We start from the raw sequence: 57,671 nt of genomic DNA, 5'->3' as shown, positions 1-57,671 counted from the left end.
TAAGTAATTCGATTCACATTCGCTGCTTTTGCAAGGTCAATCCGCAGACGGTCTACTAAATCAATAGGAATGTAAGCATTACCATTAACTAAAATTCCTTGCTCTGAATAATTTTGCCCGTTAATGTTAATATTAATTGCCGAGTAAGTTGGTTCTGTTGGAGTTCCTGTAGGGTCAATTACACGACTCCAAGATGCCAATCCATCAGCAATTCCCAAAGCAAAATCCCGCCGACGACTTTGTAGCAAAGCCCGATCCTCTGGACTGCTGAGAAACCCGACTTGCATTAACAAAGCCGGAAACGTTGTCCGACGACAGAATGCCAAACTACCCAATCCACTGTCTGTATCTGGCTTGACTCCGCGATTCGGTAATTGAGGTACGCGGCGCAACAGTGCTACTAGCAACTGTTCAGCATTGCTTTTGCGCTCAGTATTGTTAGCAATGTAGAAAACACTAGCCCCACGTACAGAAGGACTGCTAGCGGCATCAGATTGAATTTCTAGCGCCACATCACCCCGGCCTCCACGAGAATTGATCCAGGTAATAGTTTCGGCGGCACTCAAGTCATCGGGAACTGCTAAAATTTCAAAATTCCGCGCCCGCAGTTCCGTAACAATCAAATCCCGCAGCAGAATCATTTCTTTAGCTTCAGTTGTACCACCTGCGATCGCACCCGGATCGATTCCTCCCGCTTCTTTGCCACCGTGAGCCGCCGAGATAAAAATACGTCCCATCTTCAGTATTTCCTCTGATAAAATTAAACGTAAGTAATTTTAGACATAATTGGTGGCTTAGCAACAACAATATAATAGCTATCAGAAGTCTAAAGTCATTTGTCCTTTGTTATTTCTCCAAAGTTGAGCGAGGGACTGGGGACTAGGGACTGGGTAATAGGTAATGGGTATTTCAATCCTCAATCCCAATCTTCAGTCCCCAATCCCCATTACTCCTTATCCCCAGGGGGGACCCCACCTTCCCCAATCCCCATTACCCCTTATCCCCAGGGGGGACCCCACCTTCCCCAATCCCTAACACCATGCAAATCCCCCGCTTGCACCCAGACACAATTGAAGAAGTTAAACTACGAGCCGATATTGTTGATGTCGTTTCGGAGTACGTAGTTTTACGCAAAAGAGGAAAAGATTTTGTCGGGTTGTGCCCCTTCCATGATGAAAAATCTCCTAGCTTCACCGTCAGCCAGACAAAGCAAATGTATTATTGCTTCGGCTGTCAGGCTGGGGGAAATGCCATCAAGTTTGTCATGGAGTTGGGAAAGCGTTCCTTTGCTGAGGTAGTGCTAGATTTAGCACGGCGTTATCAAGTACCCGTACAAACCCTGGAACCCGAACAACGTCAAGAATTACAGCGTCAGCTGTCTTTGCGCGAGCAATTATATGAAGTTCTGGCTTCCTGTGCCCAGTTTTATCAACACGCCCTTAGACAATCCCAAGGGCAAAAGGCAATTGAATATTTGCAATCTCACCGCAAACTTCAAGAACAAACAATACAGCAGTTTGGTTTAGGTTACGCCCCCGCAGGTTGGGAAACTCTCTATCGCTATTTGGTGGAAGACAAACATTACCCAGTGCAACTGGTAGAAAAAGCGGGATTAATTAAACCACGCAAAGAAGGCGGCAGTTATTATGATGTGTTTCGCGATCGGCTGATGATTCCCATCCGCGATGTTCAAGGACGCACAATCGCTTTTGGCGGTAGAACTCTGACTGAGGAGCAACCTAAATATCTAAATTCACCAGAAACCGAACTTTTTAGCAAAGGTAAAACATTATTTGCCCTCGATTTAGCCAAAACCGGGATTTCCCAACTCGATCAAGCCGTGGTGGTAGAGGGATATTTTGATGCGATCGCCCTCCACGCTGCTGGGATTAATAACGCTGTCGCCTCACTGGGTACAGCTTTGAGCTTAGAACAAGTGCGGCTAATATTACGCTATACCGAATCGAAACAACTAGTACTCAACTTTGATGCCGATAAAGCCGGAACCAATGCAGCCGAAAGGGCGATCGGTGAAATTGCCGAACTAGCATATAAAGGAGAAGTTCAGCTAAAAATTCTCAATCTACCCAATGGCAAAGATGCTGATGAATACTTGCGCCAGGGAACTCCAGAAAACTATGCAGAACTATTAGCAAATGCACCCCTTTGGTTAGATTGGCAAATTCAACAAATTATTCATGACCGTGACTTAAAACAGGCTACCGATTTTCAACAAGTAACTCAGCAAATAGTTAAATTACTCAAAAATATAGCTAATAACGATACACGAAATTATTATGTTTCTTATTGTGCAGAAATACTCAGTTTAGGTGATACCAGACTTATACCCCTACGAGTCGAAAATTTGTTAACTCAAATTGCTCCCCCTGCACCTACATATTCCAAACCTGTCTCAGCCAGAAAAGCATGGGGAGATAATAAACTTTCTCAGCTGCGTACAGAACGCAGCCTTTTAGAACAAGCAGAAGCATTATTACTAGGAATTTACTTGCATTGTCCCGAACAGCGTCAAGCAATTACTGACGAATTAGAACAACGAGATTTGCAATTTAGCCTTTCCCACCACCGATTTTTATGGCGACAGATTTTAGAAACAGCGGTTGAACAAGTAGATTTAATTTCAACTTTACAAAATAGATATTTAGAATTATCAGAAGATTTGGGAGTGGTATCACATCTATTTCATTTGAACGAAAAAACTAAGAAAGAAATACTTCGGACTCCACAGGTAGTGCAAGCGGCGATCGCTTGCATGGATTTGGTAATGCTAGAAAAACGCTATCGTCACTTTTTAGAACTATGGCAGCAAACCGATCCTCAAGCCGAACCAGAGAAGTATCAATCCTATTATCAGGCTTTCTATACTGAAAAACTCAAGCTTCAGAAAATAGACAAGAAACGCCTATTTTCCATTACAGAATTGTTGTAGCAATGTTGATGAATAACATGAAAGCAATTAAAGTTATCACAGAAGGGAGGAAGTAAAACTATTACTATTCCTAGCTTTCACCCTTATTATTATGTCATAAAGGGTGTGACTACGGCTATAGTAGAAATTGATGAATATTGGTCTTTTTAGTAATTAGTAAAAAGCTAATTGCTAAAAGATGAACAGTTGTGTTTTTCTTCCCCATTACCCATCACCCATTACCGACCCTCACAGATATCATAAGTATTCAACCAGACATGATATAAGATGGTGCGTCACCTTAGGCGATAACGCACCTGATAAAACTATGTGGTTTGTTTTACTCAGCACTCATGACTCAGAACTGTTTGGTGATTTTATTGGCGCAGGTAACTAAAATTGGCATCGGGCCTGCCAACAAAGCAAGAACGGGTAAAGTTATATTTTTTGATAATCGCTAATGATGTTGTTGCTTCAGATTGATTATTGTCAAAATCAAACATCCAGTGGCTACCGTCTACAATTTTCCAACGATTATTTATGCGATTAACGGTTGTTGTCGCAGGATTAAAAGAAACGCAATCTTCACCTTGTAGGAAACCAGAAGGAGCGCTATTATTCACTAAGAGATATTCAAAAGATGGTTGGGGTCGTCCGACAAAACAGGACTTGTTAATGCCATAGTGTTTGAGAACTTGGAAAGCACGTGTCGCTTCATCTTTTTTATTACCAAAGTCAAACATCCAGTGATTGCCATTCTCAACTATTTTCCAGCGATCGCTTACTTGGTTAACACTAATATTATCGGGATTGAAAGCAATACAGTCTTCTTTAACTGCTTGTGTTTCTCGTGTTAATGAAACTAGGTTAGAACGATATTCTTTGTTGCCTCTTCTATCATTTAAAATGATATATACAGATTGTGGAGGTGCTTCACCTTGCTCAACTGCAAACCAAAGAGAGTTTAAGTTTTCGGGAGAGGAAAATGCACAAAATCCGTAAATTCGTTGGTTGGTTTGACCATTATAAATATCTACCCAAGTCCGAGAAGAATTATTGTTTTGTCCACAAGGAGGTAAATTTGGAGCTTTTGTAAATAAGTTCTCAGGAAATGCATTCCAGTTTGTTACTGCTAATTTATATCTTTGAAAATTTTTTCCTGTAGCTGTATATGGTTCTGTTCCCTGAAAAACTAGTTTTGGTTGGGGTATAGGATTGGATGCAATATTGAGAATATTGGGATTTATATTATTGTTACTCTTACTATTTGCTATTTGAAAGTTCTCAGCAGCATAAGCAGCAGCAAAATTAGATAAGATCCACCCGACGCTTAGAAAAGTTGCAAATTTGTTGTAATGTTGTAATTTCATTTTGATTATACCTGGAGAAAAGTTATCCTATTTAAAATGCGAACATAGGAGAAATCTCACGCAGAGGCGCTGCGGAAAGTCTGAGCGTCGGCTTCCGGCGTAGACGCCCGGAGGGCAACTTGCCGGAGGCATCAGAACTTTCCAAGACAGAGGCACAGAGGCGAGAGATAGGAGAAATTTAGGTGTTCACAAATAATTTAGGCTTGTTGTATTACTACAACTGCTTAGTTTGTCTTTCCATATTTTTTTTCTGGAAAAGTAAAAATTTTTATGTTTAATTTTGACCAAAATTGGGTAAACTAATTTCGGTATATACGTAGAGAGATGAGTTCCTTAGTCAGCTTGACGCAAAATAATGTATATCTGATTTGACGGATATTGATAAGCACCATTGGAAGCGGCTATGGACATTGGCAGCACAACTCGCTCGTCAGGCTACATCTTGGCATTGGACTTGGGTACTACCGGCAACCGCGCTTTTGTGTTTAACGCAGCAGGTAAAATTGTCGGACAGGCGTACAAAGAACTAACTCAACATTATCCGCACCCGGGATGGTTAGAACATGACCCGGAAGAAATCTGGCAAGATACATGTTGGGTGATGGAAACGGCAATTCTCAATGCCAAGATTACTCCATCGGACATCGCGGCGTTGGGATTGACTGTGCAGCGTGAAACTTGCTTGATTTGGGACAAAACTACAGCCAAACCACTCCATAGAGCGATTGTTTGGCAAGACCGCCGCACTGCTCCTCTTTGTCACCAGTTACAACAGCAAGGCTATGCTCCAGAAATTTCCGACCGCACCGGATTAATCGTTGATGCCTACTTTTCTGCTACCAAGCTCAGATGGCTATTGGACTTTACAAATGCTGATTCAAACAACGTTTTAGCTGGCACCATTGATACTTGGGTGCTGTGGAAGCTCACTGGTGGAAAAGTCCATGCTACCGACCATAGTAGCGCCAGCCGCACAATGTTAATGAATCTCAAAACTTGTGAGTGGGATGAGATTCTCCTAGAAATGTTCCAGATTCCGGCTGAAATCTTACCGCAGATTCAGCCTAGTTTAGGATTCTTTGGAGTTACTGATGCTAGTTTATTGGGTGCAGAAATTCCCATCGCTGCAATTTTGGGAGATCAGCAAGCTGCTTTATTTGGTCATGGCTGCGATCGCCCTGGTTTAATCAAATGCACATACGGTACTGGTAGCTTTTTGGTAGCTCACACTGGCTCTGAAATTTTGCGATCGCCCGGACAACTGATTTCAACTGTGGCGTGGACACAAAGGAATCGAAGCGGGGGTTTGGATGTCGGCTATGCCCTAGAAGGCAGTATGTTTACTAGTGGCGCTTGTATTCAGTGGTTGCGCGATAGCTTGAAGCTGATTAAAACTGCGGCGGAAACTGAAGCGATGGCAAATCGAGTCCCAGATAATGGTGGTGTATATTTTGTACCTGCATTTAGTGGACTGGGCGCACCTTACTGGGATATGAGCGCTAGGGGAGCCTTTTTCGGAATTACCGCCAGCGTACAACCAGAGCATTTAGTACGCGCTGTATTGGAGGCGATCGCTTACCAAGTTGTCGAGGTGGTGCAGGCGATAAATGCGTCTAGCAGTACCCCGATTGGGCGATTAACGGTAGATGGTGGTGCTAGCGAGAACAATTTTTTGATGCAGTTTCAAGCTGATGTCTTAGGTATTCCCGTTGAACGTCCGAGTGTACGTGATACTACTGTTCAGGGTGCAGCATTTGCAGCAGGTTTAGCTGTGGGATTTTGGGACAACTATCAAGCATTGGTGCAGCAACGACAGATTGAATGCGTATTTGAGCCAAAGAATGATTTGTCGAATTTTGCTACTTGGCAAAAAGCAGTGAAACGTACTTTGGCTTGGATAGAGTAGCATTGTGCCAAAAAAGAATTCAGCGAAAATTTTTAGCATAAAATTATTCTGTTTTATCAACTAGATAATCAGCCTATTAGAACAACTAGAAGTAGATAACCTTTAATTCGCTTGCTATAAAAGCATATAAAATATAACTTATATTGAACGGATAAGAATTCATCAAAGATTCTTAAAAAGTATATTCTTGATAGTCGCCTTCGCTTTCTGATTCGGTAATTTAATTTCTAGAATTACCTAACTCTCTGGCATCACTTTTTCTCCAAAATATAGCAATCCTAAATGAGAAAGCAAAAAATATTAATGGTAACTATTGATTGTTAGCAGCAGTAATATTTTACAAATGATTTAGAACTGCTATATATTTATAACTTCTCTATTACAAGGCTTTTATAAAAAATATTTATTTCAGTTATTCAGTTACAAATAAACTCTCAAACTTCTACTAAATCTAATATTTGTCAATTGAATATGATTTTTATTTTATCAGAGTAATGTAATAGCGCTAATTGGATCTGTTTAGAAAATTATAATAAGTATAACTAATAAAAATTAATAGTTAATTTTCAGAATGAATAGAGATGATTATTTGAAAAATTTCTATAAGACTTAACTTTTATATTTTACAAGAAGATGTTTATTATAAAATATAATAATAAATACTGATGAGACTTAGGGTATAAATCTTATGATAGAGAGACGAAAAAAAGATGAAAATGTATTCTGTTAACAATGTGATAATTTAGGAAAATACTTGTGAGAAAGAGTAATTTTCTCTAAAAATTGAATTCAAGAAAATTACTCAATATTATTACCAACCCAAAAGAAATATTACCAACCAAAAGAGAGTTATTACCAACTAAAAGAGAACGGAGTAAACACATGAGGTTTGTCTTAAGACGCCGCAGGTTGGGTCAATTGATGATTTTCAGTTCAGTAGCGGCTACAATCGCTAATTTTGGAGAGAAAGGTAGAGCACAAAATCAAATCAAAAAAACTACTCCAACGCCAAAAACTTCGACAGATCAAACTATGAAAGTGACGCTGCAAGTGAACGGAACAGCACATAGTTTGCACATTGAACCTGGTGTTACCTTACTTGATGCACTTCGAGAATACATCGGGCTAATTGGTACTAAAAAAGGTTGCGACCACGGGCAGTGTGGTGCTTGCACGGTACTGGTTGATGGACGGCGTGTTAACTCGTGCTTGACGTTTGCCATTATGCATACCGACGCAAAAATCACAACTATTGAAGGACTGGAGCAAGGAAATAATCTGCACCCGATGCAAGCCGCGTTTGTTGCCCACGATGCGTTTCAGTGCGGCTACTGCACGCCGGGACAGATTTGTTCGGCAGTGGGTTTGGTGAATGAAGGACACGCTAAGTCGGATGCCGAGATTCGCGAACTGATGAGCGGTAATATCTGCCGTTGTGGCGCTTATCCAAATATCGTGGCTGCTGTCCGCGATGTCTTAGAGGGGAAAAAAGATGCAGCCGTTTAACTATAAGAAAGCAGGACAAGCAGAGAATGCTGTGGCATTGGTGACTCCAGATGCCCAAGCCTCGTACCTAGCTGGCGGTACGAGCCTGATCGATTTGATGAAGCTAAATGTCCAGACACCAACAGAGTTGGTTGATATTAATCCATTACCGCTCACCAAGATAGAAATGCAGGGTAACGGCGTGCGGATTGGTGCAATGGCACGCAATAGCGATGTTGCTTACGATGCGATGATTCAAAAGCGTTATCCTGTGCTGTCAGAAGCGTTGCTATCTGGGGCATCACCGCAACTGCGAAACATGGCAAGTGTAGGCGGGAATTTGCTGCAACGTACCCGTTGTTACTACTTCCGCGATACTGCTTTCCCCTGCAATAAGCGCGTTCCAGGTTCGGGTTGTCCGGCAATTGAAGGCTACAATCGGATTCATGCGATTCTCGGCGGCAGCGATCGCTGTATTGCCACCCATCCTTCTGATATGGCTGTGGCAATGGTAGCACTCGATGCGGTTGTACAGACACGCGGCCCCAATGGAGAGCGCAGTATTCCCCTGGTAGATTTTCATCTCGTACCAGGCAATACGCCAGAAAAAGAAACAGTTCTACAACATGGAGAGTTAATCGTAGCCGTTGATTTGCCTGCTTCACCATTTGCAGCGCGATCGCACTATTTAAAAGTCCGCGATCGCGCTTCCTATGCCTTTGCGATGACATCGGTGGCTGCGGCACTCGATATTCAAAACGGCGTCATTCGCACCGCCCGCATTGCCCTGGGTGGTGTAGGTACAAAGCCTTGGCGTGCTTACGAAGCAGAAAAATTGCTCCTTAACAAGCCAGTAAACCAAGCAACGTTTGAAGCAGCAGCAAAGGCGGCGCTCGCTACAGCTAAACCTCAAAAATACAACGGGTTTAAAGTCGAATTAGCTAAACGCACAATTGTTAAGGCGCTCTTCACGGTGGGAGGTATGGCGTGAATACAGGGGATAAAAATACAGTTATCGGCAAACCGCTTAACCGAGTCGATGGACACCTGAAGGTAACGGGTGGCGCACGCTATGCCGCAGAGTTTCCGGTTGCCAAAATGACTTATGGCGTGACAATTCAAAGCACGATCGCCAAAGGTAAGATTGCCCAAATCGATACCAAGGCGGCGGAACAAGTACCGGGTGTATTAGCAGTAATTACCCACCTGAATGCGCCCAAGGCTTTTGGAGATAAAGGCGGCGGTCACAAGCTGCAAGTGCTGCAAGATAACATTGTGCTTTATAGCGGTCAGCATATCGGTGTTGTCGTTGCCGAAACCTTTGAACGAGCTATGTACGCTGCTTCCCTGGTGCAAGTTCGTTATGACGAAGAAAAGCCGACCATCAATATGGGGGAGAACCTCGCTAAAGCATATTTGCCCAAAGGTAAAATCCCCAAAGAAGAGTCCCCTGATTCAGCGCATGGCAACGTCAACCAAGCACTAAGGGCTGCTGCTGTCCGTGTCGAGCAAACCTATACTACACCGATTGAAAATCATAATCCGATGGAGCCTCATGCCACAACAGCAGTTTGGCAAGGCGAGCAACTACTGCTGTATGATGCAACCCAGGGAATTTTTCAGGCTCAACAAAAAGTTGCGGGGGTATTGGGGATTGAGCCAGAGAAAGTCCGGGTGATGTCTTACTTTGTCGGCGGTGGCTTCGGTTGCAAAGGGTCGGCTTGGTCGCATGTGCCTCTAGCGGCAATGGCAGCACGGCAGGTTAATCGTCCAGTCAAACTGGTGCTAGGTCGGATACAGATGTACGGGCCTGTGGGTTTTCGACCAGAGACGATTCAACAGGTTGCTTTAGGTGCAACCCGCGAGGGCAAATTGACTGCACTCCGCCATACTGGCATTTCTCAGACTTCAACTTTCGATGAATTTATCGAACCAGTTGGTAAAAGCGCCCGGATGATTTATGCTTGCCCAAATATCGAAACCAGCCACCGTCTGGTGCAGCTCGATGAGGGTACACCAACTTTCATGCGGGCCCCTGGTGAAGCTTCTGGGTCGTTTGCCCTAGAATCGGCAATGGACGAACTCGCTTATGGACTGAATCTCGATCCGGTGGAGTTGCGTCTGCGTAACCATGCTGATGTCGATCCTAGTAAAGGACTGCCCTGGTCGAGCAAGTCACTCATCCAGTGCTACAAGCTAGGAGCAGAAAAGTTTGGCTGGCAAAAGCGCAATCCCAAGCCCCGTTCGATGCGAGACGGCAATTATTTGATTGGCTGGGGAATGGCGACAGCAACTTATCCTACCAACCGTTCTCCAGCATCGGCGATCGCTCGAATTATGGCAGACGGTACAGCCGTTGTGCAAAGCGGTTCCCAAGATATTGGTACGGGGACTTATACTGTAATGACTCAAGTCGCAGCTGAGGCACTCGGTTTACCAGTTGACAAAGTTCGCTTTGAACTAGGCGATACCAAAATGCCAGAAACTCCTGTTTCCGGTGGTTCGCAAACTGCCGCCAGTGTCAGCTCCTCAGTGCATTTAGCGGGAAATCAAGCCCGCAATCAACTTTTGCAACTAGCACTTGCTGATCGCAAATCGCCGCTTTATAGTTCAAATGCTGAGGATGTGATTGCCGAAAATGGCAGCTTTTTCTTGAAAAATAAATCCTCTGCAACCGAAACATATCAGGCAATCTTGGCACGGCATGGAATGAAAATGATTGAAGCGCGTGGTGATGCCAAGCTGGGAGAGGAACAAAAGAAGTTCTCAATGCATTCATTTGGAGCGCAATTTGCGGAAGTCCGCGTTGAGCCTGATTTGGGCGAAGTGCGAATATCGCGCTGGGTGGGAACTTTTGGCGTAGGACGCATACTCAATGCTAAAACAGCCAACAGTCAACTCATTGGTGGGATTATCTACGGTATCGGTATGGCACTGATGGAACACACTATAACAGACCCGAACCGAGGACGCGTTGTCAACCACGATTTAGCCGAGTACCACGTCCCAGTGAATGCAGACGTTCCCGATATCCAGGTGTTGTTTGTTGATGAAAAAGATCCACATATCAACCCGCTTGGTGTTAAAGGAATTGGCGAGATTGGGATTACCGGTACGGCGGCGGCGATCGCTAACGCTGTCTATCATGCCACAGGTAAGCGCGTCCGCGATTTGCCAATTACATTAGACAAGCTGCTGTAGAGATTGCGATCGCCGAAACGATGAAAGCTCAATCATCTGATTGGCGGTCGCTACATTACCACTATCAGCTAATAAGTTTATAGGCGGCAATGATATCCTGTAGTTTCTTTTACCAATCAGTAGAAGTCTCAGGGCTGATGACGACTAAAGTAGAATTTGGTACTGTTAGCTCGGAATCACTGTAGTTACCTCCGTGACCGAGATGAGTAGTCGAACAGCCCGCTCTTACGCTTTCGTGTCAATTGCAGCAGCAATCGTCACTATTGTCCTAAAGTTTGGTGCTTACCTGCTAACCGGGTCAGTAGGACTACTTTCAGATGCTATTGAGTCAATTGTCAATCTCGTGGCAGCATTGGTAGCTCTATGGGCATTGACCTACGCTGATAAACCCCCAGATACCGAACACGCCTTTGGGCATTCTAAAGCCGAATACTTCTCCAGTGGTGCAGAAGGTGCGTTGATTGTAGTCGCAGCCATCAGCATTGCTGTTGAAGCTTGGGGACGCTTGTTGCATCCAGAACCGTTAACACAGCTGGGATTGGGGTTGGCACTCTCCCTATTTGCAACCGCAATCAACGGCGTTGTTGCTTTTATCTTGCTACGGGCAGGGCGACGGTTACGTTCCATTACACTGAGGGCTGATGCTCACCACCTGTTTACCGATGTAGTGACTTCGGGTGGTGTGGTAGTTGGAATCTTCCTTGTCAAAGTAACAGGCGTTCTCGCGCTCGATCCAATTGTCGCACTGATAGTAGCAGCAAATATTACTTGGACAGGATTTCGTTTGCTGCGGGAAACCAGTAGCGCACTACTGGATGCAGCTTTGCCTAAAAAAGAAATTGACGTAATCAAGAGCATCCTTAACGAGTACAGACATCAAGACATCCAGTTCCATGCCTTGCGAACCCGTACTGCTGGAACTCGCCGCTTTGTTTCCTTTCATGTTCTTGTGCCTGGATCTTGGACAGTGCAACAAGGGCATGATTTATGCGAGGCAATTGAGCTGGCGATTCTGCGGGTGCTGCCTTCAACCCACGTTACAACTCATCTCGAACCTGTAGAAGATCCAGTTTCTTGGGAAGATTTGGAGTTGGAGCGTCCGAACAATCAGCAAATGCAAGATATCAGATAAGAGATTAATTGCTGCCGTTGAGCTTTAAAGAATCGCGCGATCGCCGAAACGATGAAAGCTCATTCATCAGATTGGCGATCGCACTCATTTTTTAGTCTACTGAAGGTGACTTAAGAGGGCGATCAACTACTTTAAAGTTTTTGTGAAGCCAGTAAAGAAGATAATAAAAAGCTTAGTGAATCTACTATGATACTAGTGATTTTTAAGGATGCTGTGGTGAGAGCAAATTAGTACGAAAACCATAGATATCTAGTTATCTCTACAAAATCAATCTGGTTTTCTTAAGCGATCGCTCAGTTTTCCAGTTGTTTTAAGTAGGAAATTTTGTGCTAACGACCGCCAATTAAATCTCTCCCTTCCATCCTGTGCATCTTCAAGTTCAATTGGCTAGCTTTGATGATTGTAGTTCTAATTAGGAGTCCATTCAAAATCGTGAAAACAGAAAAGTTCGCACTCTCGACTCTTATAGCATTAGCTACCTTAGCTAGCACTGCAACGGCTGCACAAGCAGTCTCGCTCGTCAATCAAACCTTAGACGTTCTCTCAGCGCCTCCCTTCGGTGAACCAGTCTTCAGTTTCACCCAGCTAGGAAGTACGTCCCTGCCATATGTTAGTCCTACTCTAACGACGGGATCGGGACCTGCACTAAAGATTAACAATAACCTCAACGACTTGGATGTCTCTGTCGGTGATATTGTCTATCGTCTATTAAGCCCTGATGCTCAATTTGGCACTGTTACTTCAAACCTTTACAAAGTGACGCTATCTGAAAACAACTCCGTTGCAACATTCACAGGCGCGCGCGTCAACCCTGGTCAAGTGTTCCGCATTCAGCGCACGGTCAGCGATGGGTCGCCTGTCAATTTTACCTTGGCATTATCTACCGCAAATGAAACGAACACGGCTACTATTCCTGAACCGACCACAATTGCAGGTTTAGCGCTTGTAGGTGTCGCTTCTGCTTACATGCGTCGGCGCAAACAGCAAGCCGCAGGGTAAATAGTGAATGCATCGCCTTGCACTATTAATGCATTGCCTTGCACTATTAATGCATCGACTTGCATTGTGAATGCATCGACTCGCACTGTTAATGCATCGACTTGCATTGTGAATGCATCGACTCGCACTGTTAATGCATCGACTTGCATTCATAGTTATAGCTGTAGCTACACCCTTTAGGATATTTTGAAAACATGAATGCTAGGAGTAATAATAGTTCTACCTTCTGCCTCCTGCCTCCTGCTATAAATCAGTTTTAAACCACTAGGAGCATTAAAATTTCTAACACTCCAAAGCTGAAGTGTCACTAGTGGGAATACAATCACAAAATTATACAGTTTTGTTTGTAGAGACTGCACTGGAAAATAGCGGAGGTTAAAGCAATGGATGGGCGCGATCGCTATTTACGAATCGCTTTGGTTCTCTTTGGAATAGCTTTTCTACTTATCTATCCGCTAACTMAGGTGTGGGCATCAGGCTGGTTATGGCAACCAGGTCAGCACGAATAMGAACAAATGATTATTGGTGTCTATGCAACGCTTGGTATATTTTTGCTGTTAGCTTCAAGGCAACCAGAAGCACACCTCAGTTTAATCTGGTTTACCGTCTGGTCAAGTTTAGTCCACGGACTGATCATGGCGGTACATGCAGTAATTGACCCTGTTGAACATGGACACCTGTTTGGTGATGTTCCAGCATTATTCTTGGTAGCAATTGTCCTTGGCTTTTTAGCGCCCCGCAAAGTAGTGTCAAGTACATTAACAGGCATGGAATGACTGTACATCTGCTGAAATTGAAGAAATAAACAATTCCTCGATCAATTTAAATAACAGTTACAGTGTTGCTGAAGCGCGAGTCGGAAGCGGCATCGATTTGCTCTAATTATTGCTGTAAGATAACTTGGTAGAGAAATATGAAGGGCAATTACAAAAGTAAATTATTATACTGATAAATATGTAACAAAAACAACGAAGTCTATCATAGTTTTTGACGAATGGTAAAGACGATCAAATTAAAATTTGGAAGAGGCTCAGGATTACCTTCAGAGGAAGTAGTCACAACGCCCATAACCGTATTTGTAGGTCCAAACAACTCTGGGAAAAGCAAGGTTCTCTCTGAAATTTTCTATTACTGCACAACTGGTCAACAGAACGTAACAGATGTAATCCTAGAAAAGATTGAATTTGATACATTCTCAATTGAAGCGGCTGAAGAAAAGATTCAAAAGTCAACTCTTCAACCACATATAAGTGAAACCCTCTTACCCGATCATATAATTGTTGGAAAAAGGGGAGCGAGGTATCAAGTTCATAGACAGAATCTTTTGCACGCGTTACAGAATCCTAATAGTCAGGGAAGTTTGTTTTGCCAGTGCTATCTCGCATTTAACACTCTCCTACTAGACGGTAAAAGTCGTATTAGTTTGATTGGGCAACAAAGCGCTGGTGATCTCCAGCAACCCTCTCAAACAAGCTTTCAGGTGTTGTTTCGTGATGATGCCAAAAGGTATGAAGTTAGACGGATTATTTATGACGCTTTTGGGACGTACTTCGTTATAGATCCTACTTTTCTCGGTCAACTTAGACTACGCTTGTCATCTCGTCCTCCAGAGGCAAATATAGAAGAGCGCGGTATTCACGATGAAGCTGTACAATTTCACTCAAAAGCACTTCCTGTTGAGCAAGCCAGCGACGGTGTAAAAGCATTTACTGGAATTATTACAKAGATCATAGCTGGCGATCCTGCCATTCTTCTAATTGATGAACCTGAAGCTTTTTTGTATCCACCCTTAGCTTTCAAACTAGGAAAAGAAATTGCTATCTCTAGCTTAGGATCTGAAAAAAGATTGTTTGTTTCAACGCATAGTTCAAATTTTGTAATGGGTTGTATACAATCTGGCGCACCAGTTAATATTGTGAGACTGACTTATCGCAGTGAGGTAGCTACTGCAAGAGTCTTGTCTAACACAGACATCCTTCGATTAATGCGAAATCCTTTGTTGCGCTCAACTGGTGTGCTTGAGGGGCTATTCTACGAATTTGTCATTGTCACAGAATCCGATGCAGATCGCGCTTTTTATCAAGAGATTAATGAGCGACTGCTACGTTATAAGCCAGAATTGGGAATTCCTAACTGTCTGTTTCTCAATGCTCAAAATAAGCAAACAGTTCAGATAATTATCAAACCTTTAAGAGAATTAGGTATACCAGCAGTTGGCATTGTTGACGTTGATATCCTTAAAGATGGCGGTCAGAATTGGACGAAATTTCTCAAAAGCGGCTTTATTCCTGAACTTGAGTATCAGTCACTTGCTGATTTTCGAGATGCTGTCAAGAAAAAATTTGATGCTGTAAAAAAGGATATGAAACGGGATGGTGGTGTAGATATTCTCTCTGGCAGTGACAAAGAAGCAGCAAATAACTTATTTGACAAACTTGCCGAGTATGGTCTGTTTGTCGTGCGAAGAGGAGAGTTGGAGTCTTGGCTTCTTCAACTTGATGCAACTGGACACGGACCCGATTGGTTGATTAACATCTTTGAGAAAATGGGAGAAGATCCAGAATCGCAAGATTATCTCAAACCCTCAGATGATGATGTATGGAGTTTTTGTGGTGAAATAAAAAAATGGTTTACTAATCCAAATAGGAAAGGTATACCTTCATAGAGTCTTTCAATGGGCTAACCAACTTACGACTTAAATTTTGCTCAATAACCAGCTTAAAACAACACTACTGAATGCGCGATCGCATCTTTGATAAACTGTAACGCCGAATTGAGATAGAGCAAGCTTAAACAAAAGGTAAGCATTATGAATGCATTGGCTTACGTTGTGAATGCATCTTGGGGAATATGTTTCAAAACAGACCTTAGTTAGAATCTTTGTACTAAATTACCGTGGTATCATTACGGTTCATTTCTGTTGTTGCTTGGAGGAGACAATTATGGAAATCAGTAGACGCAGCTTGTTAAAAACTGCTTCTGCTTCGGGATTAGTAGCAGCAGGACTTGCAGCTTCGGAAGGATTTTTGCAACCAATCCTCGCTCAAGCAGAACCCATCGATGAAAATACTCAATTGCTAGCCCAAACACCAACTGCAACTCGACGCGGCGAAATGTTGTATCGCACCCTTGGACGCACGAATGAACAGGTATCTGTGATTGGCTTGGGGGGATATCACATTGGAAAAATTGAAGATGAGCAAGAAAGTATCAAGCTGATCCGCAGTGCCATTGATCGCGGCATCAATTTTATGGATAACTCTTGGGACTATCATAATGGACGCAGCCATCGGTGGATGGGAAATGCTCTGAAAAATGGTTATCGCCAAAAAGTATTTTTAATGACCAAAATTGACGGTCGCACCAAAGCCGCTGCCAAAATGCAAATTGATGATTCGCTCAAAGATTTGCAGGTCGATCGCATTGATTTAGTGCAGCATCATGAAATACTGCGCTTTGAAGACCCGGATCGCGTCTTTGCTCCTGGTGGCGCGATGGAGGCAGTCGTTGAGGCACAGAAAGCGGGCAAAATTCGCTATATCGGTTTCACAGGACATAAGAATCCTTTGATTCACCYTCAAATGTTGGAAACAGCCAGACAAAATAATTTCCGCTTCGATACTGTGCAGATGCCATTGAATGTGATGGATGCCCATTTTAGAAGTTTTGAGCAACAGGTTCTACCTGTATTAGTGAAAAACAACATTGGTGTCTTGGCAATGAAAACAATCGGGGAGTCTTACATTCTCAGAAGCAACACAGTCAGTGCGATCGAGTGCCTGCACTACGCCATGAATTTGCCCACCTCAGTGGTAATTACGGGCATCGACAGTATGAAAATTTTAGACCAAGCATTTGAGGCAGTCCGTACATTTAAGCCAATGGATCGGGCACAAGTGACAGCACTGTTAGCACGTACCCGTGAGGCAGCAGCTAAAGGACAGTACGAACGATATAAGACCACAACTCAAAATGATAGTACAGCAACGAATCCAGCTTGGTTAGGGTAAATTTTATTACTATAGCAGGGGGCAGGAGGCAGAAGGTAGAACTATTACTCCTAGCATTCATGCTTTTAAAATATCCTAACTTATGTGACTATGGCTATATATGTAATCGTTTGATTTAAATAGACAATTGTGTTGATATTTGTTAAATCTATTTGCACAATTTGTACCGATGGTATCTGGTTTACGTTAGTTGTCTTGTGTAGCTCGTGATTTCAGTATTAGCGATGCATACGCACTTGTTTTTTGGCATTGCTGCAAGACTACAACCCAAAATCACAGTACAGCTATGAGGCTTTTGGTTACCAGCTTACTTCCATGACTTTATCGAAGTAGGCTTGCAAAATATATGATTAAAAACGTCGATTTTGATTAATTAAGACTTTTGTAATAAATTTAAAGCACTCTGTAAAACTGGAAGTTACAGAAAACAAATATTCAGTACTAACTCTAATAACAAATAAATTACTCAAATTGACAACTATCTTGCGGGGCATGATTTTAGCCGTGTTTTTGTTTATCTTGGATAGCAGAACACCGCGAGCGCAGTCAATTTAATCCATATACTATAATCATTAATATCAAGTTCGGCTAATTACTTACAATATGGTTAGTCTTTTTGATAATTCGTAGTTGGTAGTTGGTAATTGGTAGTTGGTAATTTAGGAAGAGGTGAACAGTTTGTTTTTCTTCCCATTACTCATTCATGCTGAGCGTAACCGAAGCATTATCAACCTTCACAGATATCATAAGTATTCAACCGGACATGATATAACAGATGGAAAATCAACTTGTATTTGATACTCGCAGCAATTGTTTTGATAGGACTGCTTGCTCAAGCTTATAAACTGCTATAAAGAGAAAAATCAGCCATCAAATGAACGAAGTACAAGCAATTTTAGAAGGCTTTGAGTCAAGTCAAAAAAGTGGTGAAATTACTTTCCTTGCCACTGTAGTCAAAACTCAAGGTTCAACCTATCGCCGACCGGGTGCTAAAATGTTGATGACAAATACAGGTCGGACGATCGGAACAATTAGCGCTGGTTGCTTAGAGAACGATGTATTTGAGCATACTCAACAACGAATGTCGGACGGCAAACCAATTGTTGTTACTTACGATAACACCGCCTCTGAAGATATTCTTTGGGGCTTTGGTTTAGGCTGCAATGGGACAGTGCAAGTTCTCATCGAACGTCTTGAGAGAGAAAGTACACCGAATGCGATCGCTTTTATAGAGGAGTGTTTTGATAAAAAACATTTAGGTATCATTGCTACAGTCTTTTCTTTGGAAGGTGCAGTCAAGGTCAAACTTGGGTCGCGTTTACTGCTGTATCCAAATGGTAAAGTTATTACTGATATCAAAGACAAAAATTTAATTCAATCTCTGATTGCAGATACTCAAGCAGCCTTTGGCGATCAAAAGTCAAGGGTAAATAAATATCAGTTATCTTTAAGCAGTGTAGAAGTTTTCATTGAAGTCATCCAACCACCCACACCTTTAGTAATATTTGGTGCAGGTTATGACGCTGTACCCGTAGCACAGTTTGCTCAAGCATTAGGTTGGGACGTTACTGTAGTCGATTGTCGAGCTGATGAGGCAACTAAAGAGCGATTTCCAACAGCTTGTAATGTGATTCTTAGTCGGCGAGAAATTGTACAAAAACAGGTATTTATAGATAGCTACACGGTTGCTGTAGTGATGACACATAATTACCTTGACGATGTGGAAATTTTGAAAATGTTGTTGCCATCTCCTGCACACTACATAGGAGTTTTAGGTCCAAAGGTACGTACTCAAAGATTGCTAGAAGATTTAAGCTTGCAAGGAATAGTTTATACTCCCGAACAATTAACAAGATTGCATGGGCCTGTTGGGATTGACATCGGAGCAGATACACCTGAAGAAATAGCGATCGCCATTATTGCTGAAATTCAAGCAGTGCTAACAAACCGCAGTGGTAATTTTCTTAGAAATCGCAATCAACCAATTCACCAATCTAATGAAAGTAACTCTAAGTTGCTAGTTACTAGATAGTTTTTCTTGATTATGGAATTTAACACCGAGCAAATAAACAATGATAAATCAACCATCGCTATTATGATTCTTGCTGCTGGTGCATCCACTCGTATGGGTACACCCAAACAACTATTGCTTTATCAAAGACGTAGTTTTTTGCAATACATTATAGAAATGGCGATCGCTTCGGTTTGTCAACCTGTGGTAGTAGTACTTGGAGCCAATGCAGAACAGATTCATCCCCAAATTAAACAACTTCCTATTAAAGTCGTAAAAAACTTGGATTGGGCTTGTGGAATGAGTTCTTCAATCAAAAGTGGTATTGAATTGTTAAATAATCTTCCTCAAAAGATTGAAGCAGTAGTTATTACAGTTTGCGACCAGCCATTTGTTTCCCACCAAATTATTAATCGACTTGTTGATGCTTATTATTCGACAAAAAAACCGATTATCGCTTGTGAATATGCCGGAACATTAGGTGTACCCGCTCTATTTAATCATAATTTTTTTTCCGAACTTGCTGCCTTAAAAGATTCTGGAGCAAAAAAACTTATTCATAATAACCTCAATCAAGTATTTTCTATTCCGTTTCCTCTAGGAAATATCGATATTGATACCCCCAAGGATTACGAACAATTGCTATCAACTATCAAAGCAGCAGGAAACTTAGAAGATTTTGAGCACTTACTGAGCCATGAATCTACTCAAACCACAAAACAAGCAATTGAGTAGGAATAGATAGATAAACAGCTTTTTTTGCTTTTGCCTATTGCCTTCCTACGCAAATAAGTTATCCAAATCAAAGCCGATTCCTATATATTGAATCAAAATACCACTCACACTTGAGGATGCTGGGCGCATGATTGCTAGACCGAAAGTTTTTATTGATGGGGAATCGGGAACCACAGGTTTACAGATTTATTCACGCCTCAACCAACGCGATGACATAGAGTTAGTTAGCATTGAGATATCTAAACGAAAAGATGCAACTGAGCGAGCTAAACTGATTAATGCCGTAGATGTTGTGATTCTCTGCCTACCTGATGACGCCGCCCGCGAAGCTGTTAGCTTAGTTAGTAATTCTAGCGTTAAAATTCTTGATGCTAGTACTGCTCATCGCACAGCCCAAGGCTGGGTATATGGCTTCCCCGAACTCAATCCAGGACAGCGAGAAAAAATTGCTAGCGCCCAGTTTGTGAGTAATCCCGGCTGTTATCCCACGGGATTCTTGGCTTGTATCCGGCCGTTGATTGCCAAAGCACTTTTAAAAACTGACTTTCCCATCACCGTGAATGCAGTGTCAGGTTATTCTGGTGGTGGCAAAAATCTGATTCAAAAATATGATACTTTCCACAAACAGCAAGCCGGGGGAGAGTCGCTTTATCCCTATGGCATTTACGGCTTGCAGTTTGGGCATAAACACGTTAAGGAAATGCATTATTATTCGGGGTTAGCATCGCCGCCGCTATTTGTACCGTCAGTGGGGGATTTTGAGCAAGGAATGTTAGTACAAGTGCCTTTGCCCTTGGGGATTTTGGATAATCCACCATCAGGTAAGGTAATCTATGAAGCGATCGCTGACTACTACCAAAGTGAAAAGTTTGTCCAAGTTGCTCCATTGGCAGAACCTACGCTTCTCAGAGACGGAACGTTTCTAGATGCTAAGGCAATGAACGACACCAACTTTGTTCAAGTTTTTGTTTTCGCGAATGATGCTACCAAAGAAGTCTTGCTAGTTGCTCGTCTTGATAACTTGGGTAAAGGCGCATCCGGAGCCGCAGTTCAAAATCTCAATATCATGTTGGGCTTTCCAGAAGAGTTGGGATTGTGACGAGGGTTGGGGGGTGGGAAGTAGAGAGATGTGGTTCGGCTTCGCGGTAGTTGAGTTTCGACTTCGCTTAACTACCGCATAGTCGAAACTCACCAACTGGGAGATGAGAAGACTAACAGGTAAAGAAAATAATTCCTAACTCATCAGTCATCAATCAACAGTCAATACTCCCCATTCGGATTATTTTGCTTTTTCTTTTAGTTTTTTAAATAATTTAATTACATGATGTTCAAATCCTTTATGGCGTTGTTCAACTGATTCAATCAACGGTTTATCAAAAAGATTCAGGACATTGTTACCTAATTGAATACCTAAAGGTTTTAAATGCCCGCCTGTCAAACTTTCCCGAAAATCTGGCTGTGGTTTTTGAAAAATTTTAAAAAACCAATCACAGGTTGATTTAGCAATATTATCTGATTGGAAACACACTAAACCCATAATATTGAATAACTCGCTATCCTTGATTAAGTTATGGGTTTCTTCAATGGTTGGTTTGACGCCCAAACCTAGATTATCGATGATATCTGCTAGAAATTGAGGGCGAATTGCGCTAGCTGTGCTAGTAATAGCAGGTGCTAATAAAATAGAAATCTGTCCTTTAATAAAGATGCTGTTAATTTTGACTTCTCGGCCTACATAACTACGAATTAATTTCTGAACTTCTTTAATTTTTTGTTTGAGTTCCTCAACAAGAATATTAATGTCTGCAATTATACTTTCGATTTGTGACTCATCTGAAGTATCAGATAGGAGATTACGAATAAACTGTTCTCTAGCTTGAGTTTCCGGAGGTAAAGCAGTAAATCCTTCTAATAAGGAAATATATTTACAGCCAAGGCTATGTCCAATCCAAGAAAAGTTTTTATCGTTTAGATACGCTTCATAATCGTATCCTTCAACAGTTGCCATTCTCACAAGTTCTGGTAGGATTTCATATTGCTCTCTCATGAGAAAACCAGCTTCTACATAATGATTAAAACTGAAATTAAATGGTAGAATAATAATTGTATATCCCTGCTCATATAAAGATTGCAGCAGATAACGATAGAAAAACATGGGGAAAAACGTACCAAAGAAAGCCCCTGCAATAAATTGAATTACTCCTTTCGGCTGTGGATGAAGGGCAACCCAACTATGAGAAACTGATTTAAATCTCAGTTTTAGATTCATATCTACCTTGACTAATTTGTAAGTATATGCTTAATCTCCACACTGAAGTTGCTGCTTTTCGGAATTTTTTGCAGATATTTTTGCACAACTAAGATATTTCGCTATTCACAGCGGTAATCTTTTAGTGGTTCTCAGTCAAGGTATGAGACTGGCAAACATCGTATCGCGATCGCAACGAATCGCTCTCAACGTTTGATACCAATTTTAACGCCATTGTTGATTGCGATCGCAGCTGCATTACTCGTTGGTGCAATCCTCGTAGTGCAGACATGCCGATGACTGTAGTTTACGCGATTAAGGCATTGACTGTATTGTTTATAATTAATTAAAAATCTAAAAATTTGACAACAAATATCTAAAAATTTGACAAATTTATCAAAATATTATCTATCTCTATATCATCATTTTAGCAACTTTTGACTCTATTATATAAGATTTTAGTCAATTTTTTTCAGTTATTGGATAAAAAAATCTATAGGTTTGATAAATCTATCAAAACATTTTTCATTGCTCTTATCAGTTAAATCACATAAATTGTAAATGTGAGTAGCATGGGTTAACAATTGGTTATCTTGACTTTATAAGATAAACAAATAACCAGAGCTACTAACTATTTTACTAACAAAAAATCGCCGAATAGACTTAGTTTTGTCTTTTGATGTAGCTGTAGAAATTTGATTAAATTTGGGAAAAGCTAATCTGATTGAAAGCTTACTGAATACAGTTTTGATTTCAGTCGTACCTAGCAACATTCAAATTAGATTTCTATAGGATAGTAAGATTTTTATGTTAAAAATTAGGAGGATTAGCACAGATGGCAGATTCAATTAATGGTAGTGGCGGTAACTCCTCTACTGGTGGGGACAATCCTATAAAAAATTCACCCTTCGGTCGCCTGAGTGAAGTTCTCACTGACGAACAACTCTCCAAGTTATTTAGTGGTGTTGGTAATGGAGAAGGTGGCGGTAATCCATTCGGTGGCAGTGGCAGTAAGCCGGATTTACCATATGATGGTAATCCTTTCGCTGGTGACAACTTTTGGAATATCTTTGCAGGCGGTGTAAATCCATCAGCTGGAGGTAGCGGCCGCGACCCTTTGACTGGTGCTGGTGCTGGCAGCCAAAGCACTACTATCAGCACAACTGAAATACCCGACGGGTTCGGTTTAAGAGTTACTATTGACAGCCTGATTAACTCAAGATTAAGCAAAGAACTAGGTGATGGCAAAATCCCATCATTCGATCCTAGTAAAATACCGTCGTCTGGTGGTGGATTCGATCCTAGTAAAATTCCATCATTTGGTAGTGGTGGATTCGATCCTAGCCAAATTCCATCATCTGGTGATGGTGGATTCGATCCTAGTAAAATTCCATCATTTGGTAGTGGTGGATTTGATCCTAGTAAAATTCCATCATTTGGTAGTGGTGGATTCGATCCTAGTAAAATTCCATCATTTGGTAGTGGTGGATTCGATCCTAGCCAAATTCCATCATTTGGTGGTGGACAAATTCCATTCGCTTAATAAAGACAGTAATTATAATCCTTGAGTAAATCAGTAGAGTGACACAAGGAAATAAACAATAATGATTTTTTCAGTACATACTATGCTAATTAGCTATGTTATGCACTGAAACTTTTTACTATAAAAGACTTTAGCAAAATTTTCTCTCAGGTTCACAATCAAGAAAATTAAAGCCTTGATTTAAATAAATTTTAGGTTAAAAACAAATAGGAGAATTAATGTCAATGGAAGCATTTGCTATCAATTCTATAAATAATGAAGTTAACACCTTGAATGCAAATGGTAGTAACAACCTGTATAACGCTAATTCCTTTGCTGCCAATGGCAGTTTATATACTGAAGGCAGTCAATTGACAGGTGGTAACAATCTGTTTATAGGTAACGGTGGCGGAACTATTCCAGGTAGCGGTATCAACCCCTTTGCTGGCGAAGCTGGTGGTAAGCTTCAGCAATTAATTTTTGACCGCTTAAAGCTAATTCTAGGTGACAATTTTTTTAAAGACATTGACAAGACATTGGCTGGAGGTAGCAACCCGTTTTTAACCGGTGGCAATCCCATTTTAGATAGTGGAAATGTGCATGACCAATCGCCTTTCGATCCGTTAAGAGAAGTCCTTGGTAATAATATACCCTTTAGTAACAGTGGAAATACATCTAATATTGGTAGTCCACCGTTTAATCAAGATAACGCACCTATTGGTAATGCTAACAGGAACTTCGGTAATAATAACGCGATCATTGGTAATTTTAACTCTGATTATGGCAATGACAGCGCAACCATTGGTAATGGCAACTGGAACTTTAATAACGACAACGCAACCATTGGTAATGGTAACTGGTTATTTGCAAAAGATAACACAACCCTTGGTAATGGCAACTGGTATTGGGACAACGGAAGTAACAACGCAACACTAGGAAATGGCAATTGGCACTTTGGGACTGACAACTCAACCATTGGAAACGGCAATTGGCACTTTGGTGATGACAATACAAGCTTAGGAAATGGTAACTGGGATTTTGGTAGTAATAATACAATTATTGGCAATGGTAACTGGGTTTTTACCAGTGGAAATACAATCATTGGCAATGGTAATTGGCTAGAAAATAGTGACAACACAACTATTGGAAACGTCAACAGCCCAGAGTTATTTTCGCAAGGAGTCAGAACTGATGTTAACAACCTGATTGACTCCCTTATAGGTAGAATCGGTCAAGATTTTACTGTGTTAACAGGAGATTTTGATGTATCAAGTACCCAGACGTATAATCGGCTTATCTCTTCTAGAAGTAATAATATTAGTGACAGCGACATATCTAACAATATTCAGCGAGTTTTGGCATCACTCAGTATGATTCCTGGAAATCAGCCTGTGCAAAACCCTCAATCTGTCCCAGAATCCACTTCTTCAGTGCCGCTATTAGTAATGGCGGTTGTGTGTTTGCTGTTGTCAATTTTTAAGAAACAACAACACTGTTAAAGTCAATTATCCCAAGCTGCTAAAAATTTACCTACTTATTTATTTATAGTTATTTCACTTGCAAATAATAACTACTTGGTTGTCATTTTTTTCAAGATGGCAAATTAATTCACGTCTTTTCACTAGAATTTGATAGTAATTTGTTCGCGGACGACATCTTTACCTGAGAGTTGCTGTTCTGCAAGTTCCCGATTTGATATTAGAATTAATTCTATCGCTTCCCGTAGGCTTTCTCTAGCTTCTTCCAGAGTTCTTTCTTGTACATTTACACCAGGTAACTCTTGAACGTAGCCAATATACCAGTCTTCTAGCTTTTAAAATACAAGAGAATCCTGTTATCTTTATAACATCGGATTTTCTAAACTGTCACACCCTCTAACTCCTCATCTGTCAACTCATACAATTGGCGCAATTTATCTAACTTATCATCATCAGCTTGCCAAAAACCACGCCCATGCGCCTCCAACATTCTGCCTACAATATTGCGGAAAGCTTCTGGATTTGCTTTGCGTAATTTTTCTGCCATTTCTGCATCTAAAGCATAAGTATCAGCCGCTTGGTTATATACCCAATCATCAGTAAAATCGGCAGTACCGCCCCAACCAATTAAAGCTGTCATGCGTTGGGAAATTTCAAAAGCACCACCCGAACCTTGATTTGACATTGCTTCGGCCCATTTGGGATTTACTAATTTACTGCGATATTCGATTCTGAGTAAATCATCTAAATTGCGGGGTGTAGTATCTTTTGAGAAACTTTCCACAAAACTGGTTGTAACTTTATTACCGCGTTGTTTTTCTGCTGCCTTTTTCAAACCGCCAGTATTAGCGTAATATTCTTGAATATCGGTTAAGCCATATTCTACAGAATCGATTTCTTGGATAATGCGATCGCTTGTTTTTAATAATGTATTCAAAACTTCTGGTCTAGCTTTACCTTTATCTTCTCTACCATAACTAAATACATTCCGACTTTGCCAAGTATTGCCTAACTCCTCGCCAGATTCCCAGTTACCATCAACTACTCTATCATTCACCAAAGAACCAAAATCACCTGCCGGATTAGAAAACAATCTCGCCGATGCATTTTCTACACCTTGGGCTTGCAAAACTAAAGCGTGTTTTCTAATAAAATTTCTATCTTCCGGTTCATCAACATCAGCCGCCCGTTGAAATAAATCATCCAACAATTCGATGATATTGACAAAACTATCTCGAAAAATTCCAGATAAATTTCCTAACACATCAATCCGCGGATGTCCAACCTCAGCCAAAGGTTTTAATTCATAACGAACAATTCGCCCAGTTCCTTCCTTAACAGGTTCAGCCCCCACCAATTCCAATAGAATTCCTAAAGATTCACCTTTTGTTTTAATTGCATCCAATCCCCATAACATCACCGCCACCGTTTCTGGGTACTTACCATGTTCTTGTAAATGCTGGGCGATAATTTTTTGAGCAATTTCTCGTCCCCGTTCATAAGCCCCAGGTGAAGGCATTCGATAAGGATCTAAAGCATGAATATTTCTCCCAGTTGGTAATACACCAACGCCATCCCGCAACAAATCTCCACCAGGCGCAGGCGGAATATATTCTCCATTCAATCCCCTTAATAAATTTGCTAATTCATCTGTAGATTGCATCAACAAATCTTTGATTAGTCTTTCTTCTTCTCTTTCTTCTCTGCGTCTGTGTGATTCGTCTCCAAAATAAGCCTCTAAATACGAAGCTAATTCTTCCTCACTTGGCTTTTCTCCCAATGTATGCAACCCAGAAGAAAATAGGCGATTTTCTAAAACTTGTAAATATTCGTATAATTCCACTAAATAATCTTCAAAAGCATGAGTACTAAACATCCGAATATTTTCCGGAGAAAAGGAAATACCCAACTTTTTCGCATCTTCAAACGGACAATCTGCATCTAAACCCGTATCCAGAATTTTTTTACAAATTGCTTCTTTGAGGGCATAATTTTTTTGTGGGTCTTCACGATACTCTGAGATTAAATCTCGCAATGCCATTAATTCCTTATATAAACCTGCCCGACCATAAGGCGGTACATTGTGAGAAATTAATACACCATAACCGCGACGTTTTGCCAAAATTGACTCGGAAGGATTATTTGCCGCATATATATATAGATTAGGCAAATCTCCTAACAAAATATCCGACCAAGAATAACCAGTATTCCCCAAAGGAGAACCAGGCAGCCATTCCACCGTACCATGCATTCCAAAGTGAACTATAGCATCAGCTTGAAACTCGTTTTGCAACCATTTATAATAAGCAGCATATTGGGGATGGGGAGTTAAATCGCGTTCAAACATTAAGCGCATCGGGTCGCCTTGTATTCCCAAAGGTGGTTGTACACCTACCCAGACATTGCCTAATTGCACACCACCAATTTGAAATTCATCGCCATAGGTTTTAATACCAGTTGCCGTCAAAGATTTCCATTGTTTTTCAATGCGAGATGTTCGCAGATATCCCAGCCATTTTTCTAATGTGCGGACGTTCACAGACGTAGGGATATTATCTGAGTCATTTAAAGTTTCGTCTGCTTCTTTTACCCAGCGAATCAATTCTTCACCGTCTTCTGGTAAATCTGCAATGTTGTAACCTTGTTCTTTGAGTGCAGAAAGAAACTTCAAAAGACTACGCGGGACATTTAATAATGCAGCTGTGCCCACAGCACCGTAACCTGGGGGGAAGCCATATAGAATAATTGCAATCTTGCGTTCCGATGCAGGTTTTTGCCGTAAAGCCACCCAGCTTTTGACTCTACCAATTAATCGCTGCACCCGTTCGGGAACCAAATAAATATTTTCACCCACTAAACCGCCGAGGGGAACAGTATCAATTGCACCATCCAATTCTGGTAAAGCATACAATACTACACTTTGCAAGCCGCCGACACCTTGGCGCGTCCACGAGTAAATATCTTGAATTAAGAGTGGTGCTGCAACAATATAAGGTAGATTTTTAGCAGTGAGGATGCGCTTTGCTACATCTACCTGACGCCCTGCTTCCATCGAACCAGCCGGGCCACCCACCAGAGGAAAGCCGATTGTTGAAACGATCGCATCCACCTTCACTGCTTCAGTTGAAAGTGAGGGAGTCTCAATATTACCTAATTCTCGTTGCTGAGTTTCGTAGTCGGTTGTCATCCAGTCTCGTACCGCTACGTGTCCTTCCACACCGTTGATGAAAATCGGCAAAGGAATTAATCCAGCTGATTCAAAATGCCGAATCAGTTGCGGAATATAAGGTTGTTTAGTAATAACGTGTTTGCGATAAAGTAAAATTCCAATAACAGGTCTTGTAGAGACGCGATTGATCGCGTCTGCGTCTTTAAAATAGGTTTTATACCATTCCAAATATTCACGCGGCGATACAAAAAACCCTGAGTAGTCGGGATGGAGTAACCCCATATTCGGGGTTTCGATTGGTGGCGGAATCTCGCCAACTTTTAAATCCAAGTATTTTTCTGCCAGTGTCCAGAATAATGAAGCGACGTTTTCTGAACCGCCAGCATTCCAGTAACCATAGATAATTAACCAGTTGCGTAAGTCTTGGACTTTTTGCACTGGTACGTATTTGAGGAGTTTCGGCCCAATTTTTAAGAAGCTAATGTAACCAGCGAGTTTGTCTTCTTCTCGTCCGTTGCTAAATTTGTCGAGGATGAATTTAACGGGTTTGGGCATTCCTTTGGGTTTATCGCCAATGGCAAAGTTACCCAGCTTGTTTAAACTCATCAATTCCAAGGCTGACTCAAATACCAGTCGAATGGGAATTTGGGCAAGGCGATCGCGTAACCACACAACTTGGTCATAATCGAATAGTAAGCTGCCGAAAAACACATCCGCCCCATCGAGTGCTGCTTCTACTTCTAGGCGTTTGGTTGTTAGATCGCGATCGCTAAATACCCGAATATCCAACTGCGAACAACCAGAGTTAGCCAAAAAAGCCGCTTTTCTGTACAAATCGGCGTTAAACGATTCAAACCCAGCAATCAAGACGATGCGTTTCATGCACGTAAGCGAAGAAATATTTCTTTACTTAAATTTTAAACGTGCTTTCAGACTGATTGTTAAATATCTACCGACATATTTCTGTGAGTAGAAGCAAGAGTTTTCGATCTAATGGCGTTATTAGTGGAGCAAGAGATAGAAGCGCGAAAAGGTAAAAATTCGACTCATTCTTTAAAATCAGATGATTTAGAACGGCTGTACGATGCCAGAGAAATTTTATTAGAAAATCTTGACAATCCTCAGCATTCCTGTAAGCTTCTTGATAATAATTATTAATTATCAATCAAGTCAGGTTCAGCAAGTTGGTGTTTGAGGAGTTGTGATGAAGAGTTGGTGGTTATCTAACAGTTTTCAGTTGTGGCTGGCGCTGAGTCTATCAGGATGTTTGAGTGTTTTGGTTATTGTGCCTGTGTCAGCACAAGTTAAATCAGATACCCAACCCTTACTAGTGCAGTCGTCTACACCACAAATAACACCTGCAACAGAAATAGTACCAATCACAGGAGTTAAGGCAAATCCCACTGATAAAGGTGTGGAAATAATTTTAGAGACAACTGCTGGGACTCAACTGCAAGTTACAAATCGCAGTGCTGGTAATAATTTTATTGTTGATGTATCTGGCGGGCAATTGCGTTTACCATCGGGCAATACTTATACATTTGGTTCCGAGAAACCGCTTGCGGGAATTACACAAATAACAGTAACGAATATTGATGCAAGTACTGTACGGGTGACGGTGGTTGGTGTTGCAGCTATACCCACGGTTGAGTTATTTGATGATGATGCAGGACTGGTTTTTGCGGTAGCTTCCACTGCGACGGCGACTTCTCCACAACAGCCGCCCCAAACACCCCAAGCTAATCAGCCTCTAAATCAGACACAGCCAAAACCATCAACAAGTGATGAACCGATTGAGTTGGTGGTCACAGGTGAACAGGATACTTATCAAGCAACAGATGGCTCAACTGCTACTAAAACAGATACTCCATTGCGTGACATTCCACAGTCGATTCAAGTCATTCCAACCCAAGTGCTACAAGACCAGCAGGCGAGAAACCTGGCAGAAGCGGTAAGAAACGTACCCGGTGTTGCACAGGGAGATAATTCACCAACCCGTGGAAGTTTTGAAATTCCTTTAATCCGAGGCTTTGATTCTCGTGGCGATATCCAGAGAAACGGGTTAAGAGACACGACTTATGAATTTCAGGGTTTTGATACGGCTGGTCTCGAACGAGTTGAAGTGCTCAAAGGACCTGCCTCTGTTCTCTACGGTCAGGGTTCATTGGGAGGTGTCATTAATTATGTCACTAAACAACCCCTGAGCGAACCATACGCAGCAGTGGAAGCCTCTGCTGGCAGCTTCAACTTCTATCGCGGTGCAATAGACCTTTCGGGTCCACTCAATCCCAGCAAGACGGTGTTGTATCGTCTCAACCTCGCGGGTCAGACAACCGAAAGTTTCCTGGATTTCTACGATCAACAGAGATACTTTGTAGCACCTGTTGTTTCCTGGCAAATCAGCGATCGCACCAAGGTTGCTTTTTCCGGCGAATATCAGGTTCGACCCCAAAAGTTTGGTCAGATTGGTATTCCCGCTGAAGGCAGTGTCCTACCCAATCCGAATGGAACAATCCCGCGCGACCGTAACATATCGGAGCCATATGCTACAATCGATACAAGTGCCCTCCGCTTTGGTTACGATCTCGAACATCGTTTTAGCTCAAACTGGCAGCTACGCAATGCTTTTGGATTTTCGTCGTTTCAACGGTACAAAGTTTGGGTCTATAGCACGGCATTAGAGGACGATGAACGTACTTTAGATAGAAACTACCAAGCAGGTAGAGATGACCTAAGATCCTATAATGTTGACACTTATGTAGTAGGTAAATTTGCCACAGGCAGCATTAGGCATCAACTTGTCACAGGTGTTAATTTCACCAAGTTTACTAATGATGTTAACAATACTTTCCGCCCAATTGCTGCCCTTGACCTGTTTGACCCGGTATACGGTAGTCAGCCAGGTCCGATTACCCGCAGGGCTGAATCTTTCTCCTCATCAGATGCACTGGGCATTTATGTTCAAGATCAAGTTACACTGGCTGATAATCTGAAACTGGTATTGGGCGGGCGGTTTGATACCTTCAGCGAGAAGGACGAAGATCGGCTGAACAATACTGAAGAAACGTTTTCTGACGATGCCTTTAGTCCCCGTGTTGGTCTGGTCTATCAACCGATTCCTGCAATTTCGCTGTATGCTAACTACAGTCGTTCCTTTACTCCAAACACTGGAACTGCTTTTGACGGCAGTACATTTCAACCGGAACGTGGCACTTCCTATGAAGTTGGAATTAAAGGAGATATCGGCAATAGACTTTCTGCGACACTTGCCTACTACGATTTGACACGTTCCAATGTCTTGACCACCGATCCACAGAATCCTGACTATTCCATCCAAACCGGGGAGCAAGGCAGTAAGGGGGTTGAACTCAGTCTTGCTGGTGAAATCTTACCCGGATGGAACATTATTACAGGTTATGCTTACACGGATGCAACAATTACTAAAGATAATGATTTACCAGTTGGTAACCTGCTGAACAATGTGCCCAAACACAGGTTTAACTTATGGACAAAGTACGAAATCCAATCTGGTGGCTTCAAAGGTTTTGGCTTTGGCTTAGGGTTATTCTACGTTGGAGAACGCCAAGGAGACTTGGAGAATACCTTCACTTTACCTAGTTATTTCCTGACTGAGGCGGCTATCTTCTATAAGCGAGACAGATTGCGGGCAGCAGTTAATTTTAAGAATTTGTTTGACGTTGACTATTTTGATTCTGCTTTGAATCGGCGGAATCTTTTTTATGGCGATCCGTTCACAGTGCAGGGCACGATTTCTTGGGAGTTTTGACGGGAGCATCGACTTTTGCTTACTGCTTTGCTGAGTTATTTGTTGGTCGCTCTTTTTGCTAAGAGACACTATTTCTTAACAACAGTTGAGGTATGACCATTCGTCTAAGGGACAGAAAATAATATCAAGTTGGGGCGATCGCTCAAATTCCTGTATTCTCCTATATAGAGCTAGATACAAATAATTATCAACTAGCAAGCTGTATTTGGAAAATCTGGTTGAGTGTGGAGTGATGATAAATCAGTTGCAACAAGTGGTGTTGATCGTAAGTACCTTGTTCGTATTGGGCATTCAGGCTGGGTTGGCACAAACGCAACAGCAGAAATCTGCCTTAGCTAATATCCCTACTATCCGAGAACTCAAACGGACGCTCACTAGCACCGAAATTTTAGTGCAGTCGCCAATATCAGAAGTTGTACAAGTTACTGGAGTTAAAGCAAATCCCACCGATAAAGGTGTGGAAGTGATTTTACAGACAATCAAAGGCGAACAACTACAACTAATAAATCGCAGTACTGGCAATAACTTTGTTGTAGATGTTCCCAATGCTCAACTAAGGCTGCCTAGTGGCGATGGATTTACATTTCGTTCCCAAAAACCAATAGCGGGTATTACACAGATAACGGTAACAAATTTTGATGCCAATACTATCCGGGTGACAGTGACAGGTGAAGCAAGTGTGCCAACTGTTGAATTGTTTGACAGTCCCAATGAGGGTCTGATTTTCAGCGTAGCCAGTACTGCACAAACAGCGCAACAGCCGACGCAACCACAAACACAACAACCACCAAACCAGACACAGCCAGAACCATCAGCTAGTGGTGATGAACCGATTGAGCTTGTGGTGACGGGCGAACAAGATGGATATCGCGCACAGGATGCGTCAACCGCAACTAAGACAGATACTCCTCTACGTGATATTCCGGCTTCGATTCAAGTTATTCCCCGCCAGATAATTGAAGACCGTGCTGTTACTCAAGTTAATCAAGCACTACAAAATGTTAGTGGTGTCAATGCTTCTGTTTATCAAGGTGTTACCGAACAAATTAATATTCGCGGTTTTGATACTGGTAGCTATTTTAAAAATGGTAGTGCAAACCCTTTTCAATATGACCTAGTTACGACAGATAATTTAGAGCGGATTGAGGTATTAAAAGGGCCTGCGGGTGTTTTATTTGGACAGGGATCTCCCGGTGGAATCGTCAACCTAGTCACCAAAAAGCCACTGAACGAACCTTACTACAACTTATCATTCTTGGCGGGTAGTTTCGGTTTGTATCGACCTTCCTTGGATATTTCTGGGCCATTGAACGCAGAAAAAACCCTTTTATATCGCTTTATCGGCTCTTACGAGCAAAGCCTCAGTTTCCGCGATGGAGTCAACCGCGAGAGTTATTTCTTCACGCCAACCGTGCAGTGGAACATTTCACCCGCGACAAAATTAACAGTGGAGTTTGAGTTTATCGATGCTGATACTTCAGTCGATCAAGGTATTCCCTCCATTGGTCGGGGAATTGCAGCGATTCCAATTTCGCGCTATTTCAGTGAAACCGATGGGATAAACGAACCTTTTGGTAAAAATAGCGTTCGCAAGTATAACTTGACTACCACATTAGATCATCAGTTGAGCCAGAATTGGTCAGTTCGCAATACCTTCTTTGCTAAGTGGTTTAATCTTGGTCGCCTCTATCCAATTTTCGCAAGTTTGAATGAAACAACGGGAGAGTTGACGCGTCGTACCTATGCTGGGGAAGGTCTTTACCGCAGTTATTTCAATAACTTAGATATCCTGGGTAACTTCAAGACTGGTTCCATACAGCATAAGTTGTTAACTGGGTTTGAGTATGGCAAGGAAATTAACACAGACTTGAAGTTTGCAATTGGCGCAAGTGGTTCGTACCCATCGATTAATATCTTTAATCCCATTCGTTCCCTTGACAGATATTCTCTGGACACGCTGACTATTACCAATAACCGGGATGAAAACTATACAACTTATGGTTTCTACCTCCAAGACCAGATTGCTTTTGCTGATAATTTGAAGTTGTTGCTAGGCGGACGATTCGATAATTATCAACGAAATCAATTTAACCGATTGAATTCAACACCCACCGAAGCCAATTTCACTGCTTTCAATCCCAGAGTCGGGATTGTCTACCAACCCTTACAACCTGTATCGTTGTATGCCTCCTTCACAAAAGGTTTTGAGCCGAGTTCTGCTGTCTTAGTAAGTGGAGATATTCCACCACCACAACGGTCAACACAATATGAAGTGGGAACCAAACTAGACTTTGGCAAATTTGGTGGAACTTTGGCTTTCTACGACATTACAAAGACTAATATTCCCACAGCCGATCTGAATAACACAGCCTTCTCTGTTTTGACCGGAGAAGTGAAAAGCCGAGGGATTGAACTAGATGTATCAGGTGAAATTTTACCAGGATTAAATGTAATTGCTGCCTATAGCTACGATGATGCTTTTGTCAGTAGCGACAATCGTACTCCTGTAGGAAATCGGTTTGCTAATGCGCCTCGTCATACTGCCAGTTTATGGACAACTTATCAACTCCAGAGAGGAGATTTAAAAGGCTTGGGATTTGGTTTAGGTGTTTATTATGTAGGCGATCGCGCTGGCGACCTTGCTAACTCCTACGAGATTCCTAGCTATCTTCGCTTCGATAGTTCAATTTTCTACCGACGGGACAACTGGCGAGCGCAACTGAACTTCCGTAATTTGTTCGACACAGAATATTATCTTGGCTCACCAAATAGCGATCGCTTAGGTGTGATTCCTGGCGCACCTTTTAGTGTTGTGGGARCGATTTCGGTGCAGTTTTGATGAGCTATTAAGTCGGCAAAAATAAAGCTGGACAGCGAAACAGAAGCATAATTACTCGCTATTTACTGTTCTGCTATGTCCGAAGGTCATACTCAATAGATAATGAAAAACTTGCAACATTGCCACCGAACTCAATCGGTAAACTGTGCTTCATACGCAAAAAAACGAATTACAACCTTGGAAAAGATAAGCTGTGCATCTGTATATTCAATTTTTTTAAGTAATTGTATTTTATCAATAACATCTTGATAATTTATCTCTTGGCTTTTTTGCTTATAGATTTCTGCTGTTTTTTTCAAATCTTCAATTACCTTATCTTTATTAAAGTTGTGTTGCGCTAGGTAACATTGCACCTTATATCTAACTGAGATTTTAAATATTAATTAACTTAGAGGAAACCAATTTAACCAAGCATCCCAATTTTCCACGATTTTGGCAAATTCTGTATAACCTCCTGCTTTGGGATGAGCGCCGTCATTAGCTCTTGCTTCATCTATCCAAATATTGGATTTTTCCAGAATTGGAAACACATCTAAATAAGGCACATTTAACTGTTGACAAATTAAAGCTAAATTTTGGGTTAAATTTCTGTTTCTTTGTCTTCTTTCAAGGTCTTCTTGTTCTGTGTATGGTGCTGGGCCAATCATTAAAACAGGATATAATTGTTGCGCTTTCCTGAAAATTTCCTCAGCATTTTTGAGTGAATCTGCTAAATCTACACGAGTTTTACCATTTTCTATTGTTGTGTCATTTAATCCAAAAGAAAATACAACMCTCCCATCATATTCTTTTGGTAAACGCAGTGATACTTCTTGTAACCAACGCTTTGCTATATCGCTACTCGTATCGCGCCTAATTCCCAAATTATAGTAAGTGATGTCATAACCTTTTTTATTAGCGTTAGCACATACCCTTCCCGTCCAACCCAAACATTCAGGGTCACCACTACCGTTTACAAAGGAGTCGCCAATAAAACAAATTCTAACTTCAGCTTGCTGTACCGAATTCATTCAAGAAATACTTCTATAATTTAAGATTTTACATGCAATAAAAGAAGAGAGGCAATTAATTTTACCTCTCTTAATAAATCAATTTTAAAGGTAACAGGCTTTTACCTTTTAACTTTTAGTATCTGCTGGGTTTGTGAACGATAAAGCTGAGAACTTGGCACTGCTTGATGTTGTCAAAACCTACAACGCGGATGTAGCAGTTGCTATATTGAGAACGGCAAGATTGAACTTCATTCAGTACTTCTTGAGTAGATCTAGCACCGAACAAAGGCAGTTTCCACATTGTCCAGAAAAATTCAGTTGGCTGAGAAGTTTCGTTAAATTCAACCGCTGGAATGTAACCTTGATTCAGAATGTACTGGACCTGCTTAGCAATTTGAGCATCAGAAAGAGGAGGCAGATAAGAAAGGGTCTCGTAACGACGCTCTTTTGGTAAAGTTTGCATGGTTGATGATAATGGGTTGCGGTTGACTTTAGTTATCACTCAGCAGTTATCAGCCAAAAAGCGATCGCTTCCGTGTTAACTGCTGACTATTCATTGCTTGGCTCTGAAGTTGTTTGCTGTTCTGGGTGCAGACTGGGGTTCGATAAATTGATTTGCGTGATGCGTTCTAAATGCTGGCGACGCTGTTCCATATTGGCTTGCTGAATGCCAGAGCGAACCATTTCCGGTAAAAATTCTGTGATTTCTTCGGCGATGTGTTCTCTAACAGTCATAATGCGCAATGCCAAATCTGGCTTTTCTCGGAACAGTTGCTCAATGTATGCTTCTCCATCATGGATTTTGTCGGCTGAAAAGTTATGCAGCCAAATTTCCAACGGTGGATTAGTTTCGCCTAGCTGTGCCAGTACTGTCTTCAGCGCCTGATATGTCAGGTAGCGTTGGAGAGTCTTAGCTGTGTCCTTCGCAATTTGCTTAATGTTCATGCTTGACCCCAGCCTTTAAAAGTTATGAGTTATGAGTTTCGAGTTATGAATTGAGTCAACTCTTAACTCTTAACTCTTAACTCTTCACTCTTAACTCAGATCAGACCGTATCCATTGCTTCAAACTCGAACTTAATTTCTTTCCACAGTTCGCAAGCAACGGCCAATTCAGGAGACCACTTAGCGGCTTCGCGGATAACGTCATTACCTTCACGAGCCAAATTACGTCCTTCGTTACGAGCTTGGATACAAGCTTCTAGTGCTACGCGGTTAGCGGTTGCACCAGGTGCGTTACCCCAAGGGTGACCAAGTGTACCACCACCGAATTGCAGTACAGAGTCATCGCCGAAGATTTCTACTAGTGCAGGCATGTGCCATACGTGGATACCACCAGAAGCAACTGCCATTACACCAGGCATAGAAGCCCAGTCTTGGGTAAAGTAAATACCCCGAGACTTGTCTTGCTCAACATAGTTTTCGCGTAACAGGTCAACGAAGCCCATTGTGATTCCACGCTCACCTTCCAGCTTACCAACAACAGTACCGGTGTGGATGTGGTCACCACCAGACATCCGCAGAGTCTTAGCCAAAACGCGGAAGTGGATACCGTGGTTCTTTTGACGGTCGATTACAGCGTGCATAGCGCGGTGGATGTGCAACAGGATACCGTTGTCACGACACCAACGAGCCAATGTGGTGTTAGCGGTAAAACCTGCGGTGAGGTAGTCGTGCATGATGATGGGCATTTTGAGTTCTTTAGCATACTCAGCCCGTTGCAACATTTGTTCGCAGGTGGGAGCGGTAACGTTCAGGTAGTGACCTTTGATTTCACCGGTTTCAGCTTGAGCTTTGTGGATAGCTTCAGCTACGAATAAAAAGCGATCGCGCCATCTTTGGAATGGTGCTGAGTTGATGTTTTCGTCGTCTTTGGTGAAGTCCAAACCACCGCGTAAGCACTCGTATACAGCGCGTCCGTAGTTCTTAGCTGACAAACCCAATTTGGGCTTAATTGTACAACCCAGCAAAGGACGACCGTATTTGTTTAACTTGTCACGCTCAACTTGAATACCGTGGGGAGGACCTTGGAAGGTCTTTAAGTAAGCTACAGGAATCCGCAAGTCTTCTAGACGTAGTGCCCGCAGAGCTTTAAAACCAAATACGTTACCTACAATTGAGGTCAACATATTGGTTACAGAGCCTTCCTCAAACAAATCTAGAGGATAAGCAACATAAGCAATGTACTGGTTATCTTCACCAGAAACGGGTTCGATGTCGTAGCAACGACCTTTGTAGCGATCTAGGTCGGTGAGCAAGTCTGTCCATACGGTGGTCCATGTACCAGTGGAAGACTCAGCAGCTACAGCAGCACCTGCTTCTTCGGGTGGAACTCCTGGCTGAGGAGTCATCCGGAATGCAGCAAGAATGTCTGTATCTTTAGGTGTGTAATCGGGGGTGTAATAAGTTAATCTGTAATCTTTAACCCCGGCTTGATACCCAGATTTGCTCTGAGTCCTCGTTTGAGCGTAAGACATATTTTATCCTTCCCACAAGTCACTCTTTTTACTTATCAAATCACGTACTGTGCAACTTTCCTTTACCCCGCTCTTTCCCCCTTGAGCAGGGAGAAAATCCGGAAAAATTTTTGTTATGAGTTACCTTCGGCAGAGGTTAGCAGTTTTTTGGCGGCGGATAATTCGGTAGCAGTGGTAACCCTACTTACCAGTATTCTCCCCTTCTAGAGGTAGACGACCTAGCGCTTCAACTCTTTACCTTTGCCTACACATCAAAATTCTTTTTTGTCTGTTTCTCGCACCCGACTAAACCTTCTCATTTTCACTAAAAAATCCGCACTTTGCAGGCAGTATTTAGATAATTCTCTCATAAACTGGGATATTCAAAGGATTGGGCTAGCTGGCATAGATTCCCGCCTCCACACTCCATTTATCTCTCCCCTCAATTGGGAAAGATACCAGAAAAGAATTTACTTGACAGAGATTTAGTTCAGTGATAAGGAAAAGATTAAAGAATTGCACACCACGTAATTTGTAGCTTGTTTCACAATATATCAAGAATTGAATAAGTTATTCTTTGAAAGTTTTTAACTTATTTATTTAAATTTGTTATTTCATAAAGATTTAAACATTTTGTTAAGAAAGATTTACAAAATGTCATCAATGGTGTGGGGCTGGGGATTGGGGACTAGGGACTGGTGACTGAGGACCGGCGAATGGTGATTAGGGACTGGTGACTAGGAACCGTGACTAGAAAATAAATATTTAGGAATACTTTCTCACTCAGTACCCAATCCCTAATCCTCAATCCCCAATCCCCAATGTTTAAAAAATTCCAGCTAGGGGAACACTGAAGTTAACTAAAAGCCAGTTTAGGTAACGGCTATGGGTAGTGTCTCCAAAGGAAATGTCATCGTGGTATTGTTTTGCAAGCGCACTAGCTTATTAATTACTTCTATCTTGCTGGGGTTAATAACTCTGCCGAGTATGGGATGGGCACAAAAAACCCCTGACATTAATTCATCTGATTTAACCCCTGCTTACTCATCTTCACCACCGCCTCCGCGAGTAGATCCTTTACCCGATGAGCGGGGAGTGCAAGAAAATTCCCCAGAAACCGATTATCGTGTCGGCAACTTACTGGCAGATGTTACAGGTAATCTTTGGATAGGTTCTTGGCGAGGACTATCGCGGATCGATCCGAAAACTGGCAAGATTGTCTCTCGTGTGAGTTTACCGAATGTTACCATTGGTGCTTTAGCCCAAGACAAAGTAGGACGCCTATGGGTAGGAAGTTACGGGGGACTGATGCGAGTAGATCCCCGCACCAGCGAAATTACCGCGCAGAATTTATTTTTGCCTTCTAGACGAGTGTTATCGCTGTTAGTTGACAAGCGGGGTTATTTGTGGGCTGGAACTGACAGTGGTTTAGCCTTAATTAGTCCCGACCAGGGCTTGATTATGACAACATTAAAAAATCTGCCTGGTGTCAGTGCTAATACCTTGACTTTGGATGCTGAAGGTCACCTGTGGGTCGGCACCCTTGATGGGATAGTGCGGGTTAATACTGCCAGTGCTGCAATTATGAAGCGAATCTCAGATTTACCGGGAACCACTGTCCAAGCCTTAGCTATCAGTCCAGAAGGTTTGATTTGGGCGGGAATGCCGAATAATTTACTAGTTATTAACCCGAAAACAGGGGCAGTGTTGCGGTCTGTAACGCGGCTGCGTGGGCGTAACGTCACAGCAGTAAGTTTTGCTAAAGATGGTAGTGTCTGGGTCGGGACTCACGATGGTTTGTTACGATTGAATCMAAATACCGGAGCTGTATTAGACGCCGAAGTTGCTGGACTTCCTTCTAGTCGAATTCTTGCCCTTGCACCTGACATCGGCAATAAATTGTGGATTGGTACTAGTGAAGGTCTAGCTTGGTTAATGCCTAAAATGAGCAGTGCAAAACCCCATCTTGCTTTCAGTCGTGCTGTTAAATGATTAGTTATTTGTCCTTTGTTTTCTATCCTTAGCAAATGATAAATGACTAATGACAAAGCGCAAAGTCTGTAGACGCTTCTGCGGCTTCCCGCAGGGTGCGGAGGTTTCCTCCGATCAGAACTTTGTAAGAGAGGACAAAACATCCAAAATCCGTCTTTAAAAGTTCAGATCGCCGGAAGCCGGCGCTCCGACTTTTTGCAAAATCTAAAATCTAAAATTGGCAATGGCAATCACTACCCAGCAATTAATTCAATGGAAACAACAGGGACGTTCAATCGTGGCGTTGACCGCTTGGGATTATGCGATCGCTCAACTCCTCGACGCAGCTGGTGTAGACTTAATCCTTGTGGGTGACTCGATGGCAGTAGTTTTAGGGTATGAAACAACTCTGCCCATAACTTTAGATGAGATGATCTACCACGCCAAAGCTGTGCGTCGAGGAGTTAAACGCGCCTTTTTACTGGTTGATTTACCGTTTTTGTCATACCAAGAAAGCATCCAACAAGCAATACATTCAGCTGGTAGAGTTTTAAAAGAGACTGGAGCGCAAGGTGTCAAGTTAGAGGGTGGTTATCCAGAAATGGTGAAGACTGTGGCTCGTTTGGTGCAAGCTGGAATTCCAGTCATGGGTCATGTCGGTTTGACGCCGCAATCATTACATCAACTTGGTTTGCGACAACAGGGTAAAACTCACGAAACGAGTGAGAGAATTTTAAATGAAGCGATCGCTCTCGAACAAGCTGGTGCTTTTGCTATGGTGTTAGAACATATACCCACAGATTTGGCAATGCAAATTACGCAAAAACTTACCATTCCCACAATCGGTATTGGTGCAGGGCTTCACTGTGACGGCCAGGTTTTAGTTACCTCAGATGTACTCGGTCTTGCAGAAAAGAATCCACCATTTGCCAAAGTTTACACCAATTTGCGACAGACGATTACTAAAGCTGTGCAAGATTACGCCTTAGAAGTACGAGAACGGAAGTTTCCCTAAACAAATAGACTTGATTTAGCAAAATATCCCACGATTTTGATTTTCTACACAGATTTGTATACCTGGTGGAGAATAATGTTAAAGCCTCTGCCCTGCTAGGCTATTCATTATTTACATATTTATTAACAATTTTTAAACCTTTATTTAACAAATTATATTCAATACTGAGGCGTTACATATATTTGAAAAATTAACACAAATAATTATCCTTAAAACTGGGTTTTATTGAATTACAAACAAACCGATAAGATAATATTTAGTAAACACACGAAATTTTGTGTCTCTACATGCCAAAATGAATACCAAAAATTGTTAACTCAAGTGTATTGAGATATGAAACTCCTACTTGATTTTTGAACTTACTTATAGACGCAGCAATAAAACAAGATTAATTGCAAGAGTGCCTCTTGCCTTAATAACTGTTAGTGAGTTATTACTATTAGATATATTAAGAAAAGTTAGCTAATCGATGACTTAAAGGGGAGAGATTCAAACAGAGGTTTTTCAGATAAAAATCAAAAGTTAGGTCTAATTTAAGTATTAAAGCGGAAACAACATAATTCACTTCTATAATTTCCGCAATTGCCACCAAGACAATTGTAGAAACCCAGTGTAGTCTTTAACTAGAAAAACAGTATCAATCAGTTACTAGAGAAAATGTCAACTATGCTCACTAAACTTTTATAATATTTGCCGTTCTTATGACTCCAAAACACTTCAAAATTAAATTTCCTCTTTGGCAATATCTGAACCAGCCGTTATTTAGTCGTGATACTAAATTAGTATTGAATCCTCATCGCTTTGCATTGATCTGGCATCTTCAACTTCTAGAACGCTGCTGGACTAAAGAATGTGACGCTAAAGGGCCTCAGCAGCATTAGCTACATCAAAAGCTGCAACATTTAACTCAAAGCTGCCAAACTAAGCCTTTGCGCATTTAATTAGTAAAACTTATGTAGCAAATTCGCTACTAAAACTCAGTTTCATGCTTTTGACTTGCTTTGCTTAAGCCTCGTCTACAAAACGGGGCTTTTTACCGTCCAGTAAAGTACTTACAGTCATGTCTCCCATAACATTAATCGCTGTACGGCAGCGATCTAAAAACCAGTCTACGGTCACTAGCAAAGCTATGTACTGGGTAGGTAAACCTACAGAAGTAAACACCAGTGTCATTGTTACTAGTCCAGCATTTGGAATATTCGCTGCACCTACAGATGCAAAAATCGAGGTGAGGATGACGATTACTTGCTGTCCCAAACTCAAATGTTGCCCAATTAGTTGCGAAATATATAACGCAGACATGGCTTCATAAAGAGCAGTACCATCATTGTTAAAATTTGCTCCAACTAATGCCCCTAAGGCAGCAGAAGATTCTCTTAAACCGATTTTTGTTTGCAAAACCTCAAAGGTTACGGGCATTGCAGCCGCAGAGGAAGAAGTCGAAAAAGCTGTCAAAAAGGCATCAGAACCACCAGCGAGAAATTTTAAAGGCTGTACCCAAGAACCGAATTTTACTCTGGTGAGGTAGTAACACGCTTGTAATAACAGTGCTAACAGCACTGCTACAATGAATGCGCCCAAAGATTGAAAGGGGGTAAAGCCTTCTTTAGCTACAGTTTTAGCTACAATCCCAAAGACTGCGAATGGTACCAAGGCAATTACCCAGTTGAGGATACGGACTACTGCTTCAAACAAAATCCCGATCACATCTTCAATCGGCTGATATGCGTTCTTTCCTTGGGCAATTTGTTCGGATTTTAATCCCCGCAGCACAATACCAAAACTCAAGGCAATCACAATCAGCTGAATAACATTATTATCAACTAAGGGCTTGAGGACTGCTTCCGGTACAGCATCTTTGATTAATCCCCAAGGATCAAGACTTTGACCTGTTATTTGTGTAGTTGTTGGGGTGACTACATTGCCCCAGGTTCCCGGACGCAGAACGTTGGCGACAAAAAGTCCGACTAAGATAGCTACCGTAGTATTACTTAAAAGTAGCACGAATAGCCGTCGTCCAGCCGTACCAGGAATATTTGTAGTCATCAAAGTATGCAGTACCGCTACTAAAATCAGGGGTGTAGCTAAGGCACGCAGAGCCTTTAGCACCAACTCAGCCGGAATTGCTAAATTGTTGATCAGGGCGGCATTGCTGGGACTGGGATTTCCCGCACCAAGGGCAATTCCGACGCTAATGGCGGCTACTAGGGCGATAACAATTTGTAACGTCAGAGGAATACGCTGCCACCAAGGCTTAGCTATGGTTTCAGGCGAAGTAGTACTGTCTGGATGACTCATTGGTTAGATGCGGCTTAACTGCTGTAACTATTAAAACAACATTTATGACAGTAACAAATCCGGAAAAACAATAGCTTTATTTTTGCTTAAAAACTGCTAATCTAAGATCCCGTTGCTTTGCAAAATCCGGTAAGCCCCTAGAGATATTTTTGGCTTGTGCTTGGAGGCGCTTATGTCCTTTGTCCCTTTGCATATTCACAGTGACTACAGTTTGCTTGATGGAGCAAGTCAGCTACCAGAGTTAGTGGAGAGAGCGATCGCCTTGGGCATGAAAGCGATCGCCCTTACCGATCATGGTGTGATGTATGGCGCAGTCGAATTGATCAAAATTTGCCGTAGTCAAAATATTAAGCCGATTCTCGGTAACGAGATGTATATAATTAACGGCGATATTGAAAGACAAGAACGCCGTCCGAGATATCATCAAGTTGTTTTAGCTAAAAATACTAAAGGTTACAAAAATTTAGTCAAATTAACTAGTATTTCCCATCTTAAAGGTGTTCAGGGCAAAGGAATTTTTTCTCGTCCTTGTATCAATAAAGATTTGCTCAAAGAATATCATGAAGGCTTGATTGTTACCAGCGCTTGTTTGGGTGGAGAAATTCCCCAAGCGATTCTTAGTGGCAGACCAGATGCAGCGCGTAAAGTTGCTCAATGGTATAAAGATGTATTTGGTGATGATTATTATTTAGAAATTCAAGACCACGGTTCCCAAGAAGACCGGATTGTAAATGTTGAAATAGTTAAAATTGCCCGAGAATTAGGTATTAAATTTGTTGCTACCAATGATTCGCATTTTATTTCTTGTTTTGACGTTGAAGCCCATGATGCTTTGCTATGTATTCAAACTGGCAAGTTAATTAGTGAAGATAAACGGATGCGTTATAGCGGCACAGAATATCTCAAATCTGCCGAAGAGATGAAGCAGCTATTTCGCGACCATTTACCAGATGATGTAATTGCAGAAGCTGTAGCTACCACTGAAGAAGTCGCGGATAAAATCGAGCCTTACCATATTATGGGTGAGCCTCAGATTCCTACTCCCCCAATTCCCTCTGGTCATACTGCTGACACTTATGCTGAAGAAGTTGCATGGGTCGGACTTTTACAAAGATTAAATCGCAAATCCCGCAATGAAGTCGATTCCGTCTACAAAGAAAGATTGGAATACGAACTAAAAATGATTCAGCAGATGGGTTTTTCCAAATACTTTTTAGTTGTTTGGGACTACATCAAATTTGCTAGAGATAATAATATTCCTGTAGGCCCTGGGCGCGGTTCGGCAGCAGGTTCGTTAGTTGCCTATGCGATGCGAATCACTAACATTGACCCTGTACATCACGGACTATTATTTGAGCGCTTTTTGAACCCGGAACGGAAATCCATGCCTGATATTGATACGGATTTCTGTATTGAACAACGTGATAAAGTAATTGATTACGTAACAGAAAAATATGGTGTAGATAGAGTTGCTCAAATTATTACTTTTAACCGCTTGACTTCTAAAGCCGTTTTAAAAGATGTCGCCAGAGTATTAAATATTCCTTATGGGGAAGCTGACAAAATGGCGAAATTAATTCCTGTGGTGCGGGGAAAACCAACTAAACTCAAGGTAATGATTTCTGATGCAACTCCAGAATTAGAGTTTAAACAAAAATATGATAACGACCCAAGAGTTCGCCATTGGATTGATATGGCGATGCGAATTGAAGGAACTAATAAAACCTTTGGTGTCCATGCAGCTGGTGTTGTGATTTCAGACGAACCATTGGATCAAATTGTGCCGTTACAAAAGAATAATGACGGTTCTGTGATTACTCAGTATTTCATGGAAGACTTGGAATCAATGGGTTTGTTGAAAATGGACTTTCTCGGTTTGCGTAACTTGACCCTGATTCAAAAAACTCTCGATTTAATTGAAGAAAATAAAGGATATCGTATTGACCCAGATGAAATCCCCCGCGACGAAAGAAAAGCCCAAAGGATATTAGCCAAAGGCGAACATACTATTTTACCTAACGAAGTCAGAAAAACTTATGAACTATTAGAAGCAGGTGAGTTAGAAGGAATATTTCAATTAGAATCTTCTGGAATGCGTCAAATAGTTCGAGATTTGAAGCCTTCTAATATAGAAGATATTTCTTCAATTTTGGCACTTTATCGACCAGGGCCATTAGATGCGGGACTGATTCCTAAATTTATTAACCGCAAACACGGTCGAGAAGATATTGATTACGAACACAATATTTTAGAACCAATATTAGACGAAACCTATGGAATCATGGTCTACCAAGAGCAAATCATGAAAATTGCTCAAGATATGGCTGGCTATTCTCTAGGACAAGCTGACTTGTTGCGTCGGGCAATGGGTAAAAAGAAAGTTTCGGAGATGCAAAAGCAGCGAGAAAAATTCGTTGATGGTGCGGCAAAAAATGGTGTAAAAAAACAAGTAGCTGAAGAATTATTTGAGCAAATGTTGAAGTTTGCTGAATATTGTTTAAGCTATGACACAGAAGTTTTGACAGTAGAATATGGATTTTTGCCCATTGGCAAAATTGTCGAAAAAGGTATTGAATGTACTGTGTACAGCGTTGATAATAATGGAAATATTTATAGTCAACCTGTGGTACAGTGGCATAATCGCGGACAGCAAGAAGTGTTTGAATATTGTTTAGAAGATGGTTCTGTGATTCGCGCCACAAAAGACCATAAATTTATGACTGTTGACGGTCAAATGCTGCCTATTGATGAAATATTTGAGAGCGAATTAGATTTGATGCGAGTCGAGGGTTTACCAAAATAATATTGCCCTCTTGCTGGCTGCGCGCTACAACTGGGGCTAGCGCTTTCACCAATACCCGCTTTGCAGCGCCCAACGAGAAAACGGCATCTTAACAATCGCTTTGAAAATCATTCAACAAAATTTTATTGGAGTTATGGGTTATAGTCTTTATTCTTAACTCTTAACTTTTTTCATGCCAGCCAAAATCTTACCACCGCCCTTAAAATCCGGTGACCTATTACGAGTCATTGCTCCTAGTGGTGCTTTACGAGAATTTAAGGCATTTGGGCGAAGTATAGAAATTTGGCGATCGCGTGGCTACCAAGTAGAAATCAGTCCCAAGATAGATGAGAAATGGGGATATTTAGCTGGCAAAGATGAGAAGCGTTGCAACCAGCTAGCAGCAGCATGGCAAGACCCAGATTGTCGCGGTATCCTCTGCGCCAGAGGTGGTTTCGGTAGCACCCGCATCTTAGAAAATTGGCATTGGCAACAAAACTCAGAACTTCCTAAGTGGTTGATTGGTTTTTCAGACATCACCGCTCTTTTGTGGAGCCTTTTTAACGTAGGTATTTCCGGCGTCCATGCCCCTGTATTGACAACTCTTGCTGACGAGCCAGATTGGTCAATCGACCGATTGTTTGATTGGGTGGAAGGTCGTCCTGTTGCTTCTATTAAAGGTTGTGGTTGGGGTGGTGGGATTGCGAGTGGCATTTTGTTACCAGGAAATTTGACAGTAGCAACTCATCTTTTAAGTACACCAATCCAACCAAATTTTGATGGGGTGATTTTGGCGCTTGAGGATGTTACAGAGGCACCTTACCGCATCGATAGAATGCTCACACAGTGGCGTTTAAGTGGTGCTTTAGCAAAAGTTTGTGGCATTGCTTTAGGCGGTTTCACTCGTTGTGAAGCCCCGCCAAACGTGTCTAGCTTTACTGTAGAAGAAGTCTTGCACGATCGCTTAAGTGATTTAGGCATTCCGATTGTCTCTGATTTGCCTTTTGGTCATAATAGTCCTAATGCAGCCTTACCAGTGGGTGTAGAAGCAACTTTAAATGGGGATGAGGGCATATTGGCGATCGCAGATCAGCATTAAGTTAAAATCAACTTTGCTTACTGTTAAATGTTCTAAAATATCAAAAAATAATTGGCTCGAAAGTTTGATTATAAAAGCTTACTATTTTCATCTTTAATTTTAATTTTGTGAGGTAAGTTTATTTTTAAAGTACACAAGCCAATTGCTGGTATAGCTCCGAGAATGATTGCTGTAATTGCTTGTCCACTCCAATTGAAGACAAAATTACGGTTCGCTTGTGGAATGAAATTTTGCCCAAGAAAAAGCAACCAAACCAAAATAGTAATTAAAAAGAAACAGAGAGAAGGTAAAAAATTCCACCACCAAGCGCTTGCTGTATATCGTCTCAATACTAGCCATTGGGAAATGCCTAGCCAAATACCAGAAATAACATAAGCGATCGCAGATAGAAATCCCAAAATAAAAATCTGCTCGGAAGATAAAGTTTCATTGAACGATGAGGCAATGGATGAAATATTGTTAATCCAAGCTGTAGAAACACCATTGGCAATTAACCAACCAACACTAGTAGCAAATATCCACTGGTAACCAGGTAAATATCGGTAAAGGACAACGGCTTGATCGACGGCGAAAATCAGCGCAAACACAATATTACTAAGACATCTAACCAAAATACTCAATGTTTGCGACTCTAGAAACAGGTGTTGGAGAATCATTTTCTCTAAAGCGATACTGGCAATGCCACCAACAACCCATCCGATTGCGGTCATTAAAGTAAACTGAAAAAAGAACTTCTGTCGCTGTGATCGCGGAATCAAAAACTTTCTTGGCTTAGGCTGTTTATTAGCAGATGCAAGACGATTGGGACTGTTAGAGTGAGTTTGCATGTTAGAGGATGAGGGAGATAAGGAGATGGGGAGATAAGGAGATGGGGGAGAAATAATTAATACCCCATGCCCAATTCCCAATTCAATATTGATTATTGTTTTATCCTATTTCCCACTCCGCATCCCCCCATCCCCCTGATCTCCCCATCTCCTCCATCCCCTATCCTCTTTAATTCTGAAAAAGCGTAATCCCAGAATGATAAGCTAAACAGTGGCATAAAAAAGTGACTTAGGATGAAGTGATAAATGGGTGTTTCGTTAACAACTCCTCATCTGTTACGGGCTGCTCGTGGTGAAGTAGTAGATCGTCCCCCTGTATGGATGATGCGACAAGCCGGACGATATATGAAAGCATATCGAGACTTAAGAGAAAAGTATCCTTCGTTTCGCGATCGCTCAGAAATTCCAGAAGTTGCAATTGAAGTTTCTTTGCAACCCTGGAGAGCTTTCCAGCCAGATGGAGTAATTTTATTTTCTGATATTGTTACCCCATTACCTGGTTTGGGCATTGAGATGGATATTGCCGAAGGTAAAGGGCCAATCATTGACTCGCCTCTCCGCACTCAAGAACAAATTAATAACCTGCGTCCCCTAGAGCCAGAAGCAGCTCTACCTTTTATCAAAACTATTTTGCAGGCGTTGCGCTCGGAAGTAGGCGATAAATCAACAGTATTGGGCTTTGTAGGTGCGCCGTGGACGTTAGCAGCTTATGCAGTAGAAGGAAAAGGTTCTAAAACCTATTCCATTATCAAAAACATGGCATTTTCTGACCCAACGATACTGCATCAATTGTTAGCTAAATTAGCAGATGCGATCGCCATCTACGCTCGTTACCAAATTGACTCTGGTGCCCAAGTTGTGCAAATGTTCGATTCTTGGGCGGGTCAATTGAGTCCTCAAGATTATGATACGTTTGCTTTGCCTTATCAACAGAGAGTTTTCCAGCAAGTTAAGCAAACTCACCCCGATACCCCGTTGATTTTATTAGTTAGCGGTAGTGCAGGTGTGTTGGAAAGAATGGGTAAATCCGGTGCAGATATTGTTACTGTAGACTGGGCAGTGGATATGGCAGATGCACGCGCAAGATTAGGCAAACAAGTCAAAGTCCAAGGAAATCTTGACCCAGGCGTGTTATTTGGCTCTAAACAGTTTATCCGCGATCGCATTTATGATACCGTTCGCAAAGCTGGCAATTGGGGTCACATTCTCAATCTTGGTCACGGTGTCTTACCAGAAACTCCAGAAGAAAATGTCGCTTTCTTCTTTGAAACTGCAAAGGAACTGAATCTGGTAGGAGTTAAAGGGTAGAGTTATGAGTTATGAGTTATGAGTTATGAACTATTAACTTAACGATTGCGACGTGCAAAGTTATTTTTTATTCTTAACTCTTCACTCTTAATTCCTAACTTTTCTTTTAATCTCTAATTTGGAACTTTTAACTTTATTCTTAACTCTTAAGTTTTAACTCCTAAATTTTTATAAATTCTTTATGAGCCAGAAACGGATTTTAGTAACTGGTGCAAGTGGTTGTGTAGGTCATTATTTAACAGAAGCCTTAATTCAAGAAACAGATTACGAGCTGTTTTTGCTAGTTAGAAATCCTAATAAGCTACAAATTGATACTCAGGCACGTTCTGGCATTAATGTTTTGCAAGGTGATATGCAAAATATTAGCCAGTTTGCTGATTTGCTATCAACAATTGATACAGCCGTACTCACTGCCACAGCTTGGGGTGGTGAGCAGACATTTGAAATTAATGTTAATAAAACAATAGAATTGATGAAGCTGCTAAATCCAAATAAATGCCAACAGGTAATTTATTTTTCCACAGCTAGCGTTTTGGATAGTCACAATCAACCATTAAAAGAAGCTGGGGATATCGGTACAGATTATATCCGTTCTAAATATGAGTGCTTACATCGAAAAGAAAAATTAGAAATAGCACCTAAAATCACCACAGTTTTTCCTACTATAGTTTTGGGTGGTGATGGTAATAAACCCTATTCTGCTGTAACATCTGGTATTAGAGAAGTTACCAAATATATTAATTTAATTCGATTTCTGAATGCAGATGGTAGTTTCCATTTTATCCACGGGCGAGACATTGCAACTGTAGTGGGATATTTAATTGAACATCCTCCTCAAAAGGATGAACCACGTAGATTTGTTTTAGGTCAAGCAAAATTAACTGCTAACCAAGCAGTGGAAGAAGTTTGTGCTTATTTGGGCAAAAAGATTTACTTTCGCATTCCCGTATCTATAGCTTTAGCAAATTTGATTATTGTTTTGTTCCGCATTCGCATGGCTGCTTGGGATAGATTTTGCATGAATTATCGACACTTCACTTATGAAAATGCAATTAATCCTAACAGTTTCGGCTTGTCAAATTACTGTGCAACTATGACTGATGTTTTAAAAATAAAATGATATTTTTCATAGATATATTCATCCTAGTTTCAAATAGTTAAATTGTCTGTAGAATGTAATCATTTGTGAGAAGGATCTCGAAAAGTAATTGTTGTGACCTTATCTGAATTTTCATTAAATGGAAAAGTTGCCCTAGTAACGGGAGCAGGACAAGGTTTAGGACTGGAAATTGCCAAATTACTTGCCAAAGCTGGCGCGTGCGTCATCGTCAATGGACGAAACCTTGAACGCCTCAATCAGGCAGTTGCAATTATTGAGTCAATCGGTGGTTCAGTCTCTTCATTACCGTTTGATGTAACCGATGAAGTCGCGGTTCAAAACGCATTTGTTGGAATTCAAGAAAAGCATGGCTGTTTGGATATTCTTGTCAATAACGTTGGGATGCGCGATCGCCGCAAGTTTTTCGAGTTTGAAATGGATGCAGTGCGTCGGTTGATTAATACCGATTTGATTGCGCCGTTCAATTTGTCACGGGAAGCTGCACGGTTGATGATGCCTAAGGGTGAAGGGCGAATCATCAATATTACATCGATTGCAGGACAAATTGCAGATGCGGGAGATGCAGTTTATACGACTGCCAAAGGAGGACTTGAAGCCCTGACGCGTACTCTCGCCGCCGAACTTGGGGCATTTGGGATCACCGTGAATGCAGTTGCTCCAGGCTTCTTTGCGACGGAGAGTAATGCAGATGCAGCTGCTGATCCGAAAGTTGCTGAATGGTTAAAAAATCGAACTTCTCTCGGTCGTTGGGGAAATCCACAAGAAATTGCGAGTGCAGTTGTGTTTTTTGCTTCTCCAGGTGCATCCTACATTACAGGTCAAGTTTTAGCAGTTGATGGTGGCTATCTAAGCCATTTTTAATCCTAGTCTGGTAGGTTTAAGAGTAATTTTGCAGGGCGATCGTTTACTTCAAAAATATTATTACGCGCAATTGTTTCAGGCAGCTTACACCAATAAACACAGATTTTTGTCTGTTTTCTGCCGCAGTGGTAATTGAAAAATTATACTATTTACCTAAACTAAATTATCAAAAATCAATTCATTTTTTACATATATATTTTTTGATAATTTTAATTAACTATATTAAAAAATAATAACTAAAGCAGTGTTAAAAATTAAACTTTAACCGCAAATTAACTTCATATTTATCCATTGTTAAATAATTTTTAACCATAAGAAATGTAGCTTATTTAAGGTTGTGATTACAGCAGTAAAATATTCCTTTAATCAGAGGTAATATGATTTTTTCGACCATCATCTTGAATCGTGTCGTTGCTAGTTCATTGGTGACAACTTCTGTTGCACTTAGTCCAATGTTTGGGGCGAGCGCCCAAGCTCAAACCCTTAACGGTGCAGGAGCAACTTTTCCGGCTCCACTTTATGAAAGGTATGCTCGTGAAGTTAAAAAGAAATATCCAGACTTGAAAATTAACTATCAAGCAATTGGTAGTGGCGGCGGTATTCGTCAAGTCACTGCTGGAACCGTTGACTTTGGTGGTAGTGATGCTGCAATGAAAGATGATGAAATTGCAAAAGTCAAGAACGGTGTAATCTTAGTACCCACAGCAGGCGGTGCTGTTTCTGTAGTTTATAATCTTCCAGGCGTTAACAATCTAAAATTATCTCGCAATACGTTACCAGGAATTTTTTCAGGTCAAATTACCAATTGGAATGACGCAAAAATTAAAGCTGATAATCCGGGTGTTAACCTACCAAATCAACCAATTAAATTTGTTGTTCGCGCCGATGGTAGCGGTACAACTTTCATTTTTACTAATCACTTGAGCGCAACCAGTAGTTATTTTAAAGGCAGAGTTGGAGCTAGTACTACACCAAAATGGACTCTTCCAAACGTCCTCAAAGGTAAAGGTAATCCCGGCGTAGCTGCTTTAGTAGCTCGCACCCCTGGTTCTATTGGTTATGTTGAATATGCTTACGCTCTTAAAAATAACCTGAAATCAGCACAGATCCAAAATAAGGCAGGAGAATTTGTTGCTCCTTCCTTACAATCTGCAAATGCAGCTTTGTCTACTGTGAGTTTTCCAGATAATTACCGTGTTTTTGTAGGCGATCCAGGACAAGGTTATCCGATTGTTGGTCTGACTTGGATGATGGTTTACAAAAAGTATACCAATGCTGCGAAATCTGATGCAATCAAGAAATGGATAAATTGGGTATTGCAAGATGGTCAACAGTATAATGATGACCTTAATTACACTAAGATTCCATCTGATGTAGCAAATCGTGTACTTCAGACAGTCAATAGCACTGTCAAGCCTTAATTGCTAATCTTACTACTTTTCATTCAGTAAATTAAGCTGTTTGCTACTAGTGTAAACTTAAGCAAAATCCTTTAAAATTCTGGTAAATATCGTTTCCAGGTAATACCTGGAAATGCTTTTTCGTAGGGCATGTATAAACTAAAAAGGTCTAAAATAACAGATTTGTTTATTTTTAAATTTGTATTATGTTACTAGCTTCAATCTGAAGTTTATAATAATTGTCTACTTTAACTACGTACAAAATATCTTCTATTTTATTTGTTATGACCAATTCATCGGAAGCAGCTGATAAAGATTCATCACATCAATCGAATCTAGATGATGGAAATCTGAATTTGACAGTTATCAGTGGCAGAAATTTATGGTTTGACCAAGGATTTACACGACTAGTATACTTTTTTGGCGTAGTTACTTCTGCAGTATTATTTTTAATGAGTTGGGTAATTTTCCAAGAAGCTTTGCCAGCAATTAAACAGTTTGAAGTGGGTTTTTTATGGGGTCAAGATTGGGATACAGGTAATGGGATTTTTGGGGCATTACCTTATATTTATGGAACTTTAGTAAGTAGTGCGATCGCTATTTTATTAGCTATACCAGTGGGAATAGCAGTTGCTTTAGTAACAAGTGAAAATTTCTTACCTGTATCGCTGCAAATAACCTTAGCATTTGTTGTGGAATTAATCGCAGCAATTCCCAGCGTTATTATTGGTTTATGGGCTATTTTTGTATTTATTCCAGTTTTGGAACCTTTAGAAAAATGGCTAAGTAGCACTTTAAAAGTGATACCACTATTTAATACACAAGACCCTGTTGGCACAAATATGTTGACTGCTGGAATTATTCTAGCCATCATGATTTTGCCAACAATGGCAGCAATTACTCGTGATGTATTACTGGCTATACCTAAAGAATTGCGTAGTGCATCTATGGCTTTAGGTGGTACTCGTTGGGAAACAATTTTTCGGGTCTTGCTAAGAGCTGGATTTTCAGGAATAGTTAGTGCAGCAATGCTCGCTTTAGGACGTGCTTTGGGTGAAACAATGGCTGTCACTATGGTTATTGGTAACTCTGCCCAAATTAGTGTTTCTTTACTCAATCCAGCTTATACCATTCCCTCTGTACTAGCTAATKAATTTGCGGAAGCTGAACCAGGGTTACATGTTGGTGCTTTAAGCTATTTGGGATTAATTTTATTTGGCTTGACTCTAGCTGTAAATATTGGTGCTGCATTGTTAGTCAGGTGGTTTGCCAGAAAAAGTAATTGATTTAAAATTCTGGATTTGGAAGTCCCTTAGTTGCTATAAGAAAAGCATTTTATTTATAAATTAAAAACTATGAGAGATATGAGTGATTACATCAAGTCTGAAAATGATGAATTTATCACAACAGAATTATGCAGTCCACTACCAACACAGCGAGTAGTATTTACTTATTTAATGAATGCGATCGCCTTTGGTTTGACAGGTTTAGCACTTATTCCTTTATTATCAATTTTATGGGAAATTTTTGTCCGAGGAATATCTGGAATCAAATGGGAAGTTTTTGTCAAAGCAGTAATTGATAATGGGTTCGGCAATGCTATTGTAGGAACCATAATTATGGTAGCCGTTGGTGCTTTTTTAAGCATTCCCACAGGCGTAATGACAGGAATTTTATTGGTAGAATTTGGTCAAACTAATCCAATTACTAATCTTATTCGTTTGATTACTAATATTCTCACAGGCGTACCTTCAATTGTTGTAGGAATATTTGCTTACGGTATAATCGTTTTAGCAACTAAAGGATTTAGTGCGATCGCAGGTGGCTTTGCATTGGCTGTGATTATGCTACCAGTGATTGCATTGACAACAGCAGAATCCTTAAAACTTATTCCTACATCTCAACGTCTCGCTTCTGCGGCTTTAGGTGGAACTCGCTTTCAAACTACCTTTCGCATCGTTGTTATTGCTGCAATTCCCGGAATTACAACAGGCATTTTATTAGCTGTAGCTCGTGCTGCTGGTGAAACAGCACCCTTAATTTTTACTGCTTTATTTAGTCTAGATTGGTCAGAAGGATTATTCAGTCCAACAGCTTCTTTGCCAGTATTAATTTTTAACTTATACAATGACCCTGACCCAGAAAAAAGTCAATTAGTATGGACTACTTCGATAATTTTATTGAGCTTAATTTTATTTGTCAGTATTGTTTCTCGCTTATTTATCAGCCAAAAAAGAATCAAATGAATATAAATTAGATGTGATAACAAATTTATTCTGAGAATTTATAATACTAATAATTTCACATCAGCATTACTTCTATATTATCTCTTCTAACTTTTAAATTATATTTTAATAATTTTTTTGCACTTGGGCAATTTATGAATAATCTAATTCCAGCTATCAAAGTAAAAAATATCAGCTTTTCCTATGGCACTATTAAAGCAATTGAAAAAATATCAATAGATATCTATCGAAACCAAGTCACAGCAATTATCGGCCCTAGTGGTTGTGGCAAATCTACCTTTATCAAAATTTTGAATCGCATTAGTGAATTAGAAGGCCCGGTGAAAGTTGAAGGCGAGGTAGAATTTTTTGGTCAAAATATTTATGCTCGTCGTGTCAACGTTAATCGATTACGCCGCCAAATTGGTATGGTATTCCAGAAACCGAATCCTTTTCCCATTAGCATTTACGAAAACGTCGCCTACGGTATGAGAATAGCAGGTAGCTATCCAAAAGTAGAGTTAGATGAAATTGTCGAATCTGCACTTCACAGCGCTGCTCTTTGGGATGAAGTTAAAGATAAATTGGAAAAATCAGCTTTAGGGCTTTCTGGTGGTCAACAACAGAGATTATGTATTGCCCGTGCTTTAGCAGTCAAGCCAAAAGTTCTGCTGATGGATGAGCCATGCTCGGCTCTTGACCCCATTGCTACGATGAAAGTTGAAGAACTGCTCCATAGTTTGAAGTCTGAGTTGACGATCGCGATCGTTACCCACAACATGCAACAAGCTGCTCGCGTCTCTGATTTTACCGCTTTCTTCAGCACCGATGAAAGTCGGATTGGTCAAATGATTGAATTTGGCGCCACGGAGCAAATCTTTAACAACCCACTCGACCCCCGCACCCGCGACTACATTTCAGGACGTTTTGGTTAATAGTCATTTGTCATTAAGGAACTGACAAATAAAAAATTGCCACTGTTGAGACTCAACAGTCATCAACTTCAAAAGGAATAATTTATTTTTTAGAGTTTATTTTCGATACTAAGTACAACGGCGTGAAAAAATCAAACTATGTAAAGAAAAATAAAATACGCTAAAACCTTCTTTACCTCTCCCTCCTGCCTCTTAGTTTTTCCCCTTATCTTAATGATAAATATTTACGCCAACCAACTTAGTTATTTCTCTCCATCTCCCTTATCCTCCTCATTTCGCTTTTTTATTTTCTCAAAAATAATTTTTGCTACATATTTTCATATAAACACTTATTAACAGCTTATTTACTATATATTTAACGTATACTTACGTAATTTCTATGAAGATCTCCTTTTAGGAGTAACATAGTGAAACAGCACTGTTGATTTGTACTATCTTACTTAGTCAAGTCCTGTCTTACACGTTTTACGAATATGAGTAAACCAATTCCAGCTATCAGAGTCAAAAACTTCAGCTTTTATTACAACACTCAAAAGATAGTTGAAAGCGTGTCAATGGACATTTACCAAAACCAAGTCACGGCAATTATTGGTTCTAGTGGTTGTGGCAAGTCTACTTTTCTTAAATCGTTAAATCGCCTTAATGAATTAGAAACAGAAGTAAAGGTTGAAGGAAGAGTAGAATTTTTTGGACAGAATATTTATGAGCGCCGTATCAATTTAAGTAGATTACGTCGTCAAATTAGTATGGTTTTTCCTAAACCAAATCTTTTTCCTATTAGCGTTTATGATAATGTTGCCTATGGGGTGAAATTAATTGGATGGCATCCGAAAGTAGAATTAGATGTGATTGTTGAATCTGCTATTAAAGCTGCTAATCTTTGGGATGAACTAAAAAATAAGCTGCACAAGTCTGCTTTAGAACTTTCTGGCGGACAACAACAAAGACTATGTATTGCTCGCGCTTTAGCAGTTAAACCAAAAGTTCTCTTGATGGATGAACCTTGTTCGGGTCTCGATCCTATCGGTAGTATGCAAATTGAGAATTTGATCCAAAACTTGCGCTCTGATTTAGCTATTGTGATTGTTACTCATAACATGCAGCAAGTTACTCGCCTATCTGATTTCACGGCTTTCTTTTATACTAATGAAAATCGCATTACTCAAATGGTTGAATTTGGGACTACAAATAAAATTTTTACCAGCCCCATTGATTCCCGTACCCGCGATTATGTTTTTGGCCGCGTCAGTTAAAATTTTTATTAAGTTAACGTGAGTTCGACGGTGAAAAAAAGGCAAAAAGCCTGCTATGGCTGAAGTACAACTGGATAAGCAGCAAGCGATCGCTATAATTAATGGAGAGGGTGTAAAAAACTGACAAAAAAGACCGAGACTAAAAATATCTAACAAAAATAAGCGTCTCGGCTATGTCTACTATTGTATCTCGGCTCGACATCACTCAAATTTTCTGCGACGTAGATGATTTCTGTAATCAATGGGAAAATATATGGCAGCAAGTACCGCAATTGCCATCGACAACAGGAGAACGTCGCAGCACTTCCC

At 41.0% G+C, this 57,671-nt stretch carries 45 protein-coding genes and 1 pseudogene (1 of these 46 running past the window's edge); 32 read left to right on the top strand and 14 right to left on the bottom strand.

From position 1 onward, the window contains the following. A protein-coding gene (locus tag FCR06_RS16850) for an N-acetylmuramoyl-L-alanine amidase (RefSeq protein WP_138501678.1) crosses the window boundary here: on the bottom strand, positions 1–737 show its 5' portion. Its footprint begins 613 nt before the window's first position; the window shows 737 of its 1,350 coding nt (coding positions 1–737); the start codon lies at positions 735–737; its stop codon lies off the left edge, out of view. Positions 738–1,039: 302 nt separating this feature from the next. Between FCR06_RS16850 and dnaG the strand changes: the two genes are divergently transcribed. Beyond that, complete coding sequence (gene dnaG / locus FCR06_RS16845; protein ID WP_138501676.1) at positions 1,040–2,950, top strand: DNA primase; 1,911 nt, start codon at positions 1,040–1,042, stop codon at positions 2,948–2,950. 178 nt (positions 2,951–3,128) lie between these two features. Next, the gene (locus tag FCR06_RS16840) at positions 3,129–3,326 is read left to right on the top strand and encodes a hypothetical protein (protein WP_138501674.1); all 198 of its coding nucleotides are present in this window, start codon (positions 3,129–3,131) and stop codon (positions 3,324–3,326) included. Here the strand turns inward: FCR06_RS16840 and FCR06_RS16835 are convergent. Beyond that, on the bottom strand, positions 3,307–4,299 hold the full coding sequence (locus FCR06_RS16835; RefSeq protein ID WP_138501672.1) for a hypothetical protein: 993 nt from the start codon (positions 4,297–4,299) through the stop codon (positions 3,307–3,309). The two genes, FCR06_RS16840 and FCR06_RS16835, sit on opposite strands and share 20 nt — an antisense overlap. Before the next feature lie 403 nt (positions 4,300–4,702). On the opposite strand from FCR06_RS16835, the gene glpK reads away from it, so the two are divergent. The 6 genes from glpK to FCR06_RS16805 all read left to right on the top strand — a co-directional run bounded on the left by glpK (position 4,703) and on the right by FCR06_RS16805 (position 13,022). After that, positions 4,703–6,205 carry a glycerol kinase GlpK gene (gene glpK, locus FCR06_RS16830; RefSeq protein ID WP_138501670.1) on the top strand — a complete coding sequence of 501 codons (1,503 nt, stop codon included), beginning with the start codon at positions 4,703–4,705 and terminating at the stop codon, positions 6,203–6,205. Between the two features lie 882 nt (positions 6,206–7,087). Then, positions 7,088–7,711: a (2Fe-2S)-binding protein gene (locus tag FCR06_RS16825; RefSeq protein ID WP_138501668.1), complete on the top strand. Its 624-nt coding sequence runs from the start codon at positions 7,088–7,090 to the stop codon at positions 7,709–7,711. Further along, positions 7,698–8,681, top strand: a complete 984-nt coding sequence (locus tag FCR06_RS16820; protein ID WP_138501666.1) for an FAD binding domain-containing protein — start codon at positions 7,698–7,700, stop codon at positions 8,679–8,681. The genes FCR06_RS16825 and FCR06_RS16820 overlap by 14 nt, the downstream gene beginning before the upstream one ends. Continuing rightward, on the top strand, positions 8,678–10,891 hold the full coding sequence (locus tag FCR06_RS16815) for a xanthine dehydrogenase family protein molybdopterin-binding subunit (protein WP_138501664.1): 2,214 nt from the start codon (positions 8,678–8,680) through the stop codon (positions 10,889–10,891). Before FCR06_RS16820 ends, FCR06_RS16815 begins: the two co-directional genes overlap by 4 nt. A gap of 202 nt (positions 10,892–11,093) precedes the next feature. Beyond that, the gene (locus tag FCR06_RS16810) at positions 11,094–12,023 is read left to right on the top strand and encodes a cation diffusion facilitator family transporter (protein WP_138501661.1); all 930 of its coding nucleotides are present in this window, start codon (positions 11,094–11,096) and stop codon (positions 12,021–12,023) included. A 396-nt stretch (positions 12,024–12,419) separates the two neighbouring features. Beyond that, positions 12,420–13,022: a PEP-CTERM sorting domain-containing protein gene (locus tag FCR06_RS16805; protein ID WP_138501660.1), complete on the top strand. Its 603-nt coding sequence runs from the start codon at positions 12,420–12,422 to the stop codon at positions 13,020–13,022. Here FCR06_RS16805 and FCR06_RS16800 read toward each other — a convergent pair. After that, the gene (locus FCR06_RS16800) at positions 12,986–13,171 is read right to left on the bottom strand and encodes a hypothetical protein (protein ID WP_138501658.1); all 186 of its coding nucleotides are present in this window, start codon (positions 13,169–13,171) and stop codon (positions 12,986–12,988) included. The genes FCR06_RS16805 and FCR06_RS16800 overlap by 37 nt on opposite strands. A 234-nt stretch (positions 13,172–13,405) precedes the next feature. Here FCR06_RS16800 and FCR06_RS16795 point away from each other — a divergent pair, with 234 nt between their 5' ends. The 6 genes from FCR06_RS16795 to argC all read left to right on the top strand — a co-directional run bounded on the left by FCR06_RS16795 (position 13,406) and on the right by argC (position 20,877). Further along, positions 13,406–13,798: a DUF6632 domain-containing protein gene (locus tag FCR06_RS16795; RefSeq protein ID WP_138501656.1), complete on the top strand. Its 393-nt coding sequence runs from the start codon at positions 13,406–13,408 to the stop codon at positions 13,796–13,798. A gap of 218 nt (positions 13,799–14,016) precedes the next feature. Then, positions 14,017–15,687, top strand: coding sequence for an ATP-dependent nuclease (locus FCR06_RS16790; RefSeq protein WP_138501654.1), 1,671 nt, complete (start codon positions 14,017–14,019; stop codon positions 15,685–15,687). Positions 15,688–15,964: 277 nt separating this feature from the next. Continuing rightward, the gene (locus FCR06_RS16785; RefSeq protein WP_138501652.1) at positions 15,965–17,032 is read left to right on the top strand and encodes an aldo/keto reductase; all 1,068 of its coding nucleotides are present in this window, start codon (positions 15,965–15,967) and stop codon (positions 17,030–17,032) included. A gap of 874 nt (positions 17,033–17,906) precedes the next feature. Further along, on the top strand, positions 17,907–19,064 hold the full coding sequence (locus tag FCR06_RS16780; protein ID WP_138501650.1) for an XdhC family protein: 1,158 nt from the start codon (positions 17,907–17,909) through the stop codon (positions 19,062–19,064). A 12-nt stretch (positions 19,065–19,076) separates the two neighbouring features. Beyond that, positions 19,077–19,778, top strand: a complete 702-nt coding sequence (locus FCR06_RS16775; RefSeq protein WP_138501648.1) for an NTP transferase domain-containing protein — start codon at positions 19,077–19,079, stop codon at positions 19,776–19,778. A 130-nt stretch (positions 19,779–19,908) separates the two neighbouring features. Beyond that, complete coding sequence (gene argC, locus FCR06_RS16770; RefSeq protein WP_138501835.1) at positions 19,909–20,877, top strand: N-acetyl-gamma-glutamyl-phosphate reductase; 969 nt, start codon at positions 19,909–19,911, stop codon at positions 20,875–20,877. A 180-nt stretch (positions 20,878–21,057) separates the two neighbouring features. Here the strand turns inward: argC and FCR06_RS16765 are convergent, their stop codons facing one another. Continuing rightward, the gene (locus tag FCR06_RS16765) at positions 21,058–22,047 is read right to left on the bottom strand and encodes a DUF1350 family protein (protein ID WP_138501646.1); all 990 of its coding nucleotides are present in this window, start codon (positions 22,045–22,047) and stop codon (positions 21,058–21,060) included. A gap of 121 nt (positions 22,048–22,168) precedes the next feature. Next, positions 22,169–22,318: a hypothetical protein gene (locus FCR06_RS32720; protein ID WP_189523459.1), complete on the bottom strand. Its 150-nt coding sequence runs from the start codon at positions 22,316–22,318 to the stop codon at positions 22,169–22,171. Positions 22,319–22,861: 543 nt separating this feature from the next. Here FCR06_RS32720 and FCR06_RS16760 point away from each other — a divergent pair. Further along, positions 22,862–23,569 carry a hypothetical protein gene (locus FCR06_RS16760; protein ID WP_138501643.1) on the top strand — a complete coding sequence of 236 codons (708 nt, stop codon included), beginning with the start codon at positions 22,862–22,864 and terminating at the stop codon, positions 23,567–23,569. A 218-nt stretch (positions 23,570–23,787) separates the two neighbouring features. Next, a complete protein-coding gene (locus FCR06_RS16755) occupies positions 23,788–25,047 on the top strand; it encodes a hypothetical protein (protein ID WP_223280168.1) in 1,260 nt (419 codons plus the stop codon). 122 nt (positions 25,048–25,169) lie between these two features. Here the strand turns inward: FCR06_RS16755 and FCR06_RS34800 are convergent. Together FCR06_RS34800 and bchH are read right to left on the bottom strand one after the other, a co-directional pair. After that, positions 25,170–25,346, bottom strand: a pseudogene (locus tag FCR06_RS34800) (type II toxin-antitoxin system HicB family antitoxin); the annotation flags it as partial. Between the two features lie 59 nt (positions 25,347–25,405). Next, on the bottom strand, positions 25,406–29,077 hold the full coding sequence (gene bchH, locus FCR06_RS16745) for a magnesium chelatase subunit H (RefSeq protein WP_138501640.1): 3,672 nt from the start codon (positions 29,075–29,077) through the stop codon (positions 25,406–25,408). A gap of 111 nt (positions 29,078–29,188) precedes the next feature. Here bchH and FCR06_RS32715 point away from each other — a divergent pair, with 111 nt between their 5' ends. The 3 genes from FCR06_RS32715 (at position 29,189) to FCR06_RS16735 (ending at position 34,821) form a co-directional block, all read left to right on the top strand. Next, the gene (locus tag FCR06_RS32715) at positions 29,189–29,353 is read left to right on the top strand and encodes a hypothetical protein (RefSeq protein WP_189523458.1); all 165 of its coding nucleotides are present in this window, start codon (positions 29,189–29,191) and stop codon (positions 29,351–29,353) included. 46 nt (positions 29,354–29,399) lie between these two features. Continuing rightward, positions 29,400–31,982 carry a TonB-dependent receptor gene (locus FCR06_RS16740; RefSeq protein WP_138501638.1) on the top strand — a complete coding sequence of 861 codons (2,583 nt, stop codon included), beginning with the start codon at positions 29,400–29,402 and terminating at the stop codon, positions 31,980–31,982. 232 nt (positions 31,983–32,214) lie between these two features. After that, entirely contained in the window at positions 32,215–34,821 is a 2,607-nt protein-coding gene (locus FCR06_RS16735; RefSeq protein WP_138501636.1) for a TonB-dependent siderophore receptor, read from the top strand. Between the two features lie 131 nt (positions 34,822–34,952). Here FCR06_RS16735 and FCR06_RS32710 read toward each other — a convergent pair whose 3' ends face one another. The 5 genes from FCR06_RS32710 to FCR06_RS16715 form a co-directional block, all read right to left on the bottom strand. Continuing rightward, complete coding sequence (locus FCR06_RS32710; protein WP_189523457.1) at positions 34,953–35,120, bottom strand: hypothetical protein; 168 nt, start codon at positions 35,118–35,120, stop codon at positions 34,953–34,955. An 84-nt stretch (positions 35,121–35,204) separates the two neighbouring features. Continuing rightward, the gene (locus FCR06_RS16730; RefSeq protein WP_138501634.1) at positions 35,205–35,831 is read right to left on the bottom strand and encodes a GDSL-type esterase/lipase family protein; all 627 of its coding nucleotides are present in this window, start codon (positions 35,829–35,831) and stop codon (positions 35,205–35,207) included. Between the two features lie 115 nt (positions 35,832–35,946). Then, positions 35,947–36,276 carry a ribulose bisphosphate carboxylase small subunit gene (locus FCR06_RS16725; RefSeq protein ID WP_138501632.1) on the bottom strand — a complete coding sequence of 110 codons (330 nt, stop codon included), beginning with the start codon at positions 36,274–36,276 and terminating at the stop codon, positions 35,947–35,949. Between the two features lie 86 nt (positions 36,277–36,362). Beyond that, complete coding sequence (rcbX, locus tag FCR06_RS16720) at positions 36,363–36,758, bottom strand: RuBisCO chaperone RbcX (RefSeq protein ID WP_138501630.1); 396 nt, start codon at positions 36,756–36,758, stop codon at positions 36,363–36,365. Positions 36,759–36,858: 100 nt separating this feature from the next. Further along, positions 36,859–38,289: a form I ribulose bisphosphate carboxylase large subunit gene (locus FCR06_RS16715; RefSeq protein ID WP_138501628.1), complete on the bottom strand. Its 1,431-nt coding sequence runs from the start codon at positions 38,287–38,289 to the stop codon at positions 36,859–36,861. Between the two features lie 864 nt (positions 38,290–39,153). Here FCR06_RS16715 and FCR06_RS16710 point away from each other — a divergent pair. The 3 genes from FCR06_RS16710 to FCR06_RS16700 all read left to right on the top strand — a co-directional run bounded on the left by FCR06_RS16710 (position 39,154) and on the right by FCR06_RS16700 (position 42,135). Further along, a complete protein-coding gene (locus FCR06_RS16710; RefSeq protein WP_138501626.1) occupies positions 39,154–40,260 on the top strand; it encodes a two-component regulator propeller domain-containing protein in 1,107 nt (368 codons plus the stop codon). Positions 40,261–40,483: 223 nt separating this feature from the next. Beyond that, positions 40,484–41,254: a 3-methyl-2-oxobutanoate hydroxymethyltransferase gene (gene panB, locus FCR06_RS16705; protein ID WP_138501624.1), complete on the top strand. Its 771-nt coding sequence runs from the start codon at positions 40,484–40,486 to the stop codon at positions 41,252–41,254. Between the two features lie 701 nt (positions 41,255–41,955). Continuing rightward, on the top strand, positions 41,956–42,135 hold the full coding sequence (locus FCR06_RS16700; RefSeq protein ID WP_138501622.1) for a hypothetical protein: 180 nt from the start codon (positions 41,956–41,958) through the stop codon (positions 42,133–42,135). 124 nt (positions 42,136–42,259) lie between these two features. Here FCR06_RS16700 and FCR06_RS16695 read toward each other — a convergent pair whose 3' ends face one another. Continuing rightward, positions 42,260–43,552 (bottom strand): dicarboxylate/amino acid:cation symporter, encoded by a 1,293-nt coding sequence (locus FCR06_RS16695; protein ID WP_138501620.1) that lies wholly within the window; start codon positions 43,550–43,552, stop codon positions 42,260–42,262. 172 nt (positions 43,553–43,724) lie between these two features. On the opposite strand from FCR06_RS16695, the gene FCR06_RS16690 reads away from it, so the two are divergent. Beyond that, positions 43,725–46,355, top strand: a complete 2,631-nt coding sequence (locus FCR06_RS16690) for a DNA polymerase III subunit alpha (protein ID WP_138501618.1) — start codon at positions 43,725–43,727, stop codon at positions 46,353–46,355. A gap of 172 nt (positions 46,356–46,527) precedes the next feature. Further along, positions 46,528–47,433, top strand: coding sequence for an LD-carboxypeptidase (locus tag FCR06_RS16685; protein ID WP_138501616.1), 906 nt, complete (start codon positions 46,528–46,530; stop codon positions 47,431–47,433). A gap of 68 nt (positions 47,434–47,501) precedes the next feature. Here FCR06_RS16685 and FCR06_RS16680 read toward each other — a convergent pair whose 3' ends face one another. Further along, on the bottom strand, positions 47,502–48,260 hold the full coding sequence (locus FCR06_RS16680; RefSeq protein WP_138501614.1) for a hypothetical protein: 759 nt from the start codon (positions 48,258–48,260) through the stop codon (positions 47,502–47,504). A gap of 246 nt (positions 48,261–48,506) precedes the next feature. On the opposite strand from FCR06_RS16680, the gene hemE reads away from it, so the two are divergent. The 8 genes from hemE to FCR06_RS16640 all read left to right on the top strand — a co-directional run bounded on the left by hemE (position 48,507) and on the right by FCR06_RS16640 (position 57,362). Continuing rightward, positions 48,507–49,568, top strand: coding sequence for a uroporphyrinogen decarboxylase (gene hemE, locus FCR06_RS16675; protein ID WP_138501612.1), 1,062 nt, complete (start codon positions 48,507–48,509; stop codon positions 49,566–49,568). A gap of 181 nt (positions 49,569–49,749) precedes the next feature. Then, positions 49,750–50,688 (top strand): NAD-dependent epimerase/dehydratase family protein, encoded by a 939-nt coding sequence (locus tag FCR06_RS16670; RefSeq protein ID WP_138501610.1) that lies wholly within the window; start codon positions 49,750–49,752, stop codon positions 50,686–50,688. 93 nt (positions 50,689–50,781) lie between these two features. Continuing rightward, entirely contained in the window at positions 50,782–51,549 is a 768-nt protein-coding gene (locus FCR06_RS16665) for an SDR family oxidoreductase (RefSeq protein ID WP_138501608.1), read from the top strand. A gap of 377 nt (positions 51,550–51,926) precedes the next feature. Next, positions 51,927–52,970 (top strand): phosphate ABC transporter substrate-binding protein PstS, encoded by a 1,044-nt coding sequence (pstS, locus tag FCR06_RS16660; RefSeq protein ID WP_138501606.1) that lies wholly within the window; start codon positions 51,927–51,929, stop codon positions 52,968–52,970. 263 nt (positions 52,971–53,233) lie between these two features. Continuing rightward, positions 53,234–54,235 (top strand): phosphate ABC transporter permease subunit PstC, encoded by a 1,002-nt coding sequence (gene pstC, locus FCR06_RS16655; protein ID WP_138501604.1) that lies wholly within the window; start codon positions 53,234–53,236, stop codon positions 54,233–54,235. Positions 54,236–54,313: 78 nt separating this feature from the next. Then, positions 54,314–55,195, top strand: coding sequence for a phosphate ABC transporter permease PstA (gene pstA / locus FCR06_RS16650; RefSeq protein WP_138501831.1), 882 nt, complete (start codon positions 54,314–54,316; stop codon positions 55,193–55,195). A gap of 134 nt (positions 55,196–55,329) precedes the next feature. Then, positions 55,330–56,109, top strand: coding sequence for a phosphate ABC transporter ATP-binding protein PstB (pstB, locus tag FCR06_RS16645; RefSeq protein WP_138501602.1), 780 nt, complete (start codon positions 55,330–55,332; stop codon positions 56,107–56,109). A 473-nt stretch (positions 56,110–56,582) separates the two neighbouring features. Continuing rightward, positions 56,583–57,362 carry a phosphate ABC transporter ATP-binding protein gene (locus FCR06_RS16640; RefSeq protein WP_138501600.1) on the top strand — a complete coding sequence of 260 codons (780 nt, stop codon included), beginning with the start codon at positions 56,583–56,585 and terminating at the stop codon, positions 57,360–57,362. Positions 57,363–57,671: the final 309 nt, after the last annotated feature.

The organism is Nostoc sp. PA-18-2419 (assembly GCF_005869855.1).
GTDB lineage: Bacteria > Cyanobacteriota > Cyanobacteriia > Cyanobacteriales > Nostocaceae > Nostoc.
The sequence above is the reverse complement of the archived record's forward strand: the minus strand, read 5'-3'. Positions and strand labels throughout refer to the sequence as shown.

Coding starts and splice junctions, on each gene's coding strand:
- dnaG (WP_138501676.1), top strand. CDS start 1,040: ATGCAAATCCCCCGCTTGCACCCAGACACAATTGAAGAAGTTAAACTA.
- FCR06_RS16840 (WP_138501674.1), top strand. CDS start 3,129: ATGAACAGTTGTGTTTTTCTTCCCCATTACCCATCACCCATTACCGAC.
- FCR06_RS16835 (WP_138501672.1), bottom strand. CDS start 4,299: ATGAAATTACAACATTACAACAAATTTGCAACTTTTCTAAGCGTCGGG.
- glpK (WP_138501670.1), top strand. CDS start 4,703: ATGGACATTGGCAGCACAACTCGCTCGTCAGGCTACATCTTGGCATTG.
- FCR06_RS16825 (WP_138501668.1), top strand. CDS start 7,088: ATGAGGTTTGTCTTAAGACGCCGCAGGTTGGGTCAATTGATGATTTTC.
- FCR06_RS16820 (WP_138501666.1), top strand. CDS start 7,698: ATGCAGCCGTTTAACTATAAGAAAGCAGGACAAGCAGAGAATGCTGTG.
- FCR06_RS16810 (WP_138501661.1), top strand. CDS start 11,094: ATGAGTAGTCGAACAGCCCGCTCTTACGCTTTCGTGTCAATTGCAGCA.
- FCR06_RS16805 (WP_138501660.1), top strand. CDS start 12,420: ATGATTGTAGTTCTAATTAGGAGTCCATTCAAAATCGTGAAAACAGAA.
- FCR06_RS16800 (WP_138501658.1), bottom strand. CDS start 13,171: ATGCAAGTCGATGCATTAACAGTGCGAGTCGATGCATTCACAATGCAA.
- FCR06_RS16780 (WP_138501650.1), top strand. CDS start 17,907: ATGAACGAAGTACAAGCAATTTTAGAAGGCTTTGAGTCAAGTCAAAAA.
- FCR06_RS16775 (WP_138501648.1), top strand. CDS start 19,077: ATGGAATTTAACACCGAGCAAATAAACAATGATAAATCAACCATCGCT.
- FCR06_RS16765 (WP_138501646.1), bottom strand. CDS start 22,047: ATGAATCTAAAACTGAGATTTAAATCAGTTTCTCATAGTTGGGTTGCC.
- FCR06_RS32720 (WP_189523459.1), bottom strand. CDS start 22,318: ATGTCTGCACTACGAGGATTGCACCAACGAGTAATGCAGCTGCGATCG.
- FCR06_RS16760 (WP_138501643.1), top strand. CDS start 22,862: ATGGCAGATTCAATTAATGGTAGTGGCGGTAACTCCTCTACTGGTGGG.
- FCR06_RS16755 (WP_223280168.1), top strand. CDS start 23,788: ATGTCAATGGAAGCATTTGCTATCAATTCTATAAATAATGAAGTTAAC.
- bchH (WP_138501640.1), bottom strand. CDS start 29,077: ATGAAACGCATCGTCTTGATTGCTGGGTTTGAATCGTTTAACGCCGAT.
- FCR06_RS32715 (WP_189523458.1), top strand. CDS start 29,189: ATGGCGTTATTAGTGGAGCAAGAGATAGAAGCGCGAAAAGGTAAAAAT.
- FCR06_RS16740 (WP_138501638.1), top strand. CDS start 29,400: ATGAAGAGTTGGTGGTTATCTAACAGTTTTCAGTTGTGGCTGGCGCTG.
- FCR06_RS16725 (WP_138501632.1), bottom strand. CDS start 36,276: ATGCAAACTTTACCAAAAGAGCGTCGTTACGAGACCCTTTCTTATCTG.
- rcbX (WP_138501630.1), bottom strand. CDS start 36,758: ATGAACATTAAGCAAATTGCGAAGGACACAGCTAAGACTCTCCAACGC.
- FCR06_RS16715 (WP_138501628.1), bottom strand. CDS start 38,289: ATGTCTTACGCTCAAACGAGGACTCAGAGCAAATCTGGGTATCAAGCC.
- panB (WP_138501624.1), top strand. CDS start 40,484: ATGGCAATCACTACCCAGCAATTAATTCAATGGAAACAACAGGGACGT.
- FCR06_RS16700 (WP_138501622.1), top strand. CDS start 41,956: ATGACTCCAAAACACTTCAAAATTAAATTTCCTCTTTGGCAATATCTG.
- FCR06_RS16695 (WP_138501620.1), bottom strand. CDS start 43,552: ATGAGTCATCCAGACAGTACTACTTCGCCTGAAACCATAGCTAAGCCT.
- FCR06_RS16690 (WP_138501618.1), top strand. CDS start 43,725: ATGTCCTTTGTCCCTTTGCATATTCACAGTGACTACAGTTTGCTTGAT.
- FCR06_RS16685 (WP_138501616.1), top strand. CDS start 46,528: ATGCCAGCCAAAATCTTACCACCGCCCTTAAAATCCGGTGACCTATTA.
- FCR06_RS16680 (WP_138501614.1), bottom strand. CDS start 48,260: ATGCAAACTCACTCTAACAGTCCCAATCGTCTTGCATCTGCTAATAAA.
- hemE (WP_138501612.1), top strand. CDS start 48,507: ATGGGTGTTTCGTTAACAACTCCTCATCTGTTACGGGCTGCTCGTGGT.
- FCR06_RS16670 (WP_138501610.1), top strand. CDS start 49,750: ATGAGCCAGAAACGGATTTTAGTAACTGGTGCAAGTGGTTGTGTAGGT.
- pstS (WP_138501606.1), top strand. CDS start 51,927: ATGATTTTTTCGACCATCATCTTGAATCGTGTCGTTGCTAGTTCATTG.
- pstA (WP_138501831.1), top strand. CDS start 54,314: ATGAGTGATTACATCAAGTCTGAAAATGATGAATTTATCACAACAGAA.
- pstB (WP_138501602.1), top strand. CDS start 55,330: ATGAATAATCTAATTCCAGCTATCAAAGTAAAAAATATCAGCTTTTCC.
- FCR06_RS16640 (WP_138501600.1), top strand. CDS start 56,583: ATGAGTAAACCAATTCCAGCTATCAGAGTCAAAAACTTCAGCTTTTAT.